This window comes from Olleya marilimosa CAM030 (assembly GCF_000518485.1).
In the GTDB taxonomy this organism is placed as follows: Bacteria; Bacteroidota; Bacteroidia; order Flavobacteriales; family Flavobacteriaceae; genus Olleya; species Olleya marilimosa.
Genome location: NZ_JADR01000007.1, coordinates 57,672 through 115,342, shown reverse-complemented (window position 1 = coordinate 115,342; position 57,671 = coordinate 57,672). Strand labels below are relative to the sequence as shown.

The following is a 57,671-nucleotide window of genomic DNA, read 5'->3' as shown; positions in this document are numbered from 1 at the left end:
TTTTTTAATAATATCGATTAGCTTTTGTTTAAAGGCGTCATCACCTCCAGATAAGCTGTTAATGTAGGATTGGTTAGGTTGTTCCATTTGGGGATTTTTTTAAAGTGAAATAAAATGTTGTACCAACATTGACTTGAGATTCTAGCCAGATTGTACCACCATATAATTCGACAATTTTTTTAACTATAGACAATCCAATTCCTGTTGAATCTGGATTGTTTTCTAATTTTATAAAGGTTTTGAATATTTTATCAAAGTAGGATTTATCTATACCTTTACCGTTATCTTTTATATAAAACTGCCAATAGTCGGTTTTATCTTCTGCTCCAATGTTAATAGTACCTAGGTCTTTATCATTGTATTTAATGGCATTACTAATAAGGTTTTGAAACAATTGTTGCAACCTATATTTATCACCTTTTAGAACAGGCAAATTGGTTTTTGTAATATTAATATTAGTTGGTACATGAATAATTTTTAGAATATTATCTATTAGCAAATTAGCATCCACATCGTAGGTTTCTATTTGATTTTTACCTATCGTAGAGTACTCTAAAATACCACTAATAAGCGTATCCATTTTTTCAACGTTATCTCGTATTAAATCTAAGGTGTTTTTTCCATTACTATCAAAAACCTCTGCATAGTCTTCAGATAACCATGACGTTAAAGCGTCAATACTACGAAGTGGCGATTTTAAATCATGAGATACCATGTGTGCATAATCACTAAGTTCTTGATTTTGATAAGCCAACTCATTTAATAATGCTTGTTTTTGTTTATTCATTTGGATAATCTCCTTGGTTTGATTATCGATAAAGTCTACTAATTTTAAACCTGTAAGCTCTATATTTTCGGCTTTTTTGTCTTCTTCTAAATTATAAAATTTAAGTGTGTTTATAACGCTTTTAAGCTTTTCTATTAGTTTTGATTGCTCATGTGCTTCGTTTTGTAGCTTACGATTTGCAGCATACAACTCGTCAGAACTAATAGACATTGCTCTTTGAATCATATGTGATTGCTCGTCAAAATTATTGTAAGAGCTACTTATAGCATTAAAAAACTCTGAAAGTGCCTCGTTGTTTTTTAAATCTTCACTTAAATATTTGCGTATTTGCCTTTTTAATAATGAATTCATTACTCGCTAATTAGCGTTATAGTCATGGTTTGATTATGTAATTGGCATGCGACTTCGCCATGAAATGGTGCTATTTCTCCGTAGGAATAAAATCCGCTAACTACTGTGTCTGTACCAATGACTTCTATAACTTCTTCAATTTCTTCTTCTACACGTTGGTCCAAAACAATTTTTCTGCCTATACAACTTACTAATATAGCTAATTCAGGTTTATTTTGTCTATGCTCTAACGCTTGTTTTGCTGCACGCTCTGACGCATTTGCTATGTGATCTACATTTGTCATCATGAGCTGTACTTTAGAGTTTTCTTTAATATCTCCTGCTAAAATTACAGCATTTTCTGCTTCATTTATATTTAAAATTGAACGTACGATGGATTGATCTTCGTCTTCAGACGTTACGTTTAAAGGGTATAATAATGCTGCTCCTGGAAGGTCTCTAGCTTTGTCTCCTAAATAAGTTTTGTATAAATCTAAGGCTGGTTGACCATCCAATTCATACAAAACATTACCACTAGATTTGGTAACAATACGTTCTGGGCCAAATGGTGTCCATCCACCATGAATTGAAAACGAAATTTCTAATGTGTCCCCATAAAACCCTATAGCCACTAGCTCTCCTTCTTTTGGATTTTCGTTATAAGATGCTAATGTTTTTTCAAAACGAGCATCATCACCACATAATCCTCCTGTTATTAACAGGTTATTATTTGTAGCAGCACTCATGCCTTTTGTTAATTGGCTTCCGTTAATAAAACTACCTTCTGAGACTACAAATGTGTATTTTAAACCTTCTTCAGGAAACTGTTGTATCAATTCGTTTCCTGTTTTATAACTATCTAAATCTTTGTTTAGGACGTTACTAGTTTTAATTAAAAACTTACTTTTTTCAAATTGAATGGCTGTAACTGTAATACTGTTTTGATTAACTGTATTAGATGAAATTTCTGCACAAGAAGACGCAAAAACAATATGTCCATCAGGAAAAATCTGTCTAAGCTCTTGGTATACTGTTTTTTCTTCCAACATAAATCTATTTCCAAAAACCAATACTAAAGGCTCAATTAGTTTCTGTTTTTCAACTACATATTCCCAATTTTTATTTTTATGTTTTACTAATTGTGCTATTTTCATTACTATTTTTTTAAAGTGAAATAAAAAGTGGTTCCTACTGTTGGTTGGCTGTCTAACCAGATTTCTCCTTCGTGTAAATTAACTATTTTTTTAACAATAGATAATCCAATTCCTGTAGAGTCCTTACTTTTATTAAGTGCATGGAATATTTTAAATATTTTATCATGAAACTTTTTATCAATTCCTATACCATTATCTTTAATTGAAAACTTATAGTGGCTTTTTAAATCCTCTACATCTATGATAATATGTCCTTCTGTTTTATCTATAAACTTTACTGCATTACTAATTAAGTTTTGAAATAACTGTTGCAACTTGGTTTTATCACCATTAATATTTGGTAATGTATTAAGGCTTTTAATGTGTATATGGTCAGGAATGTATAGCATACTAATTAGCTCGCTAACCATTGTATTTAAATTGACTTCAGATTTTGCTGTATTATCTGCACCAACGCTAGAGTAATTTAAAACATCTGTAATTAGTTGCTCCATTTTTTCTAGAGTAGATTCTATCAACGCAAAATTTTGGAGACTTACATCATCTAACTTTCCTTGGTTGTCTTCTTTTAACCAACTAACTAGTGCATATATGCTTCGTAAAGGCGATTTTAAATCGTGTGAAACTATATGAGCATATTCTTGAAGCTCGTCATTACTTTTTTCTAACTTAGCTAGTAGTTTTTCTTTTTGTAATTCAAGATTTTTTATTTCAGTAATATCCAAATGGATACCAATAGACCCTACAACCTCTCCTTCTAGATTATAATTTGGTGCACCACTAATTAACCAATATCTTATTTCTCCAGATTTGTTTTTAGCTTTAATCTCATAGGAATTGGACAATCCTTTTTGACGCTTCTTATTTTCTTCTTTTATTATTTCAGAACCAGTTTCAGCCGAAAATATTTCTCCTGCATTTTTACCTTTTAATTCCTTTTCTGTATAACCTGATAATTGTTCAAAACTTTGATTTACCATCAAGATTTCGTCTTGATTGTTAACCTCAACCAGTCCTAAATTCATGTTAGCAATTATGCTGTAATATTTTTGCTTTTGTGCTTCTAAGCTTTTTCTATAGGTACGATTTAAGGTCACATCCTTAAATGTCCACAAATAACCTTTAGATTTTTGACCCAAAACAATTGGTGTATAATTGCGTTCTAAAATTTTACCATCAACCATTTCTAATTCATCACCAAGCACCTCTTTTTTAGCCTCATCAATTGCTCTCATTTGTTTTAAAAACCCATCTGGATCTTTAAATAATATTTTATTTTGCTCTGAGGCTGCTTTACAGTCTAAACCTATTAAATCTTTAGGCGAAGCTTTTAATCCAAATAGTTCGCAAAATTTATTGTTAGTCAATACAATTTTTCTGTTTTCGTCCTCCAAAATAACACCACTATCCAAATTAACAACTAGTGATGCTAATCTGTTTTCAGATTCTATTAATTTTTCTTCAGAAATTTTTTGATTGGTGATATCTCTAACAATACCTTGAGCAGCAACTGGTTTTTTATCTTTATCATAAATAACACTAGCGTTTATATGCACCCATTTTACCTCTTTAGATTTGGTGTATACTCTAGCTTCATAACCTTTAAAAAAACCTTTAGTGTATAACTCATAAAAAGAAGTCATAGCGTATTGATAGTCTTCTTTATATATGAGATTGGTTACATTTACTTTATCTATAGAGACATCATAACCAAATAATTTTGTTGCAGCTTCGTTAAATTTTATAACATTACCTTGAAGGTCCATGACCACATAAGCATCTGCTATATTCTCAAAAACACCTTGAAGTTGTGAGGATTTTTCGTCTAGAAGTTGTTCTAATCTTTGAGAGGTAAAGTAAAGTTCTCTTGATTTTTCTTCAAGAATTTTTTCTGCAGCTTTTCTAGCTGCTTTTTCTCTAGTTAAAGCACGCTTTAATATTTCTGACTGATCTTGACTCATTAATTTTTATTAATAACAAATCTAACTTCTGTTCCGTCTTCTTTTATTTTTTGTAAATCTATAGTTGCTGTTGCGTTAAAATGTGCAAATGTTTTATTCATTAACCCTAAACCAAAATGATGCATCGCTCTGCTTGAAGTATATATCAATACTAAAGAGTTTTCAGTTTTTTCTACAACTTCAAACGTTGGTAATTCTGCGTCAGGATAAATTTTTCTGACCTCTACATGAATATGGTTTTCAATAGACGAAATCATCTCGATTGGATCATTATAAGTTGCTAATAATCCTGGATAACTATTTTCTATTACACTAAAAAAGTGCTCTGCATAAACTAATAATAAGTTATCTATTGAAATACCTGTGTTTTCGCTTAAATGTGTTAAAAGCTGAAGCATTTCTGAAAAACTATACGTCCCAACAGCTGTATAAATACCACCAGACTCTAGCGTAGAGCTTGTTATGATATTGTCTACCATTTCTAGACCAAACTTATCTTCAACTAACTCTAAAAACTCTGTAAAAACTATACCCTTCATTGTTATACTACTATTAATTCATTTATGCTCCAATAGGCTAATAATCTTTCAATTTTGATTACGTAATCCTCATATTTTAAAGGCTTAATCACATATCCTGCTACACCAATTTTATAACATTCTAACAAATCTTTTTGATTATTAGATGTTGTCAAAATTATTGTAGGAATATATTTTAATACATCATCATTCTTTAAAATTTTCAAAAACTCTATACCATTAATTTTAGGCATGTTTAAATCTAATAAAATTATATCAGGTAAGTTGTCTTTTTTCTCTAATATTTGCAATGCAACTTCTCCATTATTGGCTTCAATAATAGTATGATCTAATTTTAGAGTAGAAATTGTTCTGTTCAATTTCATTATTTCAATCATGTCATCTTCAATAAGAAGAATTTTAAGTTTTTTAATCATCTTGAGGGTATTTGTATTAATCGACCGAAATTTACCCCTTAATCAAGGTTTAAATTTTATATTTCGGTTAGACATGGATAACTGTCGACGGATAGCCTTTAAGTGTCGACGAATGGAAATACTATTTTTGTTTTTTATAAAAACGAATAGATTGTATTGTATTTAACTTGGCAGACTGCTTAATTTTAGATAGCTCTTGAAGAAAACTAAGAGAATAACTATCTACTGCTTTATTATCTAGATGCATTTCAAAATTTGAAATAAATTCTAATTGCTTTAAATTTAAATACAAACTCTTGCTATACTGATCGTCATACATATTGTTTAATGTATTGTCATTAACATTAGTTATGACTTTTATTTTGCTTTTAAAAAAATTTAGAACACTCATACTGTGAGAATATATGTTTAATGGTGTCAAAGGTAGCATGGTCTTTAGTGCTTATTTTTTTATTTCTTTAAAAGAGAATTATATGTAGATAAGTTGCAGTTGAGTGTCGGTAAATGATTTTAAGACTCCAATTCCAACCTCATTTTTTTAGTCATTCCTTTGATTACCATATCATAGGAGTGATCTATTAATTGCTGTATAAATTGTGGTTTTAAGTCGGCTTTATGTATCTGGATTGTATTCCAATGTTTTTTATTGGAGTGCCAACCAGGTACAATACTTTCATGCTCTGCACGAAGTTGTAAAGCATATTCTGGATCACACTTTAAGTTTATAGACGCTAGTCCACGCTCCCATTTATCTAATGGGATTAAAGCAAACATTTTACCTAACACTTTAAACACTAAGGTACTTTCATCAAACGGAAAAGATTCGGTAACCTTAGGCTTACTTAAGCAATAGGTCCTTAATAGCTCTGTATCCATAATAAAGACAACTTAAATTTATTTTTGATGTTTTGTATTAGACTTGCTAGATTGTCTTCTTAGTTTTTTTAAATAAAGAGTGTCTTCCTTGGTTGCAATTGGCGGAATGTCTAAACTTAATAAAGTGTCATTAATGTATTGTAAAAATTTGTTCATAACTAATAGCTTTGGTTATGTGAATCAAGGTATTAAAACACAAATAGGTTAAAACAAATGTAAGAACAAAAATTATTAAATCTGATAAAACGCGTTTTTAATCGATAAAAAACACTTTAATTTAACATCTTATCATTCTTAGAAGTTATTTTTAATGCAGAATAGTCTAATGACCAACCAATTGTTTCGACTATATTTTCAACAAGAAGTAAGGATTCTAAAGCTTCTTTTTTGGCTACATTATACAATCCGCTTTCTGGAACTTTATCTCTAATATGTTGCTTAGCTTCCTCGCTTAAGTTGGTTAAATCGGTAGCTTCAAATTTATTAAAGTAACCATCTTTTTTATCGTAATAATTAATATTAGTCTCTATGGACAATATTTCTGGTTGCGGAAAATGACTAATTGTTATCGTCTTTTTTTTATGATTAGCAGTTAATTCAATTTTATTAAAATCGTAGCCAACATAAGCTTTGGCATTAATTACTACTAAGGCTTTTTTCTTACTAGACACTAATTTTAAAAAGCGCTCTTTAACATCTTCATAATGATAGATTTCAGCAAAATCACCTTCTACAGTAATAAACTTACAAACCTTTTTAATTTTGTCTAATAAGATTACAGATTGCGCTGACACCTTTTTTTTGGACTGCAAATGATTGTATAAAGTGTAAATACCTAAACCTATAATACCACCTATAATTAATGTAAAAAACGTTTCCATTTAGTTTTCGATTTTATATAAAATAGGTTTACTTGGTGTCGCATCATTCTCGATTGGTGCAATTTGAAGATTTAATACGTACTTACCATCTTCAATTTTATTAGAGACATAAATAAACTCTGTTATTGTGGCGTCTTTTCTAATCGTACCATTAAAATCCCAAAAGGCTTTATGTGCTAACAATTTACCATCATCTTTTTCTTTATCAACACTAGGCAAATCAATTAATAAGTGTTTGACACCTATTTTTCGGATAAATATAGCAGCTTCTTCTGTTAGATAAGGCCAATTAGTGTTAGAGTATTGCCTAGATTTTTTCTCTTTAGTATTAGGCATAGTCCTAATAATTAAAGCTTGAGGTTTACGCTGTTTTAATAAATATTGTAATTGTGCTTTTGATATTACCTGATCCTCTCCTATTAATTCTGGAGCTACTGTAATGACTTCGGCTAAATAAAAAAACTGTTTTAAACACTTGTTTACACTATAAAACTGCTCTGTAATATGACCAACACACTCTGTATGTGTACCATGTGCATGTGGATTAAATTTAATGTTATTAAAATTTATTGATGCACCTTCTTTAACACTTGCAATCCAATCATTAACCACTACAGGTTCTATTTTTGGCTCGTCAACATACCAAGCGTTAGCATTTGATTTTGAGGCACGAAGTGGCATAGAAATATCTAAAGGTTGTGCTAAGTTTACTGTGTATTTTCTGGTGTTTATGGTTATAGTAGAAATCAAAATTAGATAATTTTAAATAAGTCCGAAGCAATTCCGTCGCTTAGAAACTTACCGGTTTTTGTTGTTTTTAAGTTGTTATCCTCAATATACAACATTTGTTTATTTATATACTGATTAGCTTGTTGCAACAAGTATTCCAAAAAGGATTTACCAAACTGTTTTTCGATTTTATCTAACGAAACGCCCCAAATAGTTCGCAATCCAGTCATGACGTACTCATTATACTTATCATTTACAGTCAAAGTTTCTACCTCCAATGGTAATTGATTAAGATTAATTTTGGAAATATAAATTGCGTTGTTTTTTACATTCCATGCACGTTGTTCACCATTAAAACTATGAGCAGAAGGTCCAATTCCTAAATAAGGCTTACCTAACCAATAGGCACTATTATTTTTACTGTAAAATCCTTTTTTACCAAAATTAGACAACTCGTAATGATCAAAACCTGCTTGATTTAATTGCTCTATTAAAATATGAAACTGCTCATGCGCTAAGTCGTCATCCACATTATCTATAACTCCTTTTGCTATAAAACTAGCTAATGCTGTTTTAGGCTCTACGGTTAAAGCATAACTAGAAATGTGTGGCACGCCAAAGCTTAATGCAGTTTGTATGTTATCCAACCATTCTGTATTTGTACTATTTGGAATCCCATAAATTAAGTCTAAGCTTATATTATCAAAATATTGGGTTGCTAGTTGCAAACAACGTTTAGCTTCTTTAGCATTATGTGCACGATTCATTAGTTTTAAATCTTTTTCATAAAAAGATTGTATACCAATACTAAGCCTGTTAATAGGACTTTTTGATAATGCAATTATTGTGTCTTCATTTAAATCGTCAGGATTGGCTTCTAGAGTAATCTCTGGACTATCGGTAACTTTATAATTTAAATATACTGTATCAATAAGTAATTGCAGTTCTTTTGTAGACAACACACTTGGTGTACCTCCTCCAAAATAGATGGTTTCAACAGTTGTGTTTTTAAACTCATCTTTGCGCAACTCTAATTCTTTGGCTAAAGCCGAAATTAACTGATCTTTCTTTTTCATGGACGTTGAAAAATGAAAGTCACAGTAATGACAGGCTTGTTTGCAAAACGGTATGTGTATATATATTCCTGACATTTTATTAAGCTATTAATTGTAAACCTAAGTGTTACTACTTTTTTACACGCTTTTCATTTTGTTTAACAAACGCACTCCAACCTGTATAGCTTTTACCAATCTCTACACGTCCTTGATTGTAAAAATGACACACTGCTGCGCCTAGCCCATCCATTGAATCTAGATTTTTAGGTAAGGTTTTAATCCCTAACATACTTTGCAACATTTTTGCTACCTGCTCCTTACTAGCATTCCCATTACCTGTAATTGCCATTTTAATCTTTTTAGGCGCATACTCTGTAATAGGAATTTCGCGACTTAAACCGGCTGCCATAGCTACACCTTGTGCACGACCTAACTTAAGCATACTTTGCACGTTTTTACCAAAAAATGGTGCTTCGATAGCAATCTCATCTGGATGATGTGTCTCTATCAGCTCAATGGTACGTTCAAAAATGAGTTTCAACTTTAAATAATGGTCGTCGTATTTTTTTAAATCTAATTCGTTTAACTGAATCAAACTCATTTTTTTATTTACAACCTTAATTAAACCAAAACCCATAATGGTTGTTCCTGGATCAATCCCTAAAATAATTTGTTCTTTGCTCATTTAATTACAAGTATAACAACCGCTTAATGAGACTGCCACACCTACAGTTACCGTTAACATATTACCATTAAAAGATCCAAATCCTTCTGTAATTGGGTCAAAAGCATCTGCAAATCCTACAATGTAAGAGGCATCAATAAATGCTGATACAGTCCTACTAATCCCATAATGGAACTCCAATCCTCCCATTGCATTTAAAAAGGATGTTTTATTATCACCATAATCGCCTAAAGGTTTAATCATGGAGTAACCAGGTCCAACATGAAACAACATCCCTGTCCCAAATGGTAAAAAATTAAAATCGCGAGTCGCGTCGTATACAAATTGTAAATTAACACGTGTATAATTGGTTTTAAACTCTGGTGTATTGTCCGCATTTGCAAAACGATTATATCCAAAGTCCACCTTAGCTCCTAATTGTGGCGTAAACATACGTTGTACACCTAAATTTATTGTCGGAAAATTAATACTATTAGCTTCAAAAGGCGCAACCAATCCATCTTGTGATGGACTATTAAAACCTAGTGCAAATAAGGCTTTCCATTTACTAGTTTCTATTTGTGCATTTGCTGTGCTTAAGGTAAAAACAGCAATTAAGATAAAGCAATAGTGTTTGATAGTAGATAACATTGTGTAATATTTAGTTTAATTTGCAAACCTTAACATTGGCGCAACTATTATGCACAGCAGCTTGCCTTACAAAACTAAACAATTCTTTTTTGTACTTATTAAATTAAGTATAGTTGTTGGCGCTTTTTATTTTATCTACCAAAAACTTCTACATAATGACCACTTAGATTTTAGAAGTTTTATATTAATTTTAAAGCAAAACAAGTTGTTTGACATTAAAAACGTGGTGTTTTTAGTGCTTTTAAGTAGTTTAAATTGGTTTTTGGAAATCACAAAATGGCGCTTTTTAGTTTCTAAACTTAAAACAATAACGTTGTTAAAAGCTACAGAGCAAAGTTTAGGTGCTTTAACAGCCTCTTTATTAACTCCAAATCGTATTGGAGAATATGGTGCAAAAGCTATTTATTATTCAAAACCACTAAGAAAACGTGTTTTATTGCTAAATCTAATGAGTAATTTAATGCAAATGAGCATTACTGTTATTTTAGGAATTATTGGCTTTATCTTTTACTATAACACTTTTGACATCACTATTAATATTATTAAAATATCAAGAGGCTTACTTATAGCTTTAACTATTTTAGTGCTAACATTATTTGGGATAAAACAAAGTAAATATAAAATAAAGGGATTTTCCATTCCAAAAATCACTAATTATCTAACCACATTAGGTTATCCTTATATTACAATAGGCTTACTAATATCACTAATTAGATATACAATTTTTTCGTTTCAGTTTTATTACATTTTAACGCTTTTAGGAATTGAAACAAGTTATCCTGATGCTATGGTAATAATTACAACAATGTATTTACTAGCATCTATTATTCCTACTATTTCAATTTTTGATGTAGTTATAAAAGGAAGCATTGCCATTTATTTATTTGGTTTAGCTAACATTGCAGAACTTCCTGTGTTAGTTTGCACACTATTAATGTGGCTACTAAACTTTGCGCTACCAAGCCTATTAGGAAGTTATTTTGTTTTAAGATTCAACCCATCAAAAACCATCATCTAATGCTAATCACCTTTGTAATTATTACAATTCTGTATCTGTTTTTAATAGGCTATTTTGTGCTAGGATTTGATAAAGTAAAAGATTTTAGACTACAAGACATTGCTCCAAAAACAACGTTTACAGTTGTTATTCCGTTTAGAAATGAAGCCGAAAATTTACCAGAATTATTACAATCTCTTTTAAACTTAAATTATCCTCAATATTTATTTGAAGTTATTTTAGTGAATGATGACTCTGAAGATGATTCAATTGAAATCATAAAAAATCACCTAGTAATAAACGAAACTAAAAATTACAACCTCAAAATTATTAATAATCAAAGACACACAAATTCACCAAAAAAAGACGCAATACAGGCTGCAATAAACCAAGCTAAACACCAATGGATTATTACCACTGATGCAGATTGCATAGTACCTGTATATTGGCTAGATAGTTTTGATAATTTTATACAAAGTCAATCATTAAAAATGATTGCTGGTCCAGTAAGCTATAGTCAAGGCAATGGGCTTTTAAATACATTTGAAGCTTTAGATTTTTTAAGTTTAATTGGTGCTACCATTGGTGCTTTTGGAATTAACAAACCGTTTTTATGTAATGGCGCAAATTTGGCTTATCAAAAACAGTTTTTTCAACAACTAAATGGGTTTGAAGGCAATACAAACATTGCAAGTGGTGATGATATTTTTTTAATGGAAAAAGCGTTAAAAAAAGATAGCAACAGTATTAAGTATCTAAAAAGTAAGCAGGCTACTGTCATAACTAAACCACAAAATAATTTAAAAAATTTAATATCACAACGTGTCCGTTGGGCTAGTAAAACTAGTAATTACAATAACACATTTGCTAAAATTGTTGGCTTATTAGTCTTGATAACAAATGCTAGTCTAGTTATTGGAATTGTATTAGTAACTTTAGGACTATTTGCCTTAAAACCTTTTGCTTATCTGTTTTTTATAAAAGTAGCTATAGACTTTATACTAATTTATAAAGCTTGCCAATTATTTAATAAAGAAGAATTGCTTAAGCATTACCTTTGGAGCTGTTTTATTTACCCATTTTTTAGTGTTTATATTGCCTTTATATCTATGTTTACAACCTATAAATGGAAAAACCGAACATTTAAGAAATAGCTTTTTCAGCCAAAAACATTTACTTTAGCATTAAACCAAACTACAGCATTATGAAAACCCTAGTTTTATTTTTAGCCTTAAGCTTTACAACGCTTACTATTGCACAAAACACATATACGTTTAATAACGAAAAAATTGAACTTAAGACAGCGATAGAAGGTGACTACGACTTGTTATGGAATACGTTTAATGGACGTTATCGTTATTTTATTAAAAGTCAAAATGAAAACTTAACAGAATTAACAAACAGTAAAGGTGCAGACAATAAATATGATAATGCTTATCAAACCACTTTAAAGGCTACAACAGGTCAAGATGCTTCTAAGGTAAAGCTTACACTTTATAGTTTAAAAAACTTTATTAATCAAGCTAATGCATCAAGTGATCCTAACTACACCTATGCTAGTGACAAACCAAAATTAAAAACTAGAGTTGGTGTTTTTAGCGGTTTAACTAACCATCCTTTTGTGGTTAATCCAAACAATAAATCTGTACCGTTTTTTGGAGCAGAATTAGAAGTTTTTCAGGACAGCTCTGTACCAAAACATTCTGGTTTTTTAAATATACGTAGTGCAGGAGATACTGACGATTTTAAATATAGCGCAACCCAAATTGCTTTAGGTTACCGATTTAGATTTATAAACAAACCAAGTTTTAATATTTATGGACAAACTAAGTTTGCCACTTTTACTAAGTCTAAAACAACTATTGCTTATCAAGATCCAAACAACACGGAAACATTAATTATTGATGAAGTAAAAAATTCTGGTTTTGATGTTCCTTTAATTTTTGGAATAGGTGCAGATTATAAATTAGGTAAAGGCTACATCACGCTTGTTTTAGACTCTTTGTTTGCTGCTTTTATAGATAACGAAGGTAATTTTCCATTAGACTTGTCTTTAGGTTACAAGTTAAATTTATAACATGCGTTTTTTAGAAAAGACCTCTAATCCAGCATTTACAGATTACTTTTGGAAAAACCGTAATCCAACGACTAGTCAAAAAATGACTGTTGGTGGTATTATGACTAAAACTTTATTCTGTTTACTGGTTATAACAACTATCGTTGTTGCCATTTGGAAGCTTTATGCCAACGGAACCAACATTAAATGGTTTGCTTCTGGAGGTATGCTTACTGCTATCGTTATTAGTATTGTGCTTTCTGTTAGACAACAGTGGGCTCATGTTTTAGTACCATTGTATGCTGTAGCAAAAGGCTTTTTTCTAGGTGGTATTACTGCTTATGCTCAGGCTAGGTTTCCGGATTTACCGTATCAAGCTATAGGTGTAACCATCGTGACTTTTTTTGTGGTTTTGTTTTTATATCAAACCCGATTAATCGTAGTCACTAAAAAAGTTAAAAGTGTGATAATAACTGTTTGCACAACCCTATTTATTGTGTACTTTATTTCTTGGATTTTAAGTTTTTTTGGTATAAAATCTTTTATTTGGGGAACCTCTTGGCTTGCTATTGGATTTAATATTTTTGCAGCCATTTTTGCTGCTTTATCCCTTTTACTAGATTTTGATTACATAGAAAGACAAAAAAATAAAGCCACCAAATACAAAGAGTGGATGGCAACTTGGGGACTTTTAGTTACATTAATTTGGTTGTATGTTGAAATTTTAAGACTAATGAAAAAGTTTGCTATTAGATTTTAAAACCAAACTTAATTAACTTGTAATACAATTGGTAATTTAAATTGCGACTTTACCTGTTGACCACGTTTTATGGCTGGATAAATTGTTGGTAATGTATTTAAACTTTCGGAAATTAAATGCTTGATTTCAGGAATTTCTAAAGTTGTGATACTATCAATTTCTATTGCATTTAATAATAACGCTCCTTTTTCTGAAATTAACAAGGATAACATTATTGTATCATTAATATCCTGAGTTACTATAATTGTTTTTTCTTGAAGTTTACTAGAAATATGATTAGCTAAAGTGGTTTCAAAACATTGTTTAGCATCAAGTTTTGACTGTAATGAGTCACAGGTTTTAAAACTTGGATAACTATCTAACTCTTTCCAATTAAAGGTTTTAAGTTCTTTTTTTAAAATAGCATCAGAAGAGGTTTTTTCTATGTCAAAATATTGGCAAGAGGCCAACATAAAACACAATAAGAAAACAGCTATTTGCTTCATAATTAACTAATATAGCCGAAAAGTACAACTTTTTTAAATGACAGAAACTGGTAAGTTATTAATTTCTTTTAACTACAAACAGATTAGAGTAGGTTATGTCGTCTTTAGATATTTTTAATACATAGACACCATCCTCAAGTTTATCTACGTTTAAGACTTCATTTAAATCACCTTTAGCAAAGTGTTTTTTGTATTGTTTTACAAGTACACCATTGGTCATGTAAATAGCAAAATTATACTCGCCTTGAAGCACCTCTTTAAAAGCCACATTTAATTGGCTTACTGCTGGATTTGGATAAAGACTAATATTTTCTTTGGATAATGTAGTTGTTATAGCATCGCAGCATACTTCCTCTTGTACTACTTTAGAGGATTTAGCACCTAATGTGATTATTTTTACACTTATTTTTCCGTCACGTTGAATGGTTAATTTTACTGTATCAAAAGGCTGATATGCTTTAACAGCATTCATAGCATCTCCTCTTCTATTGACTTCTAAATCGTCAATTGCTAATACTAAATCATAGGGTTGCAAGTTGTTTTCTGCAGCAGCAGTATTATCTATTACTTTTAGGATAATAACACCTGGATCAACTTTACTTTCTTTATCACAAGGACTACCAAACTGCACACCTAAAAAAGCTGTTTCGTAAACTATTTTATCAATTGTACAGGTTTGTTTACAATCTTTAATACTTTGTGCATTTACTGTAAATGCAAAACTAAATAAAGCAAAAACTAAGGGTAGACATCTTTTCATATAAAATAGTAATTAAATAAGTATTCAATATATAGTAATTTTCATACAAATTAATAAATCTAACTAAGAAATTTATATTGAAACTAGACTTTTAGATTAAAATCAATTTAAAGTGTTGATTTACAAAATCTCTATTCGGTTTTATTTTGAAATTTTTCGCTTTTAAACTTCGCTAATTTGAGGTTTAATATTTCTGAATATTTGCTGTCCGGAAATTGATTATTAAACTTTTGAACTTCCTTTTGTTTAGCATCAAGATCCTTAAAATAATCCAATTTAGTAAACGTCCTAAAAAAGTAATTGGACTCAGATTTTGGATTTTCTTTTATTGCATTATTAAAAGCCTGAATCGCTTCTGCTGGTTTATCCTGTAAATTATACAAAAGGCCTAATTTAGCATACTGCTCATCCAAGGGTTGGTCTAATAACTTAATAGCTTCTAGAACATGCTTTTCGGCTAAATCGTATTTACGGATTTGTTCATAATTAATACCTAATAAATAATGATTATTAGCATCTTTAGGGTCTAACTTTAAAGCTAGGTCTAAATATTTTATAGCCTTACTGTAATAGTAAACTTTACCGTAACAATACCCTAATTTTTCGTAAACAAACTTGGTTGTTTCGCCCAAATCTAAGAGTTTTAAAAATTGACTTATGGATTCATGGTATTCATTATTTAAATAATGTTTTTGAGCAATAAGTCCTATTAACTTTTTATTATTTGGATAAGATTCTAACCCCTTGTTTACGTAATCTTCGACCTTTTTAAACGCTCTTTTTTGAAGACTGTATTTAGCCAATTCAAAAATTGCATTTTGATGTGTTTGATCCAATTGATAGGCTTTTAAAAAATTATCCTGAGCAGTTTCAAAATTGTCTGAAGCATTACCAACCAACCCTAAAAAATAGTAGTAATTAGGGTTGGATTGATCTGCTTTTATTAGGTCCAATAAATGGGTTTTAGCTTTGGCTAATTGACCATTTTGAAACAATAATTTACATTGTTCAAACTTTATTAATTGGTTGTTTGGATTGTTTAACAATGCTTTATTGTAATAGTCTATTGCTTGGTCATAATTACCTATATAATAATAGGATTTTGCTATTTTATCAGCATAATCCAATGGATTATCTAACTGGTTATAAAACGCTATTGCTTTTGAGAAATTTCCGTAATCATATAAGCTATCTGCTGTTTTTAAAACGGTGGTTTGGGAATTAGCACTAACAAAAAGCAAAATATTGACTAAGACAATAATTTTTTTCATTTTAGTTAATTTTAAACGCTATTGGTAAACCATAAGCAACATCTACCGCTTTACCTTCATGCATACCAGGTATCATTTTTGGTAAGCTATTAATTACACGATATGCTTCTGCCTCTAAATCAGGGTGTACTGCTCTTGAAATTACATCAACAATAGCTCCTGTTTTACTTATTTTAAAACTTACATAAACCTTAGTAAGCCCTTTTTTTAAATCTAAATTATCGGCTAACTTGGTATTAAAATTATTTAGGACATGTTTAGACACTTCCTCTGAAAAACATTTTTTTTGTTGGTCCTTGTCAACAAGTGTTTTACAAGCTTCTAATAAAGGTGCTTGATCAATAGTAGAAAATGGGATGTCTACATCCAATGATGTACTATCGTTGACCACTATTTTTTCGGTATTAACACTTACTATTGCTTCTTGATAAGATTCTGTTTCGTTAGAACAAGAAGAATAGACTAACATCCCTAACACCATAGGAACTAATAATAAGTACTTAACTACATGTGATTGTTTTGTTTTTGATTTTTGTAACATAATGATTCGTTTTTTGATTAATGATTGTTTGAAAAATGGATTGATAAAAGCACAAGTTTTAACACTAAAAACTTGTTGTAATAATTGTTGATAGTATTCTGATTTACTAACTTTAACAGCCTTTTGATCTGCCAAATACTCGTGGATATTACTAATTCTTATTTGGTATGCATACACTAATGGGTTAAACCATAAAACAATTTTTAAGACCTCAAACCACAACAAATCAATACTGTGTTTTTGGATGGCATGAATTTTTTCGTGTTCAAAAATTGATTGTCTTTCAGTACTTGACAGTGTATCTCCTAAAAAGATAAAATTAAAAAATGAAAATGCTGCATTAGTTTCCTTTAGATGAACAATGGTTAAATTATCTTGTATTGTTTTGGGGTTATGATGGATTAATTTTAAAATCTTAAATAGCTTTATTACAAAGACACTAAAAATTATTATTGTGATTAAAACATAGCCATTAGCTACCGTCATTAGTGAGACTACAGTGTCATCTGAATAATTTGTTTTAGATTGATTGTTTAAACTGCCCAAAACAATTTCTGGCAACACAATAATTGAATTGCTATCTAGCAGTGTATTAAAACTGTCTATTTTAATAAACGGAATAACAATTGACAATGCAGATGTGATTAACAAATACCATCTGTTATAACTAAAAAAAGTGTTTCGTTTTAAAAACAAATCATAGACTATTAAAAATAATAGTTGAAATAATATGCACTGAAATATTAAATACAACATAGCTATTCTTCTTTATTAATTTCTTTTAAAACGCTTTCCAACTCGTTTAAACTAATGTCATTTTTTTTAACAAAAAAAGACACCATACTTTTAAATGATCCTTGAAAATAATTATCCACCAATTTGTTAATAGACTGATTACTATAGTCTTGTTTTTTTAAAATTGGAAAATAAATATGACCCTTACCTTGTTTTTTATAATCCACAAACCCTTTAGATTCCAGAATCCTTACAATTGTAGAGACTGTATTATAAGCAGGTTTTGGCTCTGGCATAAAGTCTATTATTTGTTTAACATTGGCGTTTTTTAGTTGCCATAAAACCTGCATAATATCCTCTTCTGCTTTAGTAAGTGCTTTCATTATTTGTAACTAACTTTTTAGTTGAATGATTCAAATATAACTAATTTTATAGTTTAAACTAATTTTTTAGTTTAAAAATGTAACAAAAGTTATTTTTAGTAGTCTTATTAATAAAAAAACTGATGGATATTTTATTTAGCCTTTTAGGCATAATGTTTATTTTATTTGGAATAGCAGGAAGCTTATTACCTATTATACCTGGTCCACCATTAAGTTGGATAGGTTTACTGTTTTTACACATGACCACAGCTGTACCTAATGACAATACTTTTTTAATAATAACTTTAATTATTGCTATAGTTATATTTACTTTAGATTATTTTATTCCTGCAATTGGTACCAAACGATTTGGAGGTAGTCGATCTGGAGTCATTGGAACAACCATTGGATTATTTATTGGGTTATTCTCACCTATTCCTGGAGGCATAATTATTGGGCCATTTGTTGGTGCCTTTATTGGAGAAAAATATAATAACGCTAACACTAATACAGCGCTCAAAGCTGCTTTTGGATCAATTTTAGGATTTGTAACAGGAACTTTAATAAAGTTTATAGTGGCTATTGTATATATGGGCTATTTTATTGCTACGTTTTGGGAATATAAACACCTAATGATATAAAAAAGATAAAGCAACATCCTTAAATGTTGCTTTATAGTGTGTAAATGTAAATGCTATTAATCAAACAGAAGTTTGAAGGGAATGATTAACTTTATACTAAGTTATATAGCAAATATATATAATCTTATATTTACCTATTGTGGTTAAAACCACACCATTACTGTGGTTAAAACCACAAGTTTTAGTCATATCAAGTTATTTGATAGATTTTTGATCGCTAAAAAAAATTAAATTTTAACATTTTTATTTAAATGTAGCCTTTTTCCTTAGCTATACTTATTAAAGTTTCGTCCTTACCATCCTCCACAGCAAACAATTCTTTTAGATTTTTTTTTCGTTTTTCAATAGCACTTAATGTAATGCCTAATGGCTCAACTAAATCTTTTGTTCTGACACCTAATGATAAAAAATAAAGCATTTTGTGGTTTATTTCATCTACTTCAATAGGGTTAAAAATACTTCGCTTAATAGTATTATTAATTGTACCTGTGTAAAAAGGAGGATTATTTTGAATAACTTCAAAAGCACTAGCTAACTCGCTTGATGTTAAATCACTTTTAATTAAAAACCCTTCAGGATTTATAGTTTTAATTATATTGTGTATTCTGTAAACCTCATTAAACATTGTTAAGATAACCACTTTAGCCTCTGGCTGTGTCTGCTTGATATGTTTTGCTAAATCTTCACCAGATTTATAAATACCGTCTGAAGATTGAGGTATACTAATATCAAAAAAATAGATATCGTAAGGCTTTCCAATATTTTTTGATTTTTTTATTGCTGCTAATGCAGAGTCACAGTCTGTAGCAATATCAATTTCTAATGTTTGATTTTCTTTTTTAGTAGCTAATAACGTGTGTTGATATCCTTCAATAATCATTGGATGATCATCCACCATTAATATTTTTAAAATTTTATTTTCCATAGGTTACTTATTTATTGTTGGGACAATAATTATAATTTTAGTGCCTTTATTTGCTTGACTCTTAATGCTAAGTTTTCCGTTAATTTCTTGTATTCTATCCTCTATATTTTTTAATCCAATCCCTTTTTTAGCTTTTTGGGTATCAAAACCTTTTCCGTTATCAAAAATACTGAAGACTAATTTACCTGCTTCATTTTTAAATGAAATATCAACTTTTGTAGCTTCGGCATGTTTATAAGCGTTTTGCATGGTTTCTTGTAAAATACGATAAAGATGAATTTTTACTTGATTATTTAACGCTTCCCAATCAATATTGTCGTCACCATAAAATGTATACTCAATGTTATAAGCATTCATTTGAGTATCAACCAAAGTTTTAACAATATCCAAAAAACCGGATTGTTTTATAAAGTCGGTATTTAATTCGTGAGATACTTTACGGATATCTTCTTCAATATTTTTAAGCTCGCTTATATAATGGCTCCTTTTGTCAATAGCCTCTTTATTAACGCTTAAATTCAGACCATCTAAACTAAGCCTTACTCCAAAAAGCTTTCCTAATATTCCGTCATGAATATCTTTAGATATTCTGTTTTTTTCTAAACTTCTAGCTTCATCAATTTTGTCTTGCTGAGATAGCATGAGTTTGTATATTTCTTCATTAGCCTCTTGTTGCTGTCTTTCTAACTGTAATTCTTTATTTTTTTCTCGTTGGGTTTTAATAATGTACAGAAAAAACAAAGTAAATAGCAACGCTCCAGAAACAATAAGTAACCACAAACGCTGACGTGAGATTTGTTGGTTTTCTTGTTTAATTTCTTCTGTTTCATAATCAATTCGCATAAATTTATTTCGACTTGATCGTTCTGCAAAAAGTAAACTATCATTTAGTCTTATATGTTCAAAGAGATATTTTTTTGAAGTTTCCCCTTTTTCAATTTCAGACTTAATATAAAGTGCTTTTAAAATAGTCTTATTATGCTTTAACTCTTTACCCAAAACATATGCTGTAGTAGAATATATCGCAGCCGAATCGAGTTGATTTATCGTTTTAAAATAGTCTGAAAAGTTAAGACTAACAGACATCTTTATGTTTTTATCCGAAATAGAATCACTAAGCCTAAAAGCTTGTCTATAAAGCGTTTCAATTTCTTTATTAGAATCCTTTCCACGCAAAAACTTAGAGTACGCTAAATCATTTATTACATAAGCATAAGTTGAAGGATCCTGTGTTAAAAGTTTACTACTATTTAATATTTGATTGTACATATCAATAGCAAGATTATAATCGCCTTTTTTTCGATAAGTCGAAGCTATATTAACGTTAGAATAGATTTTGTAGAAATAATTATCTTTTAGTTTGTTACTACTATTAATGGCTTTATTATGATATTCTATTGAGTTATCATATTGCTTAAGCTCGCCTGATATTATACCAATAAGATTATATAAGGACCACTCTGTATCTACATTATATTCGTTTTTTTGAAGTTTATCAACAACATTTATGGCCTTAATTACATTATTTTGTGCTCCAATATAATCTCTTTCAGACTCTTGGATATTTGCCATATTTAATAAAACAGCAGCATAATTTTTAAAATCTTCTAACTTATCGTAAAGCTTAACTGCGTTGAAGTAATAATAATAAGCACTATCTACTTTTTGTGTTTTACCATAAGAATAGCCCAGATTGTAGTATGCATTTGCAATTGAGACCGAATCTTTTAATTTTTTGGCAAGATCTAAATTATTAAGATTTATAGATTTGATGTTATCTATTTGCCCATCAATTATGTATAAAAAAGATAAGACTCTTTGACTATTTAATAAAGTAGAGTCCCTATCAGTTTTAACAGATAATGTAATTGCTTTTTTAGCATACGTAATCCTGTCTTCCGTAGTTATTTGGTCATTTTTGGCTAAGTTTCTGTAATAGTATATTGAGTCGAAACTCTGACTATAACCTAGACTAGCAAAAAGTAAAATTACTAATGGAAAATATTTTATCAATCTATTTACAAAATTAAGATAAAACCAAATTTAGGATAAAATAGATAAATACAGGCACACAAAGCACTGATAATTTTCAATGCTTATTATACTACCACAATTAAACTATAGACTATCCTTGAGATGGTACTTTATCTTTTTTGATACCATTAGTTGCTAGTAACTTAATATCTACTTTTTTAACTTCGGTATTAGAATTTTCTTTGTTTGGTGTTGTATCATTTAAAGCGCTTACTCCAGTTAATAATACGATAGAAAAGATTGCTACTAATGTAATTTTTAGGGATTTCATAATAATAATTATTTAAGGTTAATTTTGAGTTATTTAATAATTTTAAAAATTTAAATATACTAACAGTAAGCTAAGAATATAGCTTACCAAATTAACACACTAATTATTTGTATGTCCAAGAAGATTAATTGATTAGCTTTAATAGTGGTAATGTTTGAGGGAAACTTTTAAAGCCCGACGAAAATATCATAACATAGACTAAAAATAGCAAATAATTCGATGAAAAGCAAATAACACAGACAAAGCGCTTTAAAACAAAAAAGCATCCCAATTTTCTAGAAGAAAAAAGGAAAGCTTTCCATCGGTTCAAGCTATTTGACTAGCTTTCTACCAGTTTGATAGACTACTACATCTATCAAAACAACACAACTAAATTTTATTGCCAAAAAAAGCTCCGATAAATCGGAGCTTTTAGCAATTTTCGCGGTCTGGACGGGATTCGAACCCGCGACCTTCGCCGTGACAGGGCGACATTCTAACCAGCTGAACTACCAGACCGTTGCGTTATTGCGAGTGCAAAGATACACTTCTTCATCAATGTCGCAAACTTTTTTTCACTTTTTTTTATTTTTTTTTAAATAAATTTTTCACGTTCGATCATATAAGTTGTCAAAATCTTGTCAAATGCCTGATTTACATCAGCATTAACATATTTAATCTTGTATTGCAGACATTTCATTTTTAAATCATTAAAATAATTTAAAACTTCTTTTTTGTAATTATCCTTTACTTGATCCGCATATAAATTGACGTAGTCTCCAGTTTCAATATCAATAAATTTTTTGGGCTTATTATTAAAATCAAAGGTTACTTCTTTGTTTTTATCATGCACATGAAACAAAACAACTTCATGTTTATTATGTTTTAAGTGTCTTAAAGCTTCAAATAGTTTTTCTTGATCTGTTGAAGCCTGAAACATATCTGTAAATACAAATATTAATGATCGTCTGTGTATCTTCTCTGCTATTTGATGCAAATACACATAGGTATCTGTTTGCTTGTTTTTTGGATCTACTGTAACAGCATCCTCTAATTGATGCAATAACATTTGATGATGACGCTCGCTCCCTTTTTCTGGTGCGTAAAAATCGTAAGCATCACTATAAATACTTAGTCCAACAGCATCACGTTGCTTTTTTAAAATATGCATCAAAGCTGCTGATGCTAGAGCTGAAAAAGCAATCTTATTTAAGTTTGATAAGGCGTAGTTATTCATTTTTGGATAATGCATAGAGCTACTATTATCCAAAATAATATGACAACGCAAATTAGTTTCGTCATCATAACGCTTTGTGTACAACTTATCTGTTTTAGCAAACAGTTTCCAGTCTATGTGACGCGTACTTTCGCCTTGATTATAAATTTTATGCTCTGCAAACTCTGCTGAAAAACCATGAAACGGACTTTTATGCATTCCGGATATAAATCCCTCGACCACTTGCTTTGCTAAGTGCTCGAGGTTTTTAAATCCTCCTGCTTTATTAAGTTCGTCTTGTAATTTCATTACTCTGCGATACCATCAACAATGCCATAAGCAACAGACTCATCTGCTCCCATCCAATGGTCACGATTAAAATCCTTCATTACTTTTTCAAACGTTTGACCACAGTTGTCTGCTAAAATATGAGCACTTAACTCTTTGGTTTTTACAATTTCTTGAGCAGTAATTTCTATATCACTTGCTTGTCCACGTGCTCCACCACTTGGTTGGTGTATCATAACTCTGGCATGTGGTTGTATAAAACGTTTTCCTTTTGCACCAACAGATAATAATATAGAACCCATAGACGCTGCTAATCCTGTGCATACTGTTGAAACGTCGCTTTTTAAACTTTTAATACAATCGTACATTGCAAATCCTGAGGTTACATAACCTCCAGGACTATTAATATACAATGTGATATCCTTAGTCTCTATGCTATCTAAATACAGTAATCTGTCTATTACATGCTTTGCAGATTTATCATCAACCATTCCCCAAAGAAACACTTTGCGTTCTTCTAAAAGTTTAGTATCGATAGCATCTTGTACTTTTATTGTTTTACTCATTTTTTATAATTTTGATCGTTTAAATCTTAAAGTTTAATATCACTATAAAAAAACCTATAGTTTATTTAGGTATTTATTATAGTTTCAACTAAAGTAAAAAAGGTTTGCCATTACAGCAAACCTTTTATCAATACTTTAATAACATTGACTTATAATAAAGCGTCTATCGCTTCAGCATAAGCTGTTTTTGGTGCAACACCAACTTGACGTCCTACTACTTCACCATTTTGAAATACTAAAACCGTTGGAATGTTACGTACACCATATTTTGCAGCAAATTCTTGATTTGCATCTACGTCCACTTTACCTACGATAGCTTTACCATCATACTCAGTACTTAACTCATCGATGATTGGTCCAACCATACGACATGGTCCACACCAAGCTGCCCAAAAGTCTACTACTACAGGCTTATCGCTTTTTAATACTGTTTCTTCAAAATTTGCATCTGTGATTTCTAATGCCATAATATTATGTTTTAATTGTGTTTTACTACATGTTAATATGCAATATTAGTCAAAAATTCTGCCAAAGCTTACAACCAGACAATTTGTTTTAACTATTGCTGTATTGGTTTGACTTATGTTGATGATTTTTAAAACGTAAAACAAACCAATATTTATTTACTGATTAATTAAAAAATGAATCTGTTGTTCTTGCAACTCATTAAGCAACTCATTAGTGACTTTAATTTTTTGTTTTCGACTAATCATAGTTAACTTAATTTTGTCTCTATTATCATAAACTAAAAAGTTAAGCGCGTGATTACCTGGGTGCATTGAGATTAATTCTTTTAAATAATGAATCTTTTCTGCCTCTAACTCTTTAATATTTAATTGAATTGATATTTTACGGACATTTTTTTCCATAACATCATGCAACAGTTGAAAGCTGTTAAACTGTAATCTTGGCTCACTTTTTTTACCTGTATCTCTATTTACCCATCCTTCTCTAACAAATGCTTTAACGTGTACAAATGTATTTTGTAATAAAAAAGGACGATGTTTTAAATACTCTTCTCCAAATACTCTAAATTCAAAAGAATCCGTATAATCTTCAATAGTAAATAGTGCCCAACCTTTACCTTGTTTACTAACACGATGTTGTACATCTGTTACCACTCCACCAAATGTAATTTCTTTATTTACATGAGGATTAAGATCATGAAAGTCTGATATTTTACCATTACAAAACGATTTCATTTCAGTTCTAAAATCGTCTAAAGGGTGTCCTGATATATATACACCAACCACTTCACGCTCTCTGGATAATTTTTCCATTGTTCCCCAAGTATCACACTCTGGGATTACAGGTTCTTCAATTTGCACATCACTCTCTCCTCCAAACAAACTGACTTGAGCTGAATTTTCGTTTTCTTGATGTTTCGCTCCATATTTTATTGCTTTTTCTAAAAAAGTCAAATCACTACCATCTTTATAAAAATACTGCGCACGATGTGTATCTCCAAGCTCGTCAAAACCACCAGCTAACGCTAAATTTTCAAACGCCTTTTTATTGGCTGCACGCAAGTCTATACGCTTTGCCAAATCAAAAATCGAGGTATAGGGTCCATTTTCATTTCTATTATTAACAATAGTCATTACAGCTCCATGACCAACACCTTTAATGGCTCCCATACCAAATCGCACAGCATTGTCTTTATTTACCGAAAATTTATAATACGATTCATTAACATCAGGTCCAAGTACAGGTAATTTCATACGCTTACACTCATCCATAAAAAAGGTTACCTGCTTAATATCATTCATATTATTAGACAGTACTGCTGCCATATACTCAGCAGGATAATGCGCTTTTAAATACGCTGTTTGGTAAGCAATCCAAGCATAACAAGTCGAGTGCGACTTGTTAAAGGCGTAACTTGCAAATGCTTCCCAATCCTTCCAAATTTTTTCTAATTTTTTAGGGTCGTGTCCTTTTGCGCTGGCTTGCTCTACAAATTTTGGTTTCATTTTATCCAAAACCGCAATTTGCTTTTTACCCATTGCCTTACGTAAAACATCGGCTTCACCCTTTGTAAAATCTGCCAACTTTTGTGATAATAGCATTACCTGCTCTTGATAAACGGTAATTCCATAGGTTTCTTTTAAGTACTCTTCCATTGCTGGTAGGTCATACTCAATATCTTCATCACCATGTTTTCTACGTACAAAACTTGGTATGTACTCCATTGGACCAGGTCTGTACAGTGCATTCATTGCAATTAAATCGTCAAAAACAGTTGGTTTAAGATCTTTTAAATGTTTTTGCATTCCAGGAGATTCATATTGAAAAACACCAACCGTTTCTCCACGCTGGAACAACTCGTAAGTCTTGACATCATCTAGAGGAAAAGTGTCAGGATCTAAAACTATACCATGTTTAGCCTTTACAATTTTAACGGTATCCTTAATTAAGGTTAACGTTTTTAATCCCAAGAAATCCATCTTAAGTAATCCAGCATCCTCTACTACAGAGTTATCAAATTGGGTTACATATAAGTCTGAATCTTTTGCTGTTGCTACAGGTACAAACTTAGTAATATCATCTGGCGTAATAATTACACCACAAGCGTGAATCCCTGTATTTCTTACAGAACCTTCTAGGCTTCTAGCAAGATTTATTGTTTCGGCTTCTAAATTATCGCCTTCCGAAATATTAAAAAGCTCGTTTATTTTTTCTAAATCTTCCGCTCTAAATTTTTGACCTAATTCCTTTTCAGATAGTCCAAAAATCTTTTTCAATTTAGACATTGTCGGAATCAACTTTGCTATCCTATCTGCATCAAAAAGTGGTAAATCTAATACACGTGCTGTATCTCTGATACTACTTTTAGCAGCCATAGTACCATAAGTAATAATTTGCGCTACTTGATTACTTCCATATTTATCTATTACATAATCCATGACACGTGATCGACCTTCATCATCAAAATCGATATCGATATCTGGCATACTGACACGATCCGGATTTAAGAAACGCTCAAAAAGTAAGTTATATAGTAAAGGATCAATATTTGTAATCCACAAACAATACGCTACTACAGAACCCGCAGCACTACCACGTCCAGGTCCTACCGATACATCCATTTTTCGGGCTTCGCGTATAAAATCTTCTACAATTAAGAAATACCCTGGATAACCAGTATTTTCAATAACTGAAAGTTCAAAATCTAATCGTTCTATAACTTCCTCAGACAGCTCTTCTCCATAACGTTTTTTAGCTCCAACATAGGTTAAATGTCTTAAAAAAGCGTTTTCTCCACGCTTTCCTCCATCAACTTCGTCTTCTGGATGCTTGAACTCGTCTGGAATATCAAATGCTGGTAATAAGACATCTCTGGCAAGCTCAAAACCTTCAATTTTATCAACGACTTCTTGAATATTTGTAATTGCCTCAGGAATATCCCTAAATAAAGCCTTCATTTCTTCAGAGGACTTAAAGTAATACTCTTGATTTGGTAAACCGTAACGGTAACCACGACCTCTTCCTATAGGTGTTGATTGCTTTTCGCCATCCTTAACACATAATAAAATATCATGTGCATTAGCATCGCTTTGTTTTCCGTAATAGGTGTTATTAGTTGCAACCAACTTAATATTATGCTGATTAGCAAATTTAATTAAAGTTGGATTAACACGGTTTTCGTCTTCTTGATTGTGACGCATAACCTCGATATATAAATCGTCTTGAAATAAGTCTTTCCACCAAAGCAACGCTTCTTCGGCTTGACTTTCTCCAACGTTTAACACTTTGCTTGGCACCTCACCATAAAGGTTTCCTGTCAAGCAAATTAAATCCTCTCTATATTGCTCAATTAATTTTTTATCAATACGTGGTAAATAGTAAAAACCATCAACAAACGCATGCGATGACAGCTTAGCCAAGTTATGGTATCCGTTTTTATTTTTGGCAATCAGGACAATTTGATAGCCATTGTCTTTTCTGCTTTTATCTGTATGGTCTTCGCAAACAAAAAATTCGCAACCTAAAATCCCTTTTATTTCTTTTGCTTTAGGTGTTTCTCCTTTAGCTTCAGCTTCGGCATTTTTAGCTTTAACTGCTCTATTATGACCATTAATAGCTTTTACAAAATGAAATGCTCCCATCATATTAGCATGATCAGTAAGTGCAACTGCAGGCATGTCCTGCTCAGCAGCCAAATCGACCAAATCTGTGATACTAATTGTGGATTGCAATACAGAAAACTGAGAGTGATTATGTAAGTGAACAAAATCTACGGACTGTAAATCCTTGATGTTTTCTTTAATTTCGGCAGAAGAAATCTCACTTGTATTCTGCTTTTGTAATTGCGCTTGGATTTTAGCACTTTCCTTTTTAAGGTTAATATGCTTTAATCCTATAAGCTGAATTGTTTGAGGATTTGCTTTATTGAAATGCTCAAAATAATCTGGCTGAACATCTAACTGTTCTTTTGTATACTCTTTTAATCTAATTAACTCTAAAAAGCAACGTGTTGTTGCCTCAACATCTGCTGTTGCATTGTGTGCTTCAGCAAATGGCTGATCAAATAAAAACTGATGCAACTCTGTTAAAGTAGGTAACTTAAACTTACCGTATCGTCCTCCTGGAATCTGACATAACTCTGCAGTATACTCTGTACAAGTGTCCAAAACAGGTAGCTCTTGCAATGGATTTTCTACGCTTTCGCGAACAAATTCCGCTCCCATAATATTTAAGTCAAACTTTACGTTTTGACCGACTACAAATTTAGTTTTACTTAATGCAACATTAAACTTTTCTAAAACTTCTGATAATGGGACACCTTGTTGTTGTGCTAATTCTGTAGATATACCATGGATTTTTTCTGCATCATATGGTATATTAAAACCTTCAGGTTGGACCAAATAATCTTGATGCTCGATACAATTACCCATCTCATCATGTAATTGCCAAGCAATTTGGATACATCTAGGCCAATTATCTGTATCAGTAATTGGTGCATCCCAACGCTTAGGTAATCCTGTGGTTTCGGTATCAAATATTAAGTACATTATGTGATTTCTTTGAAGTTTGTGCTGAAAAATACGAGCCTATAAAAGTACATAGAATTTATAATTTTATAAAGCGAAATAGCAAACAGTTGTAAACAAAAAAAAGCCAGCAGATAACTGCTGGCTTTTATTTTACAACTATGCGTTTATGAGATTAGCTCTTCATGTACTTTTTCGGTGTTAATTGCTGCTTGAATCGCATTTCTATGCTTAGCAATTAAATTATCTATTGTTGGAGGCAAATTGTTTTCTTTTAACAAAGCATCGTATTCTTCCAGACTAGCTTCTTCACCTTTAATTGCTTCTTCCAAAATAGCTTCTTCATTATTTGAAGTAAAGGTTGATTTTAAGCTCATCCAATTTCTATGCATGGTTCCTTTAAAGCTACCTGAGTCTTCTGGGATTTGTCCATATTGCAAAATTTCTGTTCTTAATTCTTTTGCAAATTGGCTACGTTCTGAAGCTCTTCGTTTAAAAAACATTTTTAATTCTTTATTGTCTACGTTATCAATTGCATTTAAATACCCTTTTTCGGCATCATAATTTTTAACTAATAATTCGTTTAACTTGTTTGAAATTTTTTCACTGTAATTCATAATATCTTTGATCATTTAAATTTCAATATTTTTTTTAAAGATGCATATTGTTTCACATCTGCAATAACAATATAACACAAACACCACCTGATGTCAAGCGATTTAACAGGCTTTGTGATAGCCTTAAGAGTATTTAACAAAAAAAAGCCAACGCTATTGCGTTGGCTCAAATATTATATTTTGAAGGTAATTAATTAGTGCAATCACCTAAGTCGTCAATCAAATCTTGCATAGATCCATCTGGATCACCACATTGTTGTAATTTTACCTCAAGTGCAGTTTTATATAAACCACAATAAACTGGATAATCTGGTGATGTTGTATCTACAGAGTCATAATTAGTTTTTGTTGTCACCACAACCGCTGTTGCATTTTGACATGCAACTAAAGGATCTGTCGACACAACATTTCCAATGCTTAATATTGGCACATTATAAAAATACCCTTTATTAAAATTTTCAGTCATTGTTCCAGAACTATCAAATGCGTTAAAAGCAAACGTTCCAGAAACTGTTCTTTCAATGCTATTAAATTCAGAAATATTTATTTTACCATCTGCTGGATAAATTTGCAGTTCAGGATCAGGTTCATTGTTAGTTGAGTAAAAGTCACCAAATTCGTTTTCATAAGTTGCAGAAGATGTTGTATTACCTAATTGGTACAAAGTTTCGGCAGTATCGTTAGTTTTAAGTATCACAGTCTCTAAACCTCTAATACCAGTAATTGTTAAATTTCCTGAGCCATCAACATTAGCTCTATAAGTTGTAGCTTCCCACAATTCGCCATCATTATGTCCAATAAATGCAGGGTTATTAAAAACTAAATCCTCACTACAAGATGTTAAGCTTAATAAGAGAACTAATAAAATTGTTATTTTTTTCATTATCATTACTTTTATACAAGACCAAAAATAGAATAATTTATTTTATTTGACAGATTTACTTTAAAAACTTGATAATTAAAAAAATATAGTATCTTTGCAGCTTATTAATAATAGAGGTCGCGTACCTTACAAATTAATTATTTATGCCAGTAAAAATTAGATTACAAAGACACGGTAAAAAAGGAAAACCTTATTACTGGATCGTAGCAGCAGATGCTAGAGCAAAAAGAGATGGTAAATACTTAGAAAAATTAGGTGCTTACAATCCAAACACAAACCCAGCAACTATCGACTTAAACATTGATGGCGCTGTAAAATGGTTACAGAATGGTGCACAACCAACTGACACAGCAAAAGCAATTTTGTCTTACAAAGGTGTTATGCTTAAAAACCATTTAGCAGGTGGTGTTAGAAAAGGTGCTTTAACTGAAGAGCAAGCTGAAGCAAAGTTTACAGCTTGGTTAGAAGAAAAAGCAAACAAAGTAGAAGCTAAAAAAGAAGGTTTATCTAAGGCGGAAGCTGACGCTAAAACTAAAGCTTTTGAAGCAGAAAAAGCAGCTAACGAAGCACGTATCGCTGCAGCAGCACCAGCTGTTGAAGAGGTAGTGGCTGAAGACGCTGAAGCTTCTAATGAAGAAGAATAAAAATTATTTTTTATACTTTTAAACTCCGATAATTTTTATCGGAGTTTTTTATGCAAAAAACTTTTGTTATGGATATTAAAGACTGTTTCTTTTTAGGAAAAATTGTAAAAAAATATAGTTTTAAAGGCGAACTCCTTATAAAACTAGATACTGACGAGCCAGAACTTTATGAAAACTTAGACTCTATGTTAATAGATTTACGTGGTTCATTAGTTCCGTTTTTTGTTGAAAGCTCTCAATTACATAAATCAGAATTACTTCGTGTAAAGTTTGAAGATGTAGATACCGAAGCTGATGCAGACAGTTTAATTAAAAGTGATATTTACTTACCGCTAAGTTTTTTACCAGAATTAGAAGACGATAAATTTTATTTTCATGAAATTATAGGCTTTAAAGTAGAAGATAAAAACTTTGGATTTGTTGGTGTTATCAAAGCGGTTAATGATAGTACAGCACAATCTTTGTTTGAAATTGACAGAGATGGTATTGAAATTTTAATACCAATGAATGACGAGTTTATTGCAAAAGTAGACAAGCCTAACAAAACTATTTTTGTGGATACTCCAGAGGGTTTAATTGACTTATATTTAGAAGAATAATTTGTTTTGTGCTGAATTTATTTTTAGCCTAAATCTAATAAATAATGAGATCCTGAAACTAGTTCAGGATGACGTAACCTAGCAGTAAGTCTTTTATAAATAATCTAACAAAATCATAGCTGTTATTTATCCTAAGTATTTAATAGATTTGCAGCTTACAAGATAACCTAGGTCATGCTGAATTTATTTCAGTATCACATCCAAAACTAAAGAGATCCTACAACACATTTAGGACAACGTTTTATGAGCAAGCCTTTTAAATTTAAACAATTTACTGTACAACAAGACCAATGTGCCATGAAAATTGGGACTGATGGTGTTTTACTTGGTGCTTGGTCACCTTTAGACACCAATCCTTTTGCTATTTTAGATATTGGTGCAGGCACAGGAATTTTAGCTTTAATGCTAGCGCAACGTAGCAACGCACAAGTAATTGATGCTTTAGAGATAGATGAACATGCCTACGAGCAATGTGTGGAAAATTTTGAAACCTCACCTTGGGCTGATCGCTTATTTTGTTATCATGCCGATTTAGCTGAATTTACTGAAGAAATTGAGGACAAATACGATTTAATTATTTCCAATCCTCCGTTTTATGCTGAGGATTACAAATCTGACAATACACAACGTGACTTAGCACGTTTTACAGATGCCTTACCGTTTGATCATTTAGTAGCTTGTGTTGCTCAATTATTGTCAGACCAAGGTGTTTTTACGGTTGTTATTCCTTTTAAAGAAGAAGCTCATTTTATAAAGCTAGCGTCTAAAGTTAATTTGTTCCCTAATAACATCTTACATGTTAAAGGCACGCCTACTTCGGATGTTAAAAGAAGCTTGCTAGCCTTTTCTTTCCGCGAAAGCGAAATTAAAACCGAGACCTTGGTTATTGAAACCACAAGACACCAATACACAGACGATTATATTGCGTTAACTAAAGATTTTTATCTTAAAATGTAGTGAATTGCATAGCTTTTTGGATGCTGTTTACTTGCTTTAATTAGGATGGGATCCTGAAACTAGTTCAGGATGACGTGGTGTGCGTGGCTTTATTTTGCTATTGTGATTGGTGGTCTGTAAGAGACCCTTCGACTGCGCTCAGGGAGACATTGCTTTTGCTATTTGTGACATTGGTTTGATACTATTGGGTTTGATTTGTTACTATAAGGATTTGTGCTAAAATGCTAAATATGTTATTATATACTAGTAAATAAAAGAATTCTTAAAAAATTGCCTTAATTTTTGATATAATATTGTGTTCTGAAAACGATTTCGTTATTTTTGTGATTGAAACGATAAGCTACACGAATAGTTTATTTTTAATACAGACTTAAATGAAACCAGATTTATTTGAAGCGCCAGATTATTATAATCTTGACGAACTTTTAACTGAAGAACATAAATTAGTACGTGATGCTGCTCGCGAATGGGTTAAGCGTGACGTCTCTCCTATTATTGAAGAGTATGCTCAAAAAGCAGAATTCCCGAAGCAAATTGTTAAAGGATTAGCAGATATTGGTGCTTTTGGACCTTATATTCCTGAGGAATATGGTGGTGCAGGTTTAGACCAGATTGCTTATGGTTTAATTATGCAAGAGATAGAACGTGGTGATTCTGGTGTACGTAGTACTGCCTCAGTACAATCGTCGTTAGTAATGTATCCTATTTGGAAATATGGTAACGAGGCACAACGCCAAAAATACTTACCAAAATTAGCAAGTGGAGAATGGATTGGAAGTTTTGGTTTAACTGAGCCTGATCATGGAAGTAATCCTGGAGGGATGGTCACCAACTTTAAAGACATGGGAGACCATTACCTATTAAATGGTGCAAAAATGTGGATTTCAAATTCGCCATTTTGTAACATCGCTGTAGTTTGGGCTAAAAATGAAGCAGGACGTATCCATGGTTTAATTGTAGAACGTGGTATGGAAGGCTTTACAACACCTGAAACACATAACAAATGGTCCCTTCGTGCGTCTGCAACTGGAGAGCTTATTTTTGACAACGTTAAAGTACCAAAAGAAAACTTATTACCTAACAAATCTGGATTAGGTGCACCATTAGGTTGCTTAGATTCGGCACGTTTTGGTATTGCTTGGGGAGCGATTGGAGCAGCAATGGATTGCTACGATACTGCTTTAAGATATAGTAAAGAACGTATGCAATTTGGTAAGCCTATTGGACAATTCCAATTACAACAAAAGAAGCTTGCTGAAATGATTACCGAAATTACCAAAGCACAATTATTAGCTTGGCGATTAGGTGTTATGCGCGAAAATGGTACTGCTACCTCAGCACAAATATCTATGGCGAAACGTAATAATGTAGATATGGCACTAAAAATTGCTAGAGACGCTAGACAAATGTTAGGTGGTATGGGAATTAGTGGTGAGTACAGCATTATGAGACATATGATGAATCTTGAAAGTGTTGTTACTTATGAAGGTACACATGATATCCATTTGTTAATTACTGGATTAGATGTGACTGGATTAAATGCTTTTAAATAGTAGATAGTGAATAGAATATTGCATAGCTTAAGCTTTTCTTTCTTATTATTTTATTTGAATATTTAGTCACTCAATGTATAGATATAAAAAAGCACGTCTTAACGACGTGTTTTTTTTATTATGTATTATACTATGGGCTTATGCTGTTTTGTAGTTTTTGAATTATCCTTTGGTTTACACTGTAGTTTATATTTAGGCTTATGTATTTCATCTAAAATCATTAGTAAATCGCCAAATCACACCAATGTTACATTGGTAATAACTACCTACTTCAGGACTATTATTTTTGACTGCTACGTTGGCACGTCCAGAGATATTAATAGCCATTTTAGGAAACACCCAATAATTAATTCCTAAACCAGGACCTGCTATAAGCGCGTCTGTATTAGCGTACGTGTATTTTCCTGCTGCTAAAAACACATACAACTCTTTGTAGTCTCTGGTTGTATTTGGGATAATATAATAATTAATATCTGCTTGCGTTGCCCATAAACTGGCTGAGTTTTTGGGCGTTTTAAGCGTGTTGGTGGACACATTTAAACCCACACTCCAATGCTTATTTAATTGATAATCCAAACCTACATTAAAGGGTGTCGCATAGTCTAACCTCTGGATTTCCCAAGGTAATCTGCTGTATGGATTATTATTAATTATGTTGACGCCTAAAGCCAATTTTAGGTATGGTTTGTCTTGTGCTGTTGCTTTATACATTACACATGCACTAACAACAACTACGTGTAGTAATAGCGATTTTATCTTCATTAAGTTACTATTTTAACTTAGTTACTGTTTGCGCTATTAATAGTTTAGGGAGATACTTTACTAACCTTATATAGGTATTATTATTGTACTATTTTTTAAACTGATACCATTTTTTCTTAACCGTTTCGGCATGATAACCATAACCATAGCCATAATTATACCCATAACCATACGACCCTTTAAAGTCAATATCGTTAATAATATAACCCATGTTTTTGATTTTTTTCTGGTCCACTAATTTCTTAGAATATTCAATTAATGGTTTTTCTGTCACTCCAGATCTCACCACGTAAGCCGTATAATCCACACCATCCATAAACGTTAAGGTATCCGCTACTAATAAGGTTGGAGCAGTATCTACAATTACATAATCATACTGTGCTTTTGCTTCTTTTAAAAACGCTTGGAAACGTGCACTTGATAATAAAACCGTTGGCATTGGCGGAATTGGACCTGATAATAGTAAATCAAATTGATTACTATCAGCATCCATATGTATTAAAATGTCTTGCCAATTACTATTTTGACTACTTAAATAATTAGACAATCCTGTGGTGTCTTTTGTACTACCTATTAAGGTGTGTAATTGAGGATTACGTAAATCTGCACCAACTAATAAGACTTTCTTTTTTAAATGAAAATAGGTTTGTGCAATATTAAACGCAACCGTTGTTTTACCTTCTCCTTTAACAGATGATGTTAACGCAATAACTTGACCTTGGCTTGCCTCCTTGTTATGCAACGTAAAGTTTAGGTTATGTATTAAAGTCCTAAAGGCTTCTTCGGTTTGGGTGTTACCTGAGGTTAGCTTTAAGGCTTGTTTAGCATTTGGAATTACAGGAATCTCACCAATAATAGCTGTGTTTGGATTGATGCTTTCTACATCCTTACTCGTGTAAATTTTAGTGTTGGTTAAAAACTTTAAATACAAAATACCTATTGGTAGTCCTAAACCTAGCAACAATGCAGCTAACAGTACTATTTTACGTTTTGGTGCTACAGGAATCGAGTTAGTAATGGCGTAATCTATCACTTTTACATTCGCTGCAGTGACTGCCATAGTAATTGCTGCTTCTTCGCGTTTTTGTAATAACAGTAGGTATAGGTTTTCTTTTAGGATTTGTTGACGCTCTATGCTACGTAATATTTTTTCTTTGCTTGGTAAGGTTTTAAAGGACTGTTGCGCTAAACCTTGCGCACGTTTATTTTGCGATAAGGCTTGTTGTAATTGCGTTTTATAACCAGATAACGAGCGTTGGATGTTGTTATTTAAGTCTGTAATAGACGCTTTTAAAATCTTAACCCTTGGGTTATTGTCTCCTGCTGTAGCTTTCCATTTGTTATATTCTAACACTGCAGCATTATAATCGCTAACCAAAGTATTTACTGCACCACTATTTAACCCAATATTAGCTGGTAATAATTTTATGTCTTGGTTACTTGTTATGCTTTTGTCTAACACATCTGCTAACAGTAATTGTGTTTCGGCTTCAAAAAGTTGTTCGTCTTTAATTGATTTTTTCTGAATCACAGACGCTGCATCAGCTTCAAAAATACTTAAGTTATTGTCTTGCTTGTAGCTGCCTTTTGCGACTTCAATCGAGTCCAACTCGGTAGTTAGATACGTAAACCTTTCGTCAATAAACGCGATAGTACGTTTAGACACTTCCTGTCTGTCTGTAATACCATCTTGTGTATAGACTTCAATTAAGGTATTTAAGACCTGTTGTGCTTTTTGCTTGCTTGGATCTTCAAGACTTAAAATTAATATATCACTATCCTTACCATCAGGCGCAATTTTTATGGCTTGTAATAGGTTTTGAGTCGCTTGTGTTTGGCTAATAATTTTAACCTCATACACAGGATTATCGCTTACAGTTAAGCTTTGTGCATTGGTTGGCTGAATGGCAAACGGAAAGTCTTGCGTTGGTTTTTCAAAATAAAAACTTGGGACTTGTAAAATTGCTTCGGTTTCTAGGTTTAATAATTGGTAACCTTTATCCTGAAGTGTTATTTGGAAATTTAATTCGGCTTCTTTTTTTGCTAATTCCGGATCAAACACCACTTTAAAAGGTGCGTTAAACACTTCGGATTTATTAACACGACCAGACTGAAAATATTGCACCTGTAAATTTAATTGATTAACCACCTGTCGGTTTAATCTAAAGGATTGCAATACAGCACGTTCGTTTTCAAGGTTGACGTTTCCTTTACCTAATAATTTATCTAAATCTAGGTTTAAGGCAGTGGATTCTTTTTCAGTTAACACCTTAATTTTTGCAGCAGTTTTGTAGCTATCAGGTGTGTAACGTAAATATAAAAAGGCTATAATTAAGGCTATTATTCCGCTTAAAGCGATCCAATACCAATAAGCCAAATACTTATTAGCAATGCCTTTTAAGTCTATTTGCTGCTCTTGTGTGTCTTGCTGCTCTAGGTAATTATCCATAGTCGTCTTATCTAGTCAATAAAATTATAGCACTTAAGGTTACCGATGCAATTGCTACTATTGTTGACACATTACCCACGTAACCTGCTGTTTTTACTTTAGCACGATTAGGTTGTACCACTAACACGTCGTTAGGTTTTAGTCTGTATTCTGGATTATCCATCCATTGGGTTGTGGTTAAGTCTATGTGTGTAATTTTACGTGTCGCGTCCACTTCTCTAATTAACAAAATATCGTCACGCTTTCCGTTTATGGTTAAATCGCCAGCATAGCCTAAAGCTTGAGGTACACTAATGTACTGCTCTGTAAAACTAAAGGTTCCAGGACGTTGGACTTCACCTAAAACAGTGACTTTAGCATTAAGTAATCTAACGGTTACAATAGGATTAATTAAGTGTCCATCATTTTCTAGTTGTGCCACAATTTGGTTTTCTAATTGCGAGTTGGTTAGCTGTGTGGCTTTAATTTTACCTAAAACTGGTAAGGCTATAAACCCTTCAGGATTTACCAAATACCCTTGCAGTTTTAAAATATCTACGCTATTATTAACAGCATTAGCATTTACGTTTTTGTTATACGGAATGGCTGCTTCTGGTATGGCAGCACTTATGGTTACTGCTAAAATATCGTTAGGCTGAATGGTGTTTTCCTGATACTGTACGTTAGTTTGGTTGTATTGGTTAGCGTCCTGAAAGTATAAAATTTCTTTATTACTCACACAGCTGCTTAAGGATATCGAGACAACCACAAGCGTTATTATTTTAATTAGGTGCTGTTTAAACATGTATTGATTTTCTATTATTAGCGATTATTATGATACTGACTATTGGTTAGTTACATCGTTGTCTTACCATTTTTATTAAAACTGATTTATTGCATATTAGTTGGTAACAAAAATAGTAACAAATAAGAACATAGCCTCTGTAACTTATATTTTATGATATTTTAAAGGATTTAGATTCTACAACAAAGACTGCAAATCTTTTTTAAGAAATCGTATTCCTCATTAACTTCTCATATAATTTTTTATATTTTTTTGCTGTTTCTGAAATAGTAAAAACTTTTTCTGTATGATTCTTATTTAATTTAGAAGATCCTTTAAAAACGGTTGAATTACTAATACAAATATTATTCAAATTTACATATTTAACATCTATAAATCCTAAATCACGATGTTGTGGTATATCAGACAAAACTAAATTCATTCCTATAGATGCAGCCTCTAGTACAGCTACAGGCATACCCTCAGAAGAAGACAAATTATAAAATGTATTATACTTGGATAATGTTTTAATAACTTTAGAAAAGGGAAGAACACCTCCATAACTTACATTAATTGAATCTTTTATCTCTGTTAATACCGCATTCCCATAATTCTGGTTATGACTATCTAATGGACCATAAATTGTTAATACTTTATCTTGATCCCTGAAAGCTTTAATTAATTCTAAAACGTTTTTTTCAATACTAATTCTACCAATAAAAACACATTGCTTAGTATCTTCTGAACAACTTAAATGACTCACTGCGATACCGTTTGGAATAAAATTTATTTTTTTCCAAAAGAAAATACGAGAAAAATGAGTAGTATCTCTCTTACTCACAAAGACCACTTCATCAACAAAAGCACATGCTAACAAATCTAGAAAATAAAATATGCAGCGGTAAATAAAATTCCACTTTTTTACACGCCATGGACAACCATGTATTGTAACAATAGTTTTATATCCCAAAAATTTTGCTAAAACAGCTTGTAGAACAAAAAGTTCTTTATGAAAATGTAATACAGATATTTTTTTCTGCTTTGCATATGAGAGAACAAATTTTAATTGTTTAAAATATCCTTTTGGTAACACCTTTATATTTTCTTTCTCTTCCTGCACCCATTCCACTAAAACATGACTATCTGCTTTATTCAGTCCTGTAACTAAATCAAATACCACTTTTTCTACTCCTCCATGAGCAGGTGGATAATTTTTTGGACCTATATGTAATATTTTCATTTTTTGTCTATTAATTTTCTGTATTTTAGTTTATAGTTTTTTAGTGAATACCGATCTTTTAATATAATATTACTCTCAACACCCATGTTTTTTTGATTATCAATACCTTTTAAAATATTCTGAACAGCAACCGCTAAAGACTTAAAATCTGACACCTCCTCGACAAATCCATTAACTCCATCAATAACAAGCTCCTTATTGTCACCTACATCAGTTGCGACTATAGGAAGGGAAGCGTTCATTGCTTCCATAATTGAATTACTAGTACCTTCAAAAAGTGATGTTGACAAATAAATATCAGATTTTAAGAGTAGTTCTGGTATATTTTTTGGATTAATAATCATTGTAATATGATTTTCTAATTCATAATTAATTATCCATTGTCTAATTTTACTTTCTAAAATACCATATCCTACAATTGTATAATGGACATTTTCCCCTTTAGACAATAATTGTTTTATAACTAAAATAGATGTTAAATAGTCTTTTGCTTTTACGAATCGTCCTACCGTAATTATATTAGTAATTTTGTTATTACGATTTCTTATTATGGGATCATTAATTAATGGAAAGCAATTTGGAATAACTATGCTTTTAGTTAGCCCCTTTGCAGTAAAAATTTTTGCACCTGAATAACTATTATAAATTGTACCTGTAACTAAATAATTAGAAGTAACTTTCTCTATAAAAAATTTCCAAAACGGTAACGTAGTAGTTCGGATACCACTATAGACATTACGTACCTTTGCTTTCTTACTAGCTATTGCGCCTATCAAATTAGGCTTTGTCAAAAAGTTAAAAACATGAGTTGTATTGTTTTCCTTAAGAAATTTACAGAGTATTTTGAATTTATAAAAAAAAGAACCTTCCAACTTTACTAAATTATAATTATCTCCCTCAATAAGATTTAACATATTTTGCTCTATCTTTTCTGGATGTATCACAATTAGAGTCGTTGAAAAATCACTTTTCAGGACATTAAACAACATGATACTCTGACGCTCAGAACCTCCACTGTTCAAAGTATTTACTAATATCACTACTTTAACCATTCACTGTTATTTTAGCATAATTTTGTCTAAGTTTTTTTATATTATTCTTCGACTGTCGAATAAATCTTACTGCTAAAGCAATAAGCACCCACATTAACGGATTATTATATATCCATGACCCGAAAAACAATATAAACATTACTAATATCCCTAACAGATAAACTTCTGCCGTACGTCTTTGATTAATACAAGCGCTAATTCTAATTTTTAGTAAATGTTTAATGATGTATCCATAAAACAAAATGAATAATGATGTACCTATAATTCCATTTTCGGTCAACTGAACCATATATTCCGTATGTAAAACATGAGTTGAATTATTTCTGTAAGGAAAGTTAATAAGTCCAATACCGTTTATAGGATTCTCTTTAAAAAACTCCCATCCATTAATGTAGTAAGACATTCTATGGTCAAACATCTTATCTGTCGATTCTGCATTTGCAGATTTTTCAAACGTATGAAGGATTCTAGTCCCAATACCTGTATTATTCAATGTCCAAAACCCTAAAATCGCAACTAATCCAAAAGAAATAAATCCTAAAATTATATTTTTAATTACATTTTTAGACCTTTTTATAACTAGGTAAGATAAAATAACAAAAACTAGTGTTAAAAAATTTTTTTTTGATGCAGTTAGTAGAATCGTAGCTATAGATACTATAGCAAAAGCATACTCAATAATATGGGTCTTATTAAACTGAATTTTTTTTATAATCATTAGTATTATATAAAACAATGCTCCAAAAGCGATTGCATTCGAATTGAATTCAGAACCAAATCGCGCAACAGTATCACTTCCCTGAATAGAACTAGAATCGAAGATAAAAGAAATAATTAATCGTACTGCAAAAGCTAACTGCATTACAATAATCAAAGATTTAGTTGAATATTTTTTAGAAATTATGACAATGAAAAACAAGAAAGTTATTACAATTGCTGATATAAATACAAAGGGACTTTGACTGTTAGGGTGAAAAAAACCTGTAATAAAAAAAGTATTTAATAATGCAAAAATTATCCAAATTAACCATACTGAACCTGGTCTTGATGATATTGTTTTCCAAAATAATGGGCTTGAAATATTATCAGTCAGACCAAGGAATAAGACTGGCAACAAAATTAAAAATTGATAAATTGCAGCGTCTAAACCCAAGTAAAACTTAAGTGTGTCCCAAATAATGATAAAAAAAATCATAAAATTGGTGCGATCTAAAAGCAACTTTAAAACATTCATAAACTAGATTCCTTAGTTAAATTTTCTATCATCCACCCATAGGGATCAAATTTACCTTCAACCCAATTCAAATCGTTATCCCAATATCCAGGACAGCTATCGTAACCTTTGACATGCCAACCGTAGCTAATCTCAATAATAATAGGATTATCACTTGAATCAAACACAAAATCAATAGCAAGACTTTGTGTTTTCAACTTTTTGTTTAACTCAAAAGCCATTGCAATACAACGGATATCAAACTCTTCTTTTGAATATAGTATATGACCACTTCCAGATGCACGAAAATCATTTTCTCTAACTAATCTTTTAATAGCAAATGCACGTTTCCCAACAACAATAACTCTAATATCACTATCGTTACCTGCACAAAATTCTTGTATATATAAATATCCCCTTTCCCGCGGTGAATATTTCATAAATTCAGTCGGAATTAACATCCTACCAAATGCTTTAATAACATTTAAACCTGATTCATTCCCTTTAGTAAATTTCTTAAACTTATCACGAAATGGTATCCAACCATTATATTTTTTAAACCCTTTGGCAAAAGCTTTTTTAGCATATCGCAATCCTTCTCGCTTTGACTTTAGTAATTTTACATTTATTGATCCTGCTCCTCCACGTAGCTTGAACACTTTTGGGAAATCTTGAGTTTTAATCCAAGAACAAGCTTCTTTTTTATTGTAAAAAACATGTGTGTCAACAAATGGAATATCAATTGCTTCTAACAAATACTTTTGCCCAATTTTATCATCAAAATACCATGTAGTATTACTATTAGGGTAGACTGATTTCCCTGATTGCTCTAAGGCAAACAACAATTGTTTTGCCATTATACTATCAGTAAAATTAGCATGATGGTAATGCCATAACAGTGCGTTACAATCATCTAATTGTTTAACAATATCACTATCATAACAATTGACTATTTTGTAAGAAATATCATTTTCATCACAATAATTAATCCATCGCTCGGAGAAACTTCCTAAACTTTTATGTATTGCTAATTTCATTAATTATTTTTAGTGTTTTTTAACTGAAAGAATTTTAAATATAAACCACCTCCCATCAAAGACCTTGATAACATTAAGCTCAATGCAGCTCCTATAATATCAAAAAAATAAATTAATGGTATCGTTATTATAAATCCAATTATAGACATTTTTATAGTATTGCTCATAACTAAATTATCTTCATTATTCACAATAAAATAATTCAAACCAAATACGTCATAGGCTGTATTACCAATTATACTTAACGATAAAAGAATTAAAACCCAAATACCTGATGAATAATCAATATCAAGATACCAAAATATAATTTGATTACTTAATATTATTATTAATACACCCAACACTGTTAGTGTAAACATTATTTTTTTATATATATAAAAAGCTGATTTATTTTTATTCAAATAAGGAAAAAATACTCGTGATATTATAGTCAACAATGTTATAGCTAAATCAATAATTTGACGAACTGCAGTATACAATCCCAATAATGTTGGTGCACAAAATATTCCTAGTAAAAAACCTCCAGTATTGTTATATAAATTAGGGATAAACTGGTTAACAAATATGGGAATATTTATATTTATTGTACTTTTTATTCTTTTAAATGACATTCTATAAAATTTAAGCTTATATTTTTTTATCAAAATATATTGCCCAGCTAATCCCGAAAAAAACAAACCTAAGCTCGTCATCAAAGGATATAATATATAATCATTTTCCTCTTTTATAAAAACAAACACACTTAAAGCAAAAGCAACCTTTACAATTATATTTATTACTGTAATGTATTTCATTTTTTCCATTCCTTGAAAAAACCATTCTGGAAAAAGCATATATCCAATCAGCGATAATGAAGCTGAGAAGAAAATAAATTTTTCTTCATAAAATGGTGGGTAAATAATAATGATTAGCGTTAATAGAATTAAAGATAATGTCAAAAATATTGCTTTAACAGTAGTTACTTTACTATAAATTAAATTAAGTTTTTTAGGACTATTTCTAAAGACTGCAACATCTCTAGTAGCAGTAATACGAAAACTAAAATCTACTATCGAATTAAAATAAGCCACTAACGATAATGCTAAAGCTATTAGACCATATTTCTCTAATCCGATTACCCTTAAAACGTATGGTAATGTAATTAAAGGGAGTAACATGCCGACAAGCTGTAATGCAGATAAGGAGAAAAAATTCCCAATTAGCACTTTACCTTGCTTAGATTTAATATTGTTTTTTATTTTATCTAACATTATAAAAAGTGCCTAAACTTAAATAACTTTAGCAATTTAGTTGTTGTTTTAATTTTCAAAAATTAATTTAACTCAAATTCTCCCAATACCAATCTACTGCTTCTTCAATCCCTTGAGCAATACCATGCGTTGGATTATAATCTAATAAACGTTTTGCTTTATCTACAGATGCCAACGAATGTGGAATGTCTCCTTTTCGGTTTGGACCATGTACTATATTAACTTGGGCTATTTTAGGATCGTATTTAGACAAGTATTTTTTTAGTAAGTCTGTTAATTGTACTAAAGTGGTACGGTCTCCAACTGCTGTATTATAAACTTGGTTAAGTGCCTGTTTGTTTTGGGTTGTAATGGCAAGCAAATTCATTTGTACTACATTGTCTATGTGAGTGTAATCACGAGAATAACTTCCGTCTCCATTAATTACTGGACTTTGGTGTTTTATTAACTGCTTTACAAATAATGGGATGACTGCTGCGTAGGCTCCGTTTGGATCTTGGCGTCTACCAAAGACATTAAAATAACGTAATCCTATGGTATTTAATCCGTAGGATGTAAAAAAGTTTTCTGCATACAGCTCGTTTACATATTTTGTGATGGCGTATGGTGATAAGGGTTTACCAATGGTTTCTTCTACTTTAGGTAAGGCTTCGTGGTCTCCATAAGTGGATGAGCTTGCAGCATAAATAAACCGTTTTACTTTGGCGTCTCTTGCTGCTACTAGCATATTTAAAAATCCAGACACATTAACTGCATTACTTGTAATTGGATCTACTATGGATCTTGGTACAGACCCTAATGCTGCTTGATGCAAGACAAAGTCTTGATCTTTGCAGGCTGTATTACACACTTCTAAATCGCGAATATCGCCTGTTATTAGTGTAAAATTAGGATTGCTTAAAAAGGGTGTAATATTGTGTTGGTGTCCTGTTGCAAAATTGTCTAAACAGGTCACTTTAATGTCTAGGTTTAATAAGGCTTGACAAAGGTTAGACCCTATAAATCCTGCGCCTCCTGTTACTAGTACTTTTTTATTTTTTAATTGTGTAAATGTCTCCATCTATGGGTTTACTAAACGTTACTATTTTTGTTTTGATTGTTTACAGTCTACCGTCTGCGTGTTTTAATACACCTTTTACATCGTATACAATAGCTTTGGGTGCTTTTAGTGTTTGTAAATCTAAGTCTAAAAACTGTTTATGTGGTACTGCTACTACTACTGCGTCAAATACTGCTGTAGGTTTGTGTTGTGTTGTTGTTAATTGGTACTCGTGTTGTACTTGCTCTGGTGATGCTAATGGATCGTAGATGGTTACGGTTATGCCATAACTTTGTAAACTACGGACTACATCCACGACTTTGGTATTACGGACGTCTGGACAGTTTTCTTTAAACGTAAATCCTAGTACCACGATGTTTGCTCCTTTGACTTTAACATCATTATTTAGCATTAATTTTACTATTTGTGAGGACACATATTCTCCCATGGAGTCGTTAAGTCGTCTACCTGCTAATATGATTTCGGGATGATAGCCTACTTCTTGTGCTTTTTGAGCTAGATAATAAGGGTCTACACCAATACAGTGTCCACCAACTAATCCTGGTTTAAAGGGTAGAAAATTCCATTTTGTAGCTGCTGCTTCTAATACATCGTTTGTATTAATGTCTAAACGATTGAAGATTTTAGCAAGTTCGTTTACAAACGCAATATTAATATCACGTTGCGCGTTTTCAATCACTTTTGCTGCTTCTGCTACTTTTATACAAGGTGCTAAATGTGTACCTGCTGTAATAACACTGCTGTACAATTTGTCTATTTGTTGCCCAACGTCTGGCGTTGATCCAGAGGTTACTTTTAAAATTTTATCTACAGTGTGCTCTTTATCTCCTGGATTAATACGTTCTGGTGAGTAGCCTGCAAAAAAATCTGTATTAAATTTTAAACCACTTGTGGCTTCTAATACTGGAATGCAAACTTCCTCTGTTGCTCCTGGATATACCGTAGATTCATAAACTACAATGTCTCCTTTTTTTAATACGCGTCCAACGGTCTCACTAGCCTTAACTAAAGGTGTTAAATCTGGTCTATTGTTTTTGTCTACTGGTGTAGGTACTGTTATAATATAATGTGTCGCGCTTGCTAAATGTGCTTGATCTGTTGTGCAATACAAGCCTTGATCTTTTTGATTAAGTTGGTCTGGACTAGTTACAACCACTGCTTTTAAAGTTGCCTGATCAATTTCTAGCGTACTGTCTATACCTTGTTGTAGCTCTGAAACACGAGCGGAATTAATATCAAATCCTATGACCTTATATTTTGTAGCAAATAATCTTGCTAATGGTAATCCTACATAACCTAAACCTATAATAGCTATTGTCATTTTATATATATACTTATTATCTTAATTTATCTTTTTTATAGTTTTTTCCCTTTTTTTTACAAGGTAGGAACAACCCATTTAACTTTACCCGATTTTACTTTTAAAATAAAAGGAAATAGTAATAACACAATTCCAGCAGGTAATATTATAAAAAAGGCTTTATTTATTGGTAAATCCCTAAGTAAAATTGCTAAACCAGTTATTATAATTGTATACAATCCAATAATTAGTGTCGCATATTTATGTTTTAAACCTAAGTCCACCAAACGATGATGGATGTGATTACGGTCTGGCGAAAATGGGCTGCGCTTGTTAATTATCCTAATAAAAAACACACGTAAGGTATCAAATAATGGATACGACACTAATGCTAGCACTATTACTGGAGCGTTTTTAAACATTATTAACTGTGACTCGCGTGCACCAAGACTTAAATATGTTACGACCTCTAAAGCTAACAAAAAGCCAACTATTAATGACCCTGTGTCACCCAAAAATATTTTACGGTGTCGCGAAAAATTAAAGACTAAAAAGCCTATTAAAGCGCCTACTAAAGACAAACAAACTAAACTATAAAAAAAGTGATTGGTCAGGTAAAATACTATGGACATATAACCAGAGATTAAAACGCCTAGCACTCCTGCTAAACCGTCTATACCATCAACCAAATTATAGGCATTAATTAAAAGAACAATAACAAACACAGAAAAAATTATGGAATAAGTTATTGGAATATCATCCATCCCAAATAAACCTAAAAAGGAATCTATATACATATTTGCACCTAAAACATAAATGGTAGCAACCACTAATTGATATCCTAATTTTCGGACTGCCGAAAGTTTCATGATATCATCAAAAATACCTATCAATAATAACGCTAATATTAACGCATTAAATATTAACAAATCAATTAGCTGGCTGTAATTAGCAAATAATATTGCTGTTACATTTATAGGTAATATCATACCTGTAAATACACCAATACCACCAAGTGTAGGCACAATCCCTTTATGAGAGGTCCTGTCGTTTGGTGATGCAGTTAAATTTTTGGCTTTACTAATGGCTACTACTTTTGGAGTAACAACCATGGTGGCACAAATAGCAAATAGTGTAGTACAGACCGCTACAGGAAACTTGTAGTGGTTTAAAAAGGCGGTTATCTCCTCGTGATTACTAGGTAAGTTATCTAAAATCATATTAATAGCGATTGCCAAATTGGTACTAAAAATGGTTAAGTATAATAGGTACCGAACGTGGCTACGCCCTTACTTGTCACATGGCAAGTTGCTATTATACTGCGATACATTTGTAAAAACAACTTGTTTTTACGTCATTAACACGACCTTAAACCTTAACTAAATGCAATGCTAAAACACCAGTTATTATGCCTAGCTAATTAAAACATTGCTGTTTTGATTAGGCCGTCACATAATCCTTTGTAATTTAGTTATTTATGTTATGAAGGAGATGTCATGATTATTTTCCCTTTTATTATAATATATAATTACGATTTGGTGAGAACCGTAACACTGTATAAAACTGTTTTTTTATTACTGATTAAGCTGCAATTTTACAACAAATCCAACAGACTTCAAAACTACCCAAACATTATTTTTTGTGGTTTTCACTATTAATCCTTCTTGATTTTCTATACCAAAATCTACCAAAGGTAGCGTTTCGCCAAGCGTTATCGGTTCCACACTATGCGACTGAATATCAAGGTTTTTCAAATTGTTTTTTAGGTAATTAATTTCTTCTTCTCTGACAATTCCGGGTTTTCCTTGGTCGTACAAATAGTTAACGGTTCCTGGTAAATCAAATATCGTATTGCGCTGTTCCTCAGTAGCATTTACAAATATGATACGAGGTAATAATGGGACTTTTATTTTTTTCTTACGATCGCTCCACACACGGATTTCAGTACGAATTGGACAAAAAGCATGAATGTTGTTATTCCACTTATTTATAAGGGTTTCGACCTTATTTTCGTGGTTTCGTTTTACGTATAGTACGTACCAGTTTTTATTCTGCATTTTTGTTTGTTTGGAACTCTGCCAAAAGTACTGTTTATATTTTAATGTGGTGTTTTGTGAATTTCTGAATAAATTAGTTGTATTAATTATTAGAATGGGATATTAAATCTAATTCAGAAACACCTTTTGGTTTTGATTTACCTTTTCTCTTTTAATTAAAATATATCTTATCTTGCTATGAGTAACTAAACACTATGTTTTCAGCAAAAAAGAAATTAGATCGTGCTTATAATAACGCCAAAGTTGTTGCGTTTGATGACGATTCCAAGTTTATATTATTTAGCGATTGTCATCGTGGTGATAATAGTTTTGCAGACGATTTTGCTAATAATAGAAACATTTATTACCATGCCTTAAAACATTATTATGTCCAAGGTTTTGCCTATGCCGAATTAGGTGATGGTGATGAGTTATGGGAAAATAACTCGTTTGAATCCATCCTTTACGCTCATAAAAACGTGTATGGTTTAATGCAACTGTTTCATAAACAAAAGCGCTTGCATATGATTTGGGGAAATCATGATATGGTGTATCGCGATCCCAACTATGTTAAGAAAAATTTACATTCTTTTTTTGATCCTAAGGTTGGTGCAGATGTAGAATTGTTTGGTGATATCGAATACAACGAAGCCATTATTTTAAAACATAAAGACACACAACAAGAGCTGTTTTTAACTCATGGTCATCAAGCCGATTGGTGGAATTATACTTTTTGGAAATGGAGCCGATTTATGGTACGTGTCCTTTGGAAACCTTTAAATGTTATGGGTATTGCGGATCCAACAAGTCCTGCAAAAAACTATAAAGAATTAATTAAAGTAGAACGTCGTACCAAAAAGTGGATTACTGAGAATAATAATATTATGACTGTTGTTGGTCATACACACAGACCACGTTTTCCGGAACCTGGTGATGTGGCATTTTTTAATGATGGTAGTTGTGTGCACCCAAGAAGCATAACTGGTATCGAGATTGAAAATGGCGCGATTTCTTTAATTAAATGGCAAATAGCCACTAAAGAAGATGGTACACTACAAATTGTGCGTGTCTTATTAGAAGGTCCTAGACGTTTATTGGATTATAAAGGTTAGGTGATTTTCTGTTTTTTGAAACTGATTCCATATTAAGCAGATTGCTTCACTTTGTTCGCAATGACGTATTTATAAGACTTACTTTGTATGTGATGACGTGTGATTATTCTTCAGGAGCTAACTGGACTTCCAAACCTTCTAGGTCTGGTGTTATTTGTATTTGACAACCTAAACGCGAATTATCTTTGACATTAAATGCTTCGCTAAGCATCGCTTCTTCATCGTCCTGCATTTCTGGAAGCATCGTATCACTTAATACATAACATTGGCAACTAGCACACATTGCCATACCACCACAAATACCAATAGTGCCTTCTGGAGCTAGCTCGTAACTACGTACGACTTCCATAAGGTTCATTGCCATATCTGTTGGCGCAAGCACTTCATGTGTTACACCATCTCTGTCTGTTATTTTTATGTTTATGTCTTGTTGCATTAGTGATAGTAGTTAGGGTTTAGGTTTGATGGATTTAATTAATCCATGTAGCATTTTTGCGATTTGGTTAGTATTTTCAATAAGACTATTAGCGTTTGTTTTACTTAAATAATGCAATCTAATTGATAAATATAACATCGTGCGGACTTCGCTATTTGATCTTTAAAAGAGAAGTCTTTATTATCTTGAAATACTTTGCAAAGATGTATCGCTACATCCTGAGACTTTTGCCAAACTAGTAAGTCTTCAAATTTTTGTATTGCCATGACTGACTACTGAATTGCTTTTACCACTGCTTTTGGTGCTTCTTTACGTGTCCCATCAAATCCATCTACTCCACTAACTGTGGTATATTTTAATACATAACGTTTTCCTGGATTAATAATCTGGTAAGCCGATTGACACATTAGTGTTGCTTCGTGAAAACCACATAAAATTAATTTAAGTTTTCCAGGATAGGTATTAACATCTCCAATAGCAAAAATACCAGGAATATTAGTTTGATAATCCAAACTATTATCCACTTTGATGGCATTTTTTTCTATCTCTAATCCCCAATCTGCAATAGGTCCTAATTTTGGTGACAATCCAAAAAGTGGTACAAAATGGTCACACTCTTTTTTAAAGGTTTTGGCATCTTGTTTTATGGTAATAGCCTCTATTTTATTAGTACCTTCTACTCCAATAACCTCAGCTGGTGTGATTAAATTAATCTTACCTGCATTTTTTAATTCTTGCACTTTTTCTACTGAATCTAAATGACCTCTAAACTCGTTACGTCTATGGATTAAAGTAACCTCTGACGCGATATCGCTTAGATAAATACTCCAGTCTAAAGCAGAATCTCCTCCTCCAGCGATGACTACTTTTTTATCTCTGTAAAACTCAGGTTCTTTAATTATATATTCAACCCCTTTGTCTTCGTAATCAGAAATATTATCAATAATAGGTTTACGTGGTTCAAAACTACCTAATCCACCTGCTATTGCCACTACTGGAGCATGATGTTTTGTGCCTTTATTAGTGGTTACTATAAATGTACCATCCTCTTGCTTGTCAATAGTTTCTGCACGCTCGCCAAGTGTAAATCCAGGCTCAAACTGCTTGCATTGCTCCATTAACTTATGGGTTAAATCTCCTGCAAGAATTTCTGGATAGGCTGGAATATCATAAATAGGTTTTTTAGGATATATCTCTGAGCATTGACCACCTGGTTGTGGTAATGCGTCAATTAAGTGACATTTTAATTTTAATAATCCTGCTTCAAACACTGCAAAAAGACCAGTTGGTCCTGCACCTATTATTAGTATGTCTGTTTTAATCATTATTTTTTCTTTTCAAATTTGCCTTTAGCCATTTTTTGTGGCTTTTAGTGTGCCTGACAAAAGTAAAACAAGATTTGGTTTTGTTTTATGACTTTTGTTAGCTTTTTACTTGCGTTAAGATTGGCGTACTACGACTACACGCAGCACAAACTCACTGTGTGAGTGCCTCGACACTAGCTAGTAGCGAGCGCCTAACCCTTGTGGTAACGCCAAAAATTTATGCTACGTTTGTTACTTTTTCGATTTGTGGCGCGTATTTTTTGATAGTCATCTCAACACCTGACTTTAAAGTCATTTGGTTGACACTACACGAGGTACAAGCACCTTGTAATTGCACTATTACTTCGTTATTTTCAATCGATAAAAGCGCTATGTCTCCTCCATCACTTTGTAAAAAAGGACGAATTTCTTCTAAAGCTTTTTCTACGTTTAGTCTAAGTTCTTGTGTTGTCATTTATTTTTTATTAACTGCAGAACATCCTGCCATAGTGGTAATTTTGATTGCTTCAGTTGCTGGAAGGTTTTCGTTTCTGTCCACCACTTGTTGCACAACATTTTGCGTTATTGTTTCAAATGCTTTTTCTAGAGGTGTTCCAGTTTGCATTGCTGCTGGACGACCAACGTCTCCTGCTTCGCGTATGCTTTGTACTAATGGTAACTCTCCTAATAAAGGCACTTGTAAATCTTCAGCTAGATGTTTTGCACCTTCTTTACCAAAGATATAATATTTATTATCTGGCAATTCTGCTGGTGTAAAGTAAGCCATGTTTTCAATAATTCCTAAAACTGGTACGTTAATACTGTCTTGTTGGAACATTGCGACTCCTTTTTTGGCGTCTGCTAAAGCGACGTTTTGTGGTGTACTTACCACTACTGCTCCTGTGATTGGTAGTGATTGCATGATACTTAAGTGGATATCTCCTGTACCTGGTGGTAAGTCAATTAGTAAAAAGTCTAATTCTCCCCAAGCTGCATCAAAAATCATTTGGTTTAATGCTTTTGCTGCCATAGGTCCACGCCAAACGACTGCTTGATCTGGTTTTGTAAAAAACCCGATAGATAATATTTTAACTCCGTAGTTTTCTACAGGTTTCATTTTTGATTTACCATCTACTGTTGTAGATAATGGACGTTCCAACTCTACATCAAACATGATTGGCATTGATGGTCCGTAAATATCAGCATCTAACACACCTACTTTAAAGCCCATTTTAGCTAATGTGACTGCTAGGTTTGCAGTAACTGTAGATTTACCTACACCACCTTTACCAGAAGCTACTGCTACTATATTTTGTATTCCAGGAATGTGTTTTCCTTTGATGACGTTTGGTGCTGATTTTTCTGGTGCGTCTACTTTAATATTAACCTTAATCTTTGCTTTTTCATACACTAACTTGTGAATGGCTTGTAAGATTTCGACCTCAGTTTTTTTACGCGCTTGTAAGGCTGGGTTTTTTATTGTTATGTCTACAATAACCTCGTCTGCAAAAGTTACTACGTTTGTTATTGCTCCGCTTTCGACCATATTTTGACCTTCTCCTGGTACTGTTATAGTTTCTAGCGCTTTAAGAATGTCTTGTTTATTTAATTTCATAATTATTTAGAAAAAAGAGTAAATTAAAGCGTGACAACTGTGCCTACAGCTTATAATAATCCACTCTAGATAATAGTTAACTAATTCAGAATGATTCTAAAATGCAAAGATACTACATAAACCTTGAAGAATGAAGCGCTTGGTTTGTTGTTTTTTATGGAACTATAAAGGGAAGTTATGATGGATTAAACTCCAATAAGCAAAATATGTAATTATGTGTAAATTGTGTAAAATGAGGAATAAATTTTAGATTTAATCATAATCGAGAAATATAAGTTTTCTCTTGTAATAAGGCTCTCCGAAAATTGAATCTGGATACTTTTTCTCCATAAAAACTACTGCTTCTGTTTTTTTAAATTGAGAATAATTTATTTCTCCTTCAAATTCATTTGAATAATATATTTTTTGTGAAGACATGAATTTGACTCGCATAGTAGTTAAATAATCTCCTGAATATTTTCTAATTGTAGATACAATAAAATGCTTTGGTTTAAGAAAATAATCTTGATGTCCAGTACCACATATAAATCCTGGAACATAATTATATTCTATTGGTTTCCATTGGTTATTTTTATCTTTTGCTTGAACTTGCATAAACAAATCACCATTAACTATAGGTTTAGAAATTACTCTACCAAATTTAGAATTATTGAAAATAAAAACTGGTAAAGTTTTATAATGTTTTCTTTCTCTTTCTGTTCGTAGCCTCTTTGATATTTGGAGATCATTCGAGTAATTATATTCTGAATTCACATCAAAAGGTTCTGAATTGTTTAAAGATGGTGGAGGCGGAGGAAGTATAGAGTAAAAATTCATTTCACTAGTATGAAAATTCAACTGTTTTGTATCTACAAAAATTAGAATACTATCTTCAGCTTTGTTAAATTCACTCCTTAATAACTCATCAAAATTATGCGATAAATAGTTGAATGAACCTGAAATTTTCAATGTATCTTTTACATTAATCCCATAAACAATAGGTTCTGAAATCATCATTTCCTTACTATTTATTTGAATAACAGTATCGTATTCCGAAGTAATTAAAACTGGAAATTTTATTTTATTATCTTTTTTACAAGATGTAACCACAAAGATTAGCAAGATTACATTAAAAAGGAAGTTGTACTTCATGCTAAAAACGTATCAAAAATTATTCCGAAAGTAATACAGAAGGATTCCAGAATAGGGTTTCAAAATTTTGGATTTGGTTATCTACAACCTCAACACCTTCACTTTCTAGTAACTGTTGCATGAGGTTAGTCCCATCAAAATGATGTTTTCCAGTTAGCAAACCCTTACGATTTACCACTCTGTGTGCAGGCACATCTTTATTATGCGACCCATTCATAGCATAACCTACCATTCTGGCTCCACGTGTTGCTCCTAAAAAATTAGCTATAGCACCATAACTTGTCACACGACCATACGGAATTTGTCGTGCTACCTCATACACTTTATCAAAAAAATTAAGTGTTTCGGGTTTCATAGTTTTAAAAGTCTTTTATAATATTTATTAGTGTTACAATTGCGATTATACCTGTAATTGAACCTATAATATAATTCATGTTTTTTTGTGACTTTAGCTTTTTGCTTTTTATCTTTTTTAAGAAAAACACATAAATATACAACATTACAAACGTACCAGATGCTGCTCCTGCAACATAAGACGCTATATTTGGATTGTCCAATGTTATCCATCCTAAACTAGCTAATGTAATACTCATATACGCTTGATACGGAATTGGAAATACATTTAATGCTGACAACACCATACCATAAAAAAACTGACTGCGTTTGCTTTTACGGTCGGCTTCTACTTCTGGTTTTGGATCCTTGGTTGCTAATAAAAAAAAGTAAACCGTTATTAAAACAAATAATACAAAAGCGACTTGCTGCAATATCCTAACTACTTCTGAATGTTTACTTAAATAGCGTGCAAAAATAACCGCTATAAGTGTTTGTATAATTACAATGACACATACACCTAACGAGAATACTAAGCCACGACTGTACCCTTCTTTTATACTAATTTTTGCTGCTGTCATGTTGAGTAATCCTGGAGGGATTACACCAACTAAAGCAATTAGTAAGCTTACAAAAAAGGTAATTGTTAAATTCAATAGTTAGTTAATTTTAAATCTAATATACGTAATTGGTTTGTTTTGTTCTAAATAGATGCTTTCATAGTGTGTTTGGATGCTAGTTACTTCTTCTGGGCTTCCATCTTGTCTATACACATCATTATTAGAATGCAGTACCTCATGACCTTCGCCATGTAGTAACCCTAATGTGTAACCATGCATAAACTCTGAATCTGTTTTAAGATTCATGATTCCGTCTGGTTTTAAAATTGTTTTGTAACGTTTTAAAAACTGCGAGTTAGTCATGCGGTGTTTTGTACGCTTATATTTTATTTGTGGATCTGGAAAAGTAATCCAGATTTCGTCTACTTCGTTTTCTGCAAAAACAGACTCGACCAACTCGATTTGTGTGCGTATAAAGGCAACGTTAGGCATATTTTTTTCGGTAGCAGTTTTGGCTCCTCTCCAAAAACGCGCACCTTTAATGTCTATACCAATAAAGTTTTTGTCTGGAAACTTTTCTGCTAAAGCCACACTATATTCACCTTTACCACAACCTAGCTCTAACACTAATGGATTGTTGTTTTTAAAAACATTTTTATTCCAGTTTCCTTTATGCTCGTAAACCTGGTCTACTAATTGACTTCTAGTTGGCTGAAACACATTATCAAAGGTTTCATTTTCTCTAAATCTTTTTTGCTTGTTCTTGCTACCCACTTCTTAACTATTTGTTATTTCTGGCGTAAAATTAAGGAAATATACCTAAGTAACTTTATGATTATCTTTGATTTTGACATTTTACTGCGTTAAGGATGGAAGTGGCATCCTTTTTTTGCTGCCATAAATGGCAAAAAAAGATATAACGGACAGCCTGACCCTTGTGGTAACGCCCAAATTTTTATAATGAAAAAACGAATTCTTGTTGCGCCTTTAAATTGGGGAATTGGTCATGCGACGCGATGCATACCTATTATTAACGCCTTGATTGATGCGGGTTTTGAGCCTATTATTACTAGTGATGGTCAAGCGTTAGATTTGCTTAAAAAAGAATTTGAGGATGTGACGTGCCTTACATTACCTGCTTATAATGTTACATATGCTAAATCTAAAACATGGTTTAAATGGTTAATGCTTTGGCAATTACCTAAAATTAAAACAGCAATAAAAAAAGAATATCGCGCGACACAAAAAATTATTGAGGACTATAATATAAAGGGTATTATATCTGACAACAGAATGGGTGTTTTGTCCAAATCTGTGCCTTCTGTATTTATAACGCATCAATTAAATGTGTTAAGTGGAAGCACCACTAAATTAAGCACTTATTTTCATGATCACTATTTAAAGGCTTTTGATGAATGTTGGATTCCGGATTTTGAAAAACAACCCAATTTAAGCGGAATCCTTGGTCATAACTTTAAAAACAAAGGTTTAACTATTAAGTACATTGGTCCTTTAAGTCGATTAGAAAAAATTAAGGTCAAGCCTAAATATGATGTCATGGTTTTACTGTCTGGCCCTGAGCCACAACGTACTATTTTAGAAGAAAAATTACTATCTGATTTAATAAACTATAAAGGTAAAGTGATGTTTGTTAGAGGAAAAATTGAAGCCGAACAGACTGTTATGTTTGAAACCCCTTTTACGATTTATAATTTTATGCAAACCGAAGAATTGCAACAGACACTTAATAAAAGTGAGCTTGTAATATCTAGATCTGGTTATACAACGGTTATGGATTTAGCTAAGTTAGGTAAACAAGCGTTTTTTATACCAACACCTGGACAATTTGAGCAAGAGTATTTAGCAGAGTATTTAAACAACCAAGGTGTAATTGCTAGTTGCAGTCAGGAGGATTTTACTTTAAAACAATTGGAACGCGTAACGACTTATTCTGGATTTAAAGGCTTGACAAACACAATAGATTTTAAGGCGTTGTTTTTGCTTTTTCAAGGGTAAAAGAAAACTCGCTACCAATATTAAACTCGCTTTCTACATAAATTTTTTCGTCATGAGCTTCAATAATATGTTTAACAATTGCTAGTCCAAGACCAGAACCACCTTCTTTACGTGACCCGCTTTTATCCACGCGGTAAAAACGCTCAAACAATCTAGAGATGTGTTTTTTCTCAATCCCTTCTCCATTGTCTGTTACTCTGACAATGACCTTGTTTTTAATTAGTTTTTCTATACTAATTTCGGTCGTCCCTTTTTCACGTCCATATTTAATAGAGTTAACTACTAGATTAGTTAACACTTGTTGAATACGCTCTTCATCGCCTTTTACCATTATTGGATCTTTATATTCCATATCAAAGGTTAGGGTGATTTTTTTCTTGGCAGCTTTCATTTCTAAAAGCTCAAAAACGCTTTGTACTAGCTCTACAATATCAAAAGTATCGACGTTTAAACTTAAATCTCCAACTTCTAGTTTGGTAATCATGTCTAAATCTTTAACTATATAAATTAAGCGTTCTACACCTTTATTGGCTCTTTCAAGATATTTTTCAGCTACGTTTTTGTCATTAATGGCACCATCCAACAACGTTTCTAGATACCCTTGTACTGTAAATAGTGGTGTCTTTAGCTCGTGAGAGATGTTGCCCATAAACTCCTTACGATACTCTTCTCTTACTTTAAGTGTTTCTATTTCAAGTTTTTTGTTTTTAGCGTATTGGTCTATCTGTTTGGTCAGCGTAGCCATGTCTGTAGTGATGCTTTTTTTGCTAAAGCTAACTGCTTCTAAAAGTGTTAAATCTTTGTAGATTTTGTTTATACGCTTAT

The 57,671-nt window shown here is 31.8% G+C and carries 60 protein-coding genes, 1 tRNA gene and 1 pseudogene (2 of these 62 cut by a window edge); 11 read left to right on the top strand and 51 right to left on the bottom strand.

The annotated features are described in order from the left end of the window. From M890_RS0109385 to M890_RS0109320, 14 genes are all read right to left on the bottom strand, one after another. Window positions 1-87, bottom strand: the beginning of a protein-coding gene (locus M890_RS0109385; RefSeq protein ID WP_028283292.1) for an Hpt domain-containing protein. It extends 231 nt beyond the left edge of the window; 87 of the gene's 318 nt are visible here — the first part of the coding sequence; its start codon is at window positions 85-87; the stop codon falls past the left edge of the window. Beyond that, window positions 74-1,138 (bottom strand): sensor histidine kinase, encoded by a 1,065-nt coding sequence (locus M890_RS0109380; RefSeq protein WP_028283291.1) that lies wholly within the window; start codon window positions 1,136-1,138, stop codon window positions 74-76. Before M890_RS0109380 ends, M890_RS0109385 begins: the two co-directional genes overlap by 14 nt. Continuing rightward, window positions 1,138-2,271 carry an FIST signal transduction protein gene (locus M890_RS0109375; RefSeq protein ID WP_028283290.1) on the bottom strand — a complete coding sequence of 378 codons (1,134 nt, stop codon included), beginning with the start codon at window positions 2,269-2,271 and terminating at the stop codon, window positions 1,138-1,140. The genes M890_RS0109380 and M890_RS0109375 overlap by 1 nt, the downstream gene beginning before the upstream one ends. Window positions 2,272-2,273: 2 nt before the next feature. Beyond that, the gene (locus M890_RS0109370; RefSeq protein ID WP_028283289.1) at window positions 2,274-4,232 is read right to left on the bottom strand and encodes a PAS domain S-box protein; all 1,959 of its coding nucleotides are present in this window, start codon (window positions 4,230-4,232) and stop codon (window positions 2,274-2,276) included. Continuing rightward, entirely contained in the window at window positions 4,232-4,771 is a 540-nt protein-coding gene (locus M890_RS0109365; protein WP_028283288.1) for a heme NO-binding domain-containing protein, read from the bottom strand. Before M890_RS0109365 ends, M890_RS0109370 begins: the two co-directional genes overlap by 1 nt. A 2-nt stretch (window positions 4,772-4,773) precedes the next feature. Continuing rightward, window positions 4,774-5,187, bottom strand: coding sequence for a response regulator (locus M890_RS0109360; RefSeq protein WP_028283287.1), 414 nt, complete (start codon window positions 5,185-5,187; stop codon window positions 4,774-4,776). 121 nt (window positions 5,188-5,308) lie between these two features. Beyond that, window positions 5,309-5,578 carry a hypothetical protein gene (locus M890_RS0109355; protein WP_028283286.1) on the bottom strand — a complete coding sequence of 90 codons (270 nt, stop codon included), beginning with the start codon at window positions 5,576-5,578 and terminating at the stop codon, window positions 5,309-5,311. A gap of 119 nt (window positions 5,579-5,697) precedes the next feature. After that, window positions 5,698-6,063, bottom strand: a complete 366-nt coding sequence (locus M890_RS0109350) for an MmcQ/YjbR family DNA-binding protein (protein WP_028283285.1) — start codon at window positions 6,061-6,063, stop codon at window positions 5,698-5,700. Window positions 6,064-6,081: 18 nt separating this feature from the next. Beyond that, window positions 6,082-6,219 (bottom strand): hypothetical protein, encoded by a 138-nt coding sequence (locus tag M890_RS16740; protein ID WP_157243274.1) that lies wholly within the window; start codon window positions 6,217-6,219, stop codon window positions 6,082-6,084. A 116-nt stretch (window positions 6,220-6,335) separates the two neighbouring features. Beyond that, window positions 6,336-6,944: a DUF4230 domain-containing protein gene (locus tag M890_RS0109340; RefSeq protein WP_028283284.1), complete on the bottom strand. Its 609-nt coding sequence runs from the start codon at window positions 6,942-6,944 to the stop codon at window positions 6,336-6,338. After that, the gene (locus M890_RS0109335; RefSeq protein ID WP_028283283.1) at window positions 6,945-7,694 is read right to left on the bottom strand and encodes a cyclase family protein; all 750 of its coding nucleotides are present in this window, start codon (window positions 7,692-7,694) and stop codon (window positions 6,945-6,947) included. Between the two features lie 2 nt (window positions 7,695-7,696). Next, window positions 7,697-8,824 carry a radical SAM family heme chaperone HemW gene (hemW, locus tag M890_RS0109330; RefSeq protein ID WP_028283282.1) on the bottom strand — a complete coding sequence of 376 codons (1,128 nt, stop codon included), beginning with the start codon at window positions 8,822-8,824 and terminating at the stop codon, window positions 7,697-7,699. A gap of 34 nt (window positions 8,825-8,858) precedes the next feature. Beyond that, complete coding sequence (ruvC, locus tag M890_RS0109325) at window positions 8,859-9,413, bottom strand: crossover junction endodeoxyribonuclease RuvC (protein ID WP_028283281.1); 555 nt, start codon at window positions 9,411-9,413, stop codon at window positions 8,859-8,861. Further along, window positions 9,414-10,043 carry an outer membrane beta-barrel protein gene (locus M890_RS0109320; RefSeq protein ID WP_028283280.1) on the bottom strand — a complete coding sequence of 210 codons (630 nt, stop codon included), beginning with the start codon at window positions 10,041-10,043 and terminating at the stop codon, window positions 9,414-9,416. 49 nt (window positions 10,044-10,092) lie between these two features. Between M890_RS0109320 and M890_RS0109315 the strand changes: the two genes are divergently transcribed. The 4 genes from M890_RS0109315 to M890_RS0109300 are packed head-to-tail and all read left to right on the top strand — an operon-like array spanning window position 10,093 to window position 13,856. Then, entirely contained in the window at window positions 10,093-11,061 is a 969-nt protein-coding gene (locus tag M890_RS0109315) for a lysylphosphatidylglycerol synthase domain-containing protein (RefSeq protein WP_028283279.1), read from the top strand. Next, window positions 11,061-12,194 (top strand): glycosyltransferase family 2 protein, encoded by a 1,134-nt coding sequence (locus M890_RS0109310; protein WP_028283278.1) that lies wholly within the window; start codon window positions 11,061-11,063, stop codon window positions 12,192-12,194. Before M890_RS0109315 ends, M890_RS0109310 begins: the two co-directional genes overlap by 1 nt. A gap of 50 nt (window positions 12,195-12,244) precedes the next feature. Next, window positions 12,245-13,117, top strand: coding sequence for a hypothetical protein (locus tag M890_RS0109305; protein ID WP_028283277.1), 873 nt, complete (start codon window positions 12,245-12,247; stop codon window positions 13,115-13,117). A gap of 1 nt (window position 13,118) precedes the next feature. Further along, on the top strand, window positions 13,119-13,856 hold the full coding sequence (locus M890_RS0109300) for a Bax inhibitor-1/YccA family protein (RefSeq protein WP_028283276.1): 738 nt from the start codon (window positions 13,119-13,121) through the stop codon (window positions 13,854-13,856). A gap of 8 nt (window positions 13,857-13,864) precedes the next feature. On the opposite strand, the gene M890_RS0109295 is transcribed toward M890_RS0109300, so the two are convergent. The 5 genes from M890_RS0109295 to M890_RS0109275 form a co-directional block, all read right to left on the bottom strand. After that, window positions 13,865-14,341: a hypothetical protein gene (locus tag M890_RS0109295; RefSeq protein ID WP_028283275.1), complete on the bottom strand. Its 477-nt coding sequence runs from the start codon at window positions 14,339-14,341 to the stop codon at window positions 13,865-13,867. A gap of 58 nt (window positions 14,342-14,399) precedes the next feature. Beyond that, on the bottom strand, window positions 14,400-15,101 hold the full coding sequence (locus M890_RS0109290; RefSeq protein ID WP_028283274.1) for a PDZ domain-containing protein: 702 nt from the start codon (window positions 15,099-15,101) through the stop codon (window positions 14,400-14,402). 131 nt (window positions 15,102-15,232) lie between these two features. Then, the gene (locus M890_RS0109285; protein ID WP_036597376.1) at window positions 15,233-16,372 is read right to left on the bottom strand and encodes a tetratricopeptide repeat protein; all 1,140 of its coding nucleotides are present in this window, start codon (window positions 16,370-16,372) and stop codon (window positions 15,233-15,235) included. Between the two features lies 1 nt (window position 16,373). Further along, window positions 16,374-17,669, bottom strand: a complete 1,296-nt coding sequence (locus tag M890_RS0109280) for a M56 family metallopeptidase (RefSeq protein ID WP_028283272.1) — start codon at window positions 17,667-17,669, stop codon at window positions 16,374-16,376. A 2-nt stretch (window positions 17,670-17,671) separates the two neighbouring features. Then, a complete protein-coding gene (locus M890_RS0109275) occupies window positions 17,672-18,031 on the bottom strand; it encodes a BlaI/MecI/CopY family transcriptional regulator (RefSeq protein WP_028283271.1) in 360 nt (119 codons plus the stop codon). Between the two features lie 122 nt (window positions 18,032-18,153). Here M890_RS0109275 and M890_RS0109270 point away from each other — a divergent pair, with 122 nt between their 5' ends. Beyond that, window positions 18,154-18,651 (top strand): DUF456 domain-containing protein, encoded by a 498-nt coding sequence (locus M890_RS0109270; RefSeq protein WP_028283270.1) that lies wholly within the window; start codon window positions 18,154-18,156, stop codon window positions 18,649-18,651. A gap of 247 nt (window positions 18,652-18,898) precedes the next feature. On the opposite strand, the gene M890_RS0109265 is transcribed toward M890_RS0109270, so the two are convergent. The 10 genes from M890_RS0109265 to M890_RS0109220 all read right to left on the bottom strand — a co-directional run bounded on the left by M890_RS0109265 (window position 18,899) and on the right by M890_RS0109220 (window position 30,424). Next, entirely contained in the window at window positions 18,899-19,576 is a 678-nt protein-coding gene (locus tag M890_RS0109265; protein ID WP_028283269.1) for a response regulator, read from the bottom strand. Window positions 19,577-19,579: 3 nt separating this feature from the next. Beyond that, window positions 19,580-21,589: a tetratricopeptide repeat-containing sensor histidine kinase gene (locus M890_RS0109260; RefSeq protein ID WP_036597375.1), complete on the bottom strand. Its 2,010-nt coding sequence runs from the start codon at window positions 21,587-21,589 to the stop codon at window positions 19,580-19,582. A 112-nt stretch (window positions 21,590-21,701) separates the two neighbouring features. Continuing rightward, on the bottom strand, window positions 21,702-21,881 hold the full coding sequence (locus M890_RS0109255) for a hypothetical protein (protein ID WP_028283267.1): 180 nt from the start codon (window positions 21,879-21,881) through the stop codon (window positions 21,702-21,704). Between the two features lie 424 nt (window positions 21,882-22,305). Further along, window positions 22,306-22,379 (bottom strand) — tRNA-Asp (locus M890_RS0109250). A 76-nt stretch (window positions 22,380-22,455) separates the two neighbouring features. Then, a complete protein-coding gene (locus tag M890_RS0109245; RefSeq protein ID WP_028283266.1) occupies window positions 22,456-23,385 on the bottom strand; it encodes a DUF58 domain-containing protein in 930 nt (309 codons plus the stop codon). Further along, on the bottom strand, window positions 23,385-23,930 hold the full coding sequence (locus tag M890_RS0109240; RefSeq protein WP_028283265.1) for a ClpP family protease: 546 nt from the start codon (window positions 23,928-23,930) through the stop codon (window positions 23,385-23,387). The genes M890_RS0109245 and M890_RS0109240 overlap by 1 nt, the downstream gene beginning before the upstream one ends. A gap of 149 nt (window positions 23,931-24,079) precedes the next feature. Then, complete coding sequence (gene trxA / locus M890_RS0109235; protein WP_339875949.1) at window positions 24,080-24,436, bottom strand: thioredoxin; 357 nt, start codon at window positions 24,434-24,436, stop codon at window positions 24,080-24,082. A 117-nt stretch (window positions 24,437-24,553) separates the two neighbouring features. After that, window positions 24,554-28,945, bottom strand: coding sequence for a DNA polymerase III subunit alpha (gene dnaE / locus M890_RS0109230; RefSeq protein ID WP_028283263.1), 4,392 nt, complete (start codon window positions 28,943-28,945; stop codon window positions 24,554-24,556). A gap of 146 nt (window positions 28,946-29,091) precedes the next feature. After that, window positions 29,092-29,541: a ferritin-like domain-containing protein gene (locus M890_RS0109225; protein WP_028283262.1), complete on the bottom strand. Its 450-nt coding sequence runs from the start codon at window positions 29,539-29,541 to the stop codon at window positions 29,092-29,094. Between the two features lie 190 nt (window positions 29,542-29,731). After that, complete coding sequence (locus M890_RS0109220) at window positions 29,732-30,424, bottom strand: DUF6252 domain-containing protein (RefSeq protein WP_028283261.1); 693 nt, start codon at window positions 30,422-30,424, stop codon at window positions 29,732-29,734. Window positions 30,425-30,567: 143 nt separating this feature from the next. Between M890_RS0109220 and M890_RS0109215 the strand changes: the two genes are divergently transcribed. From M890_RS0109215 to M890_RS0109200, 4 genes are all read left to right on the top strand, one after another. Further along, window positions 30,568-31,068, top strand: a complete 501-nt coding sequence (locus tag M890_RS0109215; protein WP_028283260.1) for a 30S ribosomal protein S16 — start codon at window positions 30,568-30,570, stop codon at window positions 31,066-31,068. Window positions 31,069-31,136: 68 nt separating this feature from the next. Beyond that, a complete protein-coding gene (gene rimM, locus M890_RS0109210) occupies window positions 31,137-31,667 on the top strand; it encodes a ribosome maturation factor RimM (RefSeq protein WP_028283259.1) in 531 nt (176 codons plus the stop codon). A 243-nt stretch (window positions 31,668-31,910) separates the two neighbouring features. Next, on the top strand, window positions 31,911-32,624 hold the full coding sequence (locus M890_RS0109205; protein WP_028283258.1) for a tRNA1(Val) (adenine(37)-N6)-methyltransferase: 714 nt from the start codon (window positions 31,911-31,913) through the stop codon (window positions 32,622-32,624). Window positions 32,625-32,998: 374 nt separating this feature from the next. Next, on the top strand, window positions 32,999-34,177 hold the full coding sequence (locus M890_RS0109200; RefSeq protein ID WP_028283257.1) for an acyl-CoA dehydrogenase family protein: 1,179 nt from the start codon (window positions 32,999-33,001) through the stop codon (window positions 34,175-34,177). A 207-nt stretch (window positions 34,178-34,384) separates the two neighbouring features. Here M890_RS0109200 and M890_RS0109195 read toward each other — a convergent pair whose 3' ends face one another. The 12 genes from M890_RS0109195 to M890_RS0109140 all read right to left on the bottom strand — a co-directional run bounded on the left by M890_RS0109195 (window position 34,385) and on the right by M890_RS0109140 (window position 48,360). After that, window positions 34,385-34,939, bottom strand: a complete 555-nt coding sequence (locus M890_RS0109195) for a DUF3575 domain-containing protein (RefSeq protein WP_084553640.1) — start codon at window positions 34,937-34,939, stop codon at window positions 34,385-34,387. Between the two features lie 88 nt (window positions 34,940-35,027). Further along, window positions 35,028-37,388, bottom strand: coding sequence for a polysaccharide biosynthesis tyrosine autokinase (locus M890_RS0109190; protein WP_028283255.1), 2,361 nt, complete (start codon window positions 37,386-37,388; stop codon window positions 35,028-35,030). Between the two features lie 7 nt (window positions 37,389-37,395). After that, window positions 37,396-38,106 carry a polysaccharide biosynthesis/export family protein gene (locus tag M890_RS0109185; RefSeq protein ID WP_232219145.1) on the bottom strand — a complete coding sequence of 237 codons (711 nt, stop codon included), beginning with the start codon at window positions 38,104-38,106 and terminating at the stop codon, window positions 37,396-37,398. A 268-nt stretch (window positions 38,107-38,374) separates the two neighbouring features. Beyond that, window positions 38,375-39,391 (bottom strand): glycosyltransferase family 4 protein, encoded by a 1,017-nt coding sequence (locus M890_RS0109180; protein WP_028283253.1) that lies wholly within the window; start codon window positions 39,389-39,391, stop codon window positions 38,375-38,377. Next, window positions 39,388-40,443, bottom strand: a complete 1,056-nt coding sequence (locus M890_RS0109175) for a glycosyltransferase (protein WP_028283252.1) — start codon at window positions 40,441-40,443, stop codon at window positions 39,388-39,390. The genes M890_RS0109180 and M890_RS0109175 overlap by 4 nt, the downstream gene beginning before the upstream one ends. Next, a complete protein-coding gene (locus M890_RS0109170; RefSeq protein ID WP_028283251.1) occupies window positions 40,436-41,677 on the bottom strand; it encodes an O-antigen ligase family protein in 1,242 nt (413 codons plus the stop codon). The genes M890_RS0109175 and M890_RS0109170 overlap by 8 nt, the downstream gene beginning before the upstream one ends. Continuing rightward, entirely contained in the window at window positions 41,674-42,693 is a 1,020-nt protein-coding gene (locus M890_RS0109165) for an ATP-grasp domain-containing protein (protein WP_028283250.1), read from the bottom strand. Before M890_RS0109165 ends, M890_RS0109170 begins: the two co-directional genes overlap by 4 nt. Further along, entirely contained in the window at window positions 42,693-43,943 is a 1,251-nt protein-coding gene (locus M890_RS0109160) for an oligosaccharide flippase family protein (RefSeq protein ID WP_028283249.1), read from the bottom strand. Before M890_RS0109160 ends, M890_RS0109165 begins: the two co-directional genes overlap by 1 nt. A gap of 67 nt (window positions 43,944-44,010) precedes the next feature. Continuing rightward, window positions 44,011-45,003, bottom strand: a complete 993-nt coding sequence (locus M890_RS0109155; RefSeq protein WP_028283248.1) for an SDR family oxidoreductase — start codon at window positions 45,001-45,003, stop codon at window positions 44,011-44,013. Window positions 45,004-45,043: 40 nt separating this feature from the next. After that, a complete protein-coding gene (locus M890_RS0109150) occupies window positions 45,044-46,324 on the bottom strand; it encodes a nucleotide sugar dehydrogenase (RefSeq protein WP_036597371.1) in 1,281 nt (426 codons plus the stop codon). Window positions 46,325-46,380: 56 nt separating this feature from the next. Further along, window positions 46,381-47,523, bottom strand: coding sequence for a glycosyltransferase family 4 protein (locus tag M890_RS15995; RefSeq protein ID WP_051437498.1), 1,143 nt, complete (start codon window positions 47,521-47,523; stop codon window positions 46,381-46,383). Between the two features lie 354 nt (window positions 47,524-47,877). Beyond that, window positions 47,878-48,360, bottom strand: a complete 483-nt coding sequence (locus M890_RS0109140) for a UpxY family transcription antiterminator (RefSeq protein WP_028283246.1) — start codon at window positions 48,358-48,360, stop codon at window positions 47,878-47,880. A 194-nt stretch (window positions 48,361-48,554) separates the two neighbouring features. Here M890_RS0109140 and M890_RS0109135 point away from each other — a divergent pair, with 194 nt between their 5' ends. Then, a complete protein-coding gene (locus tag M890_RS0109135) occupies window positions 48,555-49,451 on the top strand; it encodes a metallophosphoesterase family protein (protein ID WP_028283245.1) in 897 nt (298 codons plus the stop codon). 103 nt (window positions 49,452-49,554) lie between these two features. Here M890_RS0109135 and M890_RS0109130 read toward each other — a convergent pair whose 3' ends face one another. The 9 genes and pseudogenes from M890_RS0109130 to trmB form a co-directional block, all read right to left on the bottom strand. Beyond that, complete coding sequence (locus tag M890_RS0109130; RefSeq protein WP_028283244.1) at window positions 49,555-49,887, bottom strand: 2Fe-2S iron-sulfur cluster-binding family protein; 333 nt, start codon at window positions 49,885-49,887, stop codon at window positions 49,555-49,557. Between the two features lie 12 nt (window positions 49,888-49,899). Then, window positions 49,900-50,034 (bottom strand): annotated as a pseudogene (locus tag M890_RS17025) (four helix bundle protein); the annotation flags it as partial. Between the two features lie 125 nt (window positions 50,035-50,159). Continuing rightward, window positions 50,160-51,212: an NAD(P)/FAD-dependent oxidoreductase gene (locus M890_RS0109125; RefSeq protein ID WP_028283243.1), complete on the bottom strand. Its 1,053-nt coding sequence runs from the start codon at window positions 51,210-51,212 to the stop codon at window positions 50,160-50,162. A gap of 217 nt (window positions 51,213-51,429) precedes the next feature. After that, on the bottom strand, window positions 51,430-51,666 hold the full coding sequence (locus M890_RS0109120; protein WP_028283242.1) for a NifU family protein: 237 nt from the start codon (window positions 51,664-51,666) through the stop codon (window positions 51,430-51,432). Beyond that, window positions 51,667-52,806 (bottom strand): Mrp/NBP35 family ATP-binding protein, encoded by a 1,140-nt coding sequence (locus M890_RS0109115; protein WP_028283241.1) that lies wholly within the window; start codon window positions 52,804-52,806, stop codon window positions 51,667-51,669. It abuts the gene before it with no gap. Window positions 52,807-53,058: 252 nt separating this feature from the next. After that, window positions 53,059-53,937: a hypothetical protein gene (locus tag M890_RS0109110; RefSeq protein ID WP_028283240.1), complete on the bottom strand. Its 879-nt coding sequence runs from the start codon at window positions 53,935-53,937 to the stop codon at window positions 53,059-53,061. Between the two features lie 19 nt (window positions 53,938-53,956). After that, the gene (locus tag M890_RS0109105) at window positions 53,957-54,292 is read right to left on the bottom strand and encodes an MGMT family protein (RefSeq protein ID WP_028283239.1); all 336 of its coding nucleotides are present in this window, start codon (window positions 54,290-54,292) and stop codon (window positions 53,957-53,959) included. Window positions 54,293-54,296: 4 nt separating this feature from the next. Next, entirely contained in the window at window positions 54,297-54,926 is a 630-nt protein-coding gene (locus M890_RS0109100; protein WP_028283238.1) for a LysE family transporter, read from the bottom strand. Between the two features lie 3 nt (window positions 54,927-54,929). After that, window positions 54,930-55,604 carry a tRNA (guanosine(46)-N7)-methyltransferase TrmB gene (gene trmB / locus M890_RS0109095; RefSeq protein WP_028283237.1) on the bottom strand — a complete coding sequence of 225 codons (675 nt, stop codon included), beginning with the start codon at window positions 55,602-55,604 and terminating at the stop codon, window positions 54,930-54,932. Between the two features lie 186 nt (window positions 55,605-55,790). Between trmB and M890_RS0109090 the strand changes: the two genes are divergently transcribed. Continuing rightward, window positions 55,791-56,846, top strand: a complete 1,056-nt coding sequence (locus tag M890_RS0109090) for a glycosyltransferase (RefSeq protein ID WP_028283236.1) — start codon at window positions 55,791-55,793, stop codon at window positions 56,844-56,846. Here the strand turns inward: M890_RS0109090 and M890_RS0109085 are convergent. Next, on the bottom strand, window positions 56,815-57,671 hold the 3' portion of the coding sequence (locus M890_RS0109085) for a sensor histidine kinase (protein WP_084553636.1). 118 nt of this gene lie beyond the right edge of the window; the window shows 857 of its 975 coding nt (coding positions 119-975); its start codon lies beyond the right edge, outside the window; the stop codon is at window positions 56,815-56,817. The two genes, M890_RS0109090 and M890_RS0109085, sit on opposite strands and share 32 nt — an antisense overlap.

Excerpts from the sequence above, each read along its gene's own strand:
- M890_RS0109380 (WP_028283291.1), bottom strand. The coding sequence starts at position 1,138 with ATGAATTCATTATTAAAAAGGCAAATACGCAAATATTTAAGTGAAGAT.
- M890_RS0109375 (WP_028283290.1), bottom strand. The coding sequence starts at position 2,271 with ATGAAAATAGCACAATTAGTAAAACATAAAAATAAAAATTGGGAATAT.
- M890_RS0109370 (WP_028283289.1), bottom strand. The coding sequence starts at position 4,232 with ATGAGTCAAGATCAGTCAGAAATATTAAAGCGTGCTTTAACTAGAGAA.
- M890_RS0109365 (WP_028283288.1), bottom strand. The coding sequence starts at position 4,771 with ATGAAGGGTATAGTTTTTACAGAGTTTTTAGAGTTAGTTGAAGATAAG.
- M890_RS0109360 (WP_028283287.1), bottom strand. The coding sequence starts at position 5,187 with ATGATTAAAAAACTTAAAATTCTTCTTATTGAAGATGACATGATTGAA.
- M890_RS0109355 (WP_028283286.1), bottom strand. The coding sequence starts at position 5,578 with ATGAGTGTTCTAAATTTTTTTAAAAGCAAAATAAAAGTCATAACTAAT.
- M890_RS0109350 (WP_028283285.1), bottom strand. The coding sequence starts at position 6,063 with ATGGATACAGAGCTATTAAGGACCTATTGCTTAAGTAAGCCTAAGGTT.
- M890_RS16740 (WP_157243274.1), bottom strand. The coding sequence starts at position 6,219 with ATGAACAAATTTTTACAATACATTAATGACACTTTATTAAGTTTAGAC.
- M890_RS0109340 (WP_028283284.1), bottom strand. The coding sequence starts at position 6,944 with ATGGAAACGTTTTTTACATTAATTATAGGTGGTATTATAGGTTTAGGT.
- hemW (WP_028283282.1), bottom strand. The coding sequence starts at position 8,824 with ATGTCAGGAATATATATACACATACCGTTTTGCAAACAAGCCTGTCAT.
- ruvC (WP_028283281.1), bottom strand. The coding sequence starts at position 9,413 with ATGAGCAAAGAACAAATTATTTTAGGGATTGATCCAGGAACAACCATT.
- M890_RS0109320 (WP_028283280.1), bottom strand. The coding sequence starts at position 10,043 with ATGTTATCTACTATCAAACACTATTGCTTTATCTTAATTGCTGTTTTT.
- M890_RS0109315 (WP_028283279.1), top strand. The coding sequence starts at position 10,093 with ATGCACAGCAGCTTGCCTTACAAAACTAAACAATTCTTTTTTGTACTT.
- M890_RS0109310 (WP_028283278.1), top strand. The coding sequence starts at position 11,061 with ATGCTAATCACCTTTGTAATTATTACAATTCTGTATCTGTTTTTAATA.
- M890_RS0109305 (WP_028283277.1), top strand. The coding sequence starts at position 12,245 with ATGAAAACCCTAGTTTTATTTTTAGCCTTAAGCTTTACAACGCTTACT.
- M890_RS0109300 (WP_028283276.1), top strand. The coding sequence starts at position 13,119 with ATGCGTTTTTTAGAAAAGACCTCTAATCCAGCATTTACAGATTACTTT.
- M890_RS0109295 (WP_028283275.1), bottom strand. The coding sequence starts at position 14,341 with ATGAAGCAAATAGCTGTTTTCTTATTGTGTTTTATGTTGGCCTCTTGC.
- M890_RS0109290 (WP_028283274.1), bottom strand. The coding sequence starts at position 15,101 with ATGAAAAGATGTCTACCCTTAGTTTTTGCTTTATTTAGTTTTGCATTT.
- M890_RS0109285 (WP_036597376.1), bottom strand. The coding sequence starts at position 16,372 with ATGAAAAAAATTATTGTCTTAGTCAATATTTTGCTTTTTGTTAGTGCT.
- M890_RS0109280 (WP_028283272.1), bottom strand. The coding sequence starts at position 17,669 with ATGTTGTATTTAATATTTCAGTGCATATTATTTCAACTATTATTTTTA.
- M890_RS0109275 (WP_028283271.1), bottom strand. The coding sequence starts at position 18,031 with ATGAAAGCACTTACTAAAGCAGAAGAGGATATTATGCAGGTTTTATGG.
- M890_RS0109270 (WP_028283270.1), top strand. The coding sequence starts at position 18,154 with ATGGATATTTTATTTAGCCTTTTAGGCATAATGTTTATTTTATTTGGA.
- M890_RS0109265 (WP_028283269.1), bottom strand. The coding sequence starts at position 19,576 with ATGGAAAATAAAATTTTAAAAATATTAATGGTGGATGATCATCCAATG.
- M890_RS0109255 (WP_028283267.1), bottom strand. The coding sequence starts at position 21,881 with ATGAAATCCCTAAAAATTACATTAGTAGCAATCTTTTCTATCGTATTA.
- M890_RS0109245 (WP_028283266.1), bottom strand. The coding sequence starts at position 23,385 with ATGAAATTACAAGACGAACTTAATAAAGCAGGAGGATTTAAAAACCTC.
- M890_RS0109240 (WP_028283265.1), bottom strand. The coding sequence starts at position 23,930 with ATGAGTAAAACAATAAAAGTACAAGATGCTATCGATACTAAACTTTTA.
- dnaE (WP_028283263.1), bottom strand. The coding sequence starts at position 28,945 with ATGTACTTAATATTTGATACCGAAACCACAGGATTACCTAAGCGTTGG.
- M890_RS0109225 (WP_028283262.1), bottom strand. The coding sequence starts at position 29,541 with ATGAATTACAGTGAAAAAATTTCAAACAAGTTAAACGAATTATTAGTT.
- M890_RS0109220 (WP_028283261.1), bottom strand. The coding sequence starts at position 30,424 with ATGAAAAAAATAACAATTTTATTAGTTCTCTTATTAAGCTTAACATCT.
- M890_RS0109215 (WP_028283260.1), top strand. The coding sequence starts at position 30,568 with ATGCCAGTAAAAATTAGATTACAAAGACACGGTAAAAAAGGAAAACCT.
- rimM (WP_028283259.1), top strand. The coding sequence starts at position 31,137 with ATGGATATTAAAGACTGTTTCTTTTTAGGAAAAATTGTAAAAAAATAT.
- M890_RS0109205 (WP_028283258.1), top strand. The coding sequence starts at position 31,911 with ATGAGCAAGCCTTTTAAATTTAAACAATTTACTGTACAACAAGACCAA.
- M890_RS0109200 (WP_028283257.1), top strand. The coding sequence starts at position 32,999 with ATGAAACCAGATTTATTTGAAGCGCCAGATTATTATAATCTTGACGAA.
- M890_RS0109195 (WP_084553640.1), bottom strand. The coding sequence starts at position 34,939 with ATGAAGATAAAATCGCTATTACTACACGTAGTTGTTGTTAGTGCATGT.
- M890_RS0109190 (WP_028283255.1), bottom strand. The coding sequence starts at position 37,388 with ATGGATAATTACCTAGAGCAGCAAGACACACAAGAGCAGCAAATAGAC.
- M890_RS0109180 (WP_028283253.1), bottom strand. The coding sequence starts at position 39,391 with ATGAAAATATTACATATAGGTCCAAAAAATTATCCACCTGCTCATGGA.
- M890_RS0109175 (WP_028283252.1), bottom strand. The coding sequence starts at position 40,443 with ATGGTTAAAGTAGTGATATTAGTAAATACTTTGAACAGTGGAGGTTCT.
- M890_RS0109170 (WP_028283251.1), bottom strand. The coding sequence starts at position 41,677 with ATGAATGTTTTAAAGTTGCTTTTAGATCGCACCAATTTTATGATTTTT.
- M890_RS0109165 (WP_028283250.1), bottom strand. The coding sequence starts at position 42,693 with ATGAAATTAGCAATACATAAAAGTTTAGGAAGTTTCTCCGAGCGATGG.
- M890_RS0109160 (WP_028283249.1), bottom strand. The coding sequence starts at position 43,943 with ATGTTAGATAAAATAAAAAACAATATTAAATCTAAGCAAGGTAAAGTG.
- M890_RS0109155 (WP_028283248.1), bottom strand. The coding sequence starts at position 45,003 with ATGGAGACATTTACACAATTAAAAAATAAAAAAGTACTAGTAACAGGA.
- M890_RS0109150 (WP_036597371.1), bottom strand. The coding sequence starts at position 46,324 with ATGACAATAGCTATTATAGGTTTAGGTTATGTAGGATTACCATTAGCA.
- M890_RS15995 (WP_051437498.1), bottom strand. The coding sequence starts at position 47,523 with ATGATTTTAGATAACTTACCTAGTAATCACGAGGAGATAACCGCCTTT.
- M890_RS0109140 (WP_028283246.1), bottom strand. The coding sequence starts at position 48,360 with ATGCAGAATAAAAACTGGTACGTACTATACGTAAAACGAAACCACGAA.
- M890_RS0109135 (WP_028283245.1), top strand. The coding sequence starts at position 48,555 with ATGTTTTCAGCAAAAAAGAAATTAGATCGTGCTTATAATAACGCCAAA.
- M890_RS0109130 (WP_028283244.1), bottom strand. The coding sequence starts at position 49,887 with ATGCAACAAGACATAAACATAAAAATAACAGACAGAGATGGTGTAACA.
- M890_RS0109125 (WP_028283243.1), bottom strand. The coding sequence starts at position 51,212 with ATGATTAAAACAGACATACTAATAATAGGTGCAGGACCAACTGGTCTT.
- M890_RS0109120 (WP_028283242.1), bottom strand. The coding sequence starts at position 51,666 with ATGACAACACAAGAACTTAGACTAAACGTAGAAAAAGCTTTAGAAGAA.
- M890_RS0109115 (WP_028283241.1), bottom strand. The coding sequence starts at position 52,806 with ATGAAATTAAATAAACAAGACATTCTTAAAGCGCTAGAAACTATAACA.
- M890_RS0109110 (WP_028283240.1), bottom strand. The coding sequence starts at position 53,937 with ATGAAGTACAACTTCCTTTTTAATGTAATCTTGCTAATCTTTGTGGTT.
- M890_RS0109105 (WP_028283239.1), bottom strand. The coding sequence starts at position 54,292 with ATGAAACCCGAAACACTTAATTTTTTTGATAAAGTGTATGAGGTAGCA.
- M890_RS0109090 (WP_028283236.1), top strand. The coding sequence starts at position 55,791 with ATGAAAAAACGAATTCTTGTTGCGCCTTTAAATTGGGGAATTGGTCAT.